Origin of the sequence: Piscinibacter sp. (genome assembly GCF_047600445.1) — a bacterium.
Classification (GTDB): Bacteria; Pseudomonadota; Gammaproteobacteria; order Burkholderiales; family Burkholderiaceae_C; genus Piscinibacter.
In genome coordinates, this window is the sequence record NZ_JASGKT010000002.1 from 445,653 (window position 1) to 502,301 (window position 56,649).

At 66.8% G+C, this 56,649-nt stretch carries 50 protein-coding genes, 1 tRNA gene and 1 pseudogene (2 of these 52 running past the window's edge); 23 read left to right on the forward strand and 29 right to left on the reverse strand.

From position 1 onward, the window contains the following. From QM792_RS06095 to gmk, 3 genes are all read right to left on the reverse strand, one after another. Positions 1-1,898, reverse strand: partial view of a RelA/SpoT family protein gene (locus tag QM792_RS06095; protein WP_415148482.1) — the 5' portion only. Its footprint begins 376 nt before the window's first position; 1,898 of the gene's 2,274 nt are visible here — the first part of the coding sequence; its start codon is at positions 1,896-1,898; its stop codon lies off the left edge, out of view. Between the two features lie 62 nt (positions 1,899-1,960). Beyond that, positions 1,961-2,164, reverse strand: coding sequence for a DNA-directed RNA polymerase subunit omega (gene rpoZ, locus QM792_RS06100; protein ID WP_415148484.1), 204 nt, complete (start codon positions 2,162-2,164; stop codon positions 1,961-1,963). A 15-nt stretch (positions 2,165-2,179) separates the two neighbouring features. Continuing rightward, positions 2,180-2,809 (reverse strand): guanylate kinase, encoded by a 630-nt coding sequence (gene gmk / locus QM792_RS06105; RefSeq protein WP_415148485.1) that lies wholly within the window; start codon positions 2,807-2,809, stop codon positions 2,180-2,182. A 118-nt stretch (positions 2,810-2,927) separates the two neighbouring features. On the opposite strand from gmk, the gene QM792_RS06110 reads away from it, so the two are divergent. Further along, positions 2,928-4,136, forward strand: coding sequence for a serine hydrolase domain-containing protein (locus QM792_RS06110; RefSeq protein WP_415148487.1), 1,209 nt, complete (start codon positions 2,928-2,930; stop codon positions 4,134-4,136). Between the two features lie 57 nt (positions 4,137-4,193). Here QM792_RS06110 and QM792_RS06115 read toward each other — a convergent pair whose 3' ends face one another. Continuing rightward, positions 4,194-4,955 carry an IclR family transcriptional regulator C-terminal domain-containing protein gene (locus QM792_RS06115; protein WP_415148488.1) on the reverse strand — a complete coding sequence of 254 codons (762 nt, stop codon included), beginning with the start codon at positions 4,953-4,955 and terminating at the stop codon, positions 4,194-4,196. Positions 4,956-5,134: 179 nt separating this feature from the next. On the opposite strand from QM792_RS06115, the gene QM792_RS06120 reads away from it, so the two are divergent. The 4 genes from QM792_RS06120 to QM792_RS06135 are packed head-to-tail and all read left to right on the forward strand — an operon-like array spanning position 5,135 to position 9,876. Continuing rightward, on the forward strand, positions 5,135-6,751 hold the full coding sequence (locus QM792_RS06120; protein ID WP_415148490.1) for a bifunctional 3-(3-hydroxy-phenyl)propionate/3-hydroxycinnamic acid hydroxylase: 1,617 nt from the start codon (positions 5,135-5,137) through the stop codon (positions 6,749-6,751). A gap of 55 nt (positions 6,752-6,806) precedes the next feature. Then, on the forward strand, positions 6,807-7,778 hold the full coding sequence (locus QM792_RS06125) for a Bug family tripartite tricarboxylate transporter substrate binding protein (RefSeq protein WP_415148492.1): 972 nt from the start codon (positions 6,807-6,809) through the stop codon (positions 7,776-7,778). 33 nt (positions 7,779-7,811) lie between these two features. Beyond that, positions 7,812-8,690 (forward strand): alpha/beta fold hydrolase, encoded by an 879-nt coding sequence (locus QM792_RS06130; RefSeq protein WP_415148494.1) that lies wholly within the window; start codon positions 7,812-7,814, stop codon positions 8,688-8,690. Further along, the gene (locus QM792_RS06135) at positions 8,683-9,876 is read left to right on the forward strand and encodes a VOC family protein (protein ID WP_415148496.1); all 1,194 of its coding nucleotides are present in this window, start codon (positions 8,683-8,685) and stop codon (positions 9,874-9,876) included. The genes QM792_RS06130 and QM792_RS06135 overlap by 8 nt, the downstream gene beginning before the upstream one ends. Positions 9,877-10,143: 267 nt before the next feature. Here QM792_RS06135 and QM792_RS06140 read toward each other — a convergent pair whose 3' ends face one another. The 12 genes from QM792_RS06140 to QM792_RS06195 form a co-directional block, all read right to left on the reverse strand. Further along, a complete protein-coding gene (locus QM792_RS06140) occupies positions 10,144-11,211 on the reverse strand; it encodes a toll/interleukin-1 receptor domain-containing protein (protein WP_415148497.1) in 1,068 nt (355 codons plus the stop codon). After that, entirely contained in the window at positions 11,208-14,069 is a 2,862-nt protein-coding gene (locus QM792_RS06145; protein ID WP_415148499.1) for an ATP-binding protein, read from the reverse strand. The genes QM792_RS06140 and QM792_RS06145 overlap by 4 nt, the downstream gene beginning before the upstream one ends. Before the next feature lie 4 nt (positions 14,070-14,073). Then, entirely contained in the window at positions 14,074-15,750 is a 1,677-nt protein-coding gene (locus QM792_RS06150) for a hypothetical protein (RefSeq protein ID WP_415148501.1), read from the reverse strand. A gap of 13 nt (positions 15,751-15,763) precedes the next feature. Further along, positions 15,764-17,224, reverse strand: a complete 1,461-nt coding sequence (locus tag QM792_RS06155; RefSeq protein ID WP_415148503.1) for a hypothetical protein — start codon at positions 17,222-17,224, stop codon at positions 15,764-15,766. 14 nt (positions 17,225-17,238) lie between these two features. After that, on the reverse strand, positions 17,239-20,127 hold the full coding sequence (locus QM792_RS06160; RefSeq protein ID WP_415151592.1) for a DUF1156 domain-containing protein: 2,889 nt from the start codon (positions 20,125-20,127) through the stop codon (positions 17,239-17,241). Positions 20,128-20,129: 2 nt separating this feature from the next. Continuing rightward, entirely contained in the window at positions 20,130-21,773 is a 1,644-nt protein-coding gene (locus QM792_RS06165; protein ID WP_415148505.1) for an AAA family ATPase, read from the reverse strand. Positions 21,774-21,775: 2 nt separating this feature from the next. Next, a complete protein-coding gene (locus tag QM792_RS06170; RefSeq protein ID WP_415148506.1) occupies positions 21,776-22,393 on the reverse strand; it encodes an NYN domain-containing protein in 618 nt (205 codons plus the stop codon). Between the two features lie 202 nt (positions 22,394-22,595). Next, complete coding sequence (locus QM792_RS06175; protein WP_415148507.1) at positions 22,596-26,150, reverse strand: helicase-related protein; 3,555 nt, start codon at positions 26,148-26,150, stop codon at positions 22,596-22,598. Between the two features lie 33 nt (positions 26,151-26,183). Further along, entirely contained in the window at positions 26,184-26,390 is a 207-nt protein-coding gene (locus QM792_RS06180) for a hypothetical protein (protein WP_415148509.1), read from the reverse strand. A 63-nt stretch (positions 26,391-26,453) separates the two neighbouring features. Beyond that, positions 26,454-27,350 (reverse strand): helix-turn-helix transcriptional regulator, encoded by an 897-nt coding sequence (locus QM792_RS06185; RefSeq protein ID WP_415151593.1) that lies wholly within the window; start codon positions 27,348-27,350, stop codon positions 26,454-26,456. A 120-nt stretch (positions 27,351-27,470) separates the two neighbouring features. Beyond that, a complete protein-coding gene (locus QM792_RS06190; RefSeq protein ID WP_415148510.1) occupies positions 27,471-28,586 on the reverse strand; it encodes a Fic family protein in 1,116 nt (371 codons plus the stop codon). 107 nt (positions 28,587-28,693) lie between these two features. Next, positions 28,694-29,221, reverse strand: a complete 528-nt coding sequence (locus QM792_RS06195; protein ID WP_415148512.1) for a hypothetical protein — start codon at positions 29,219-29,221, stop codon at positions 28,694-28,696. Positions 29,222-30,288: 1,067 nt separating this feature from the next. Here QM792_RS06195 and QM792_RS06200 point away from each other — a divergent pair. Next, the gene (locus tag QM792_RS06200; protein ID WP_415148513.1) at positions 30,289-31,548 is read left to right on the forward strand and encodes an integrase domain-containing protein; all 1,260 of its coding nucleotides are present in this window, start codon (positions 30,289-30,291) and stop codon (positions 31,546-31,548) included. Between the two features lie 33 nt (positions 31,549-31,581). Here the strand turns inward: QM792_RS06200 and QM792_RS06205 are convergent, their stop codons facing one another. From QM792_RS06205 to QM792_RS06220, 4 genes are all read right to left on the reverse strand, one after another. Then, positions 31,582-32,808 (reverse strand): type II toxin-antitoxin system HipA family toxin, encoded by a 1,227-nt coding sequence (locus QM792_RS06205; RefSeq protein ID WP_415148514.1) that lies wholly within the window; start codon positions 32,806-32,808, stop codon positions 31,582-31,584. Continuing rightward, the gene (locus tag QM792_RS06210; RefSeq protein ID WP_094434908.1) at positions 32,805-33,116 is read right to left on the reverse strand and encodes a helix-turn-helix domain-containing protein; all 312 of its coding nucleotides are present in this window, start codon (positions 33,114-33,116) and stop codon (positions 32,805-32,807) included. The genes QM792_RS06205 and QM792_RS06210 overlap by 4 nt, the downstream gene beginning before the upstream one ends. Before the next feature lie 126 nt (positions 33,117-33,242). Then, complete coding sequence (locus QM792_RS06215; protein ID WP_415148516.1) at positions 33,243-34,607, reverse strand: tyrosine-type recombinase/integrase; 1,365 nt, start codon at positions 34,605-34,607, stop codon at positions 33,243-33,245. A 210-nt stretch (positions 34,608-34,817) separates the two neighbouring features. Continuing rightward, on the reverse strand, positions 34,818-35,759 hold the full coding sequence (locus QM792_RS06220) for a YicC/YloC family endoribonuclease (RefSeq protein WP_415148518.1): 942 nt from the start codon (positions 35,757-35,759) through the stop codon (positions 34,818-34,820). Positions 35,760-35,787: 28 nt separating this feature from the next. Between QM792_RS06220 and QM792_RS06225 the strand changes: the two genes are divergently transcribed. The 5 genes from QM792_RS06225 to hemW all read left to right on the forward strand — a co-directional run bounded on the left by QM792_RS06225 (position 35,788) and on the right by hemW (position 40,372). After that, a complete protein-coding gene (locus QM792_RS06225) occupies positions 35,788-36,756 on the forward strand; it encodes a serine/threonine protein kinase (protein WP_374677506.1) in 969 nt (322 codons plus the stop codon). Positions 36,757-36,769: 13 nt separating this feature from the next. After that, complete coding sequence (locus QM792_RS06230; RefSeq protein ID WP_415148519.1) at positions 36,770-37,687, forward strand: PP2C family protein-serine/threonine phosphatase; 918 nt, start codon at positions 36,770-36,772, stop codon at positions 37,685-37,687. A 115-nt stretch (positions 37,688-37,802) separates the two neighbouring features. Then, entirely contained in the window at positions 37,803-38,531 is a 729-nt protein-coding gene (gene rph / locus QM792_RS06235) for a ribonuclease PH (protein WP_415148521.1), read from the forward strand. Positions 38,532-38,541: 10 nt separating this feature from the next. Next, positions 38,542-39,171, forward strand: coding sequence for an RdgB/HAM1 family non-canonical purine NTP pyrophosphatase (gene rdgB / locus QM792_RS06240; RefSeq protein ID WP_415151594.1), 630 nt, complete (start codon positions 38,542-38,544; stop codon positions 39,169-39,171). After that, entirely contained in the window at positions 39,164-40,372 is a 1,209-nt protein-coding gene (hemW, locus tag QM792_RS06245) for a radical SAM family heme chaperone HemW (protein WP_415148522.1), read from the forward strand. The genes rdgB and hemW overlap by 8 nt, the downstream gene beginning before the upstream one ends. A gap of 117 nt (positions 40,373-40,489) precedes the next feature. Here the strand turns inward: hemW and QM792_RS06250 are convergent, their stop codons facing one another. Genes QM792_RS06250 through QM792_RS06260 form a run of 3 tightly spaced genes read right to left on the reverse strand, consistent with a single transcriptional unit; the run spans position 40,490 to position 43,102 of the window. Further along, on the reverse strand, positions 40,490-41,581 hold the full coding sequence (locus QM792_RS06250; protein ID WP_415148524.1) for a protein-glutamate methylesterase/protein-glutamine glutaminase: 1,092 nt from the start codon (positions 41,579-41,581) through the stop codon (positions 40,490-40,492). A gap of 13 nt (positions 41,582-41,594) precedes the next feature. Continuing rightward, positions 41,595-42,248 (reverse strand): chemoreceptor glutamine deamidase CheD, encoded by a 654-nt coding sequence (cheD, locus tag QM792_RS06255; RefSeq protein ID WP_415148525.1) that lies wholly within the window; start codon positions 42,246-42,248, stop codon positions 41,595-41,597. Positions 42,249-42,250: 2 nt separating this feature from the next. Beyond that, the gene (locus QM792_RS06260; protein WP_415148527.1) at positions 42,251-43,102 is read right to left on the reverse strand and encodes a CheR family methyltransferase; all 852 of its coding nucleotides are present in this window, start codon (positions 43,100-43,102) and stop codon (positions 42,251-42,253) included. Between the two features lie 192 nt (positions 43,103-43,294). On the opposite strand from QM792_RS06260, the gene QM792_RS06265 reads away from it, so the two are divergent. The 3 genes from QM792_RS06265 to QM792_RS06275 are packed head-to-tail and all read left to right on the forward strand — an operon-like array spanning position 43,295 to position 45,197. Further along, complete coding sequence (locus tag QM792_RS06265) at positions 43,295-44,026, forward strand: GGDEF domain-containing protein (protein ID WP_415148529.1); 732 nt, start codon at positions 43,295-43,297, stop codon at positions 44,024-44,026. Further along, complete coding sequence (locus QM792_RS06270; RefSeq protein ID WP_415148531.1) at positions 44,023-44,814, forward strand: MinD/ParA family protein; 792 nt, start codon at positions 44,023-44,025, stop codon at positions 44,812-44,814. Before QM792_RS06265 ends, QM792_RS06270 begins: the two co-directional genes overlap by 4 nt. Beyond that, a complete protein-coding gene (locus QM792_RS06275; RefSeq protein WP_415148532.1) occupies positions 44,811-45,197 on the forward strand; it encodes a group II truncated hemoglobin in 387 nt (128 codons plus the stop codon). The genes QM792_RS06270 and QM792_RS06275 overlap by 4 nt, the downstream gene beginning before the upstream one ends. 1 nt (position 45,198) lies before the next feature. Here QM792_RS06275 and QM792_RS06280 read toward each other — a convergent pair whose 3' ends face one another. After that, the gene (locus QM792_RS06280; protein WP_415148534.1) at positions 45,199-46,062 is read right to left on the reverse strand and encodes a DMT family transporter; all 864 of its coding nucleotides are present in this window, start codon (positions 46,060-46,062) and stop codon (positions 45,199-45,201) included. Positions 46,063-46,156: 94 nt separating this feature from the next. On the opposite strand from QM792_RS06280, the gene QM792_RS06285 reads away from it, so the two are divergent. Then, the gene (locus QM792_RS06285; protein WP_415148535.1) at positions 46,157-47,539 is read left to right on the forward strand and encodes a PLP-dependent aminotransferase family protein; all 1,383 of its coding nucleotides are present in this window, start codon (positions 46,157-46,159) and stop codon (positions 47,537-47,539) included. On the opposite strand, the gene QM792_RS06290 is transcribed toward QM792_RS06285, so the two are convergent. Both QM792_RS06290 and radC read right to left on the reverse strand, forming a co-directional pair. After that, positions 47,536-48,189, reverse strand: a complete 654-nt coding sequence (locus QM792_RS06290) for a Smr/MutS family protein (protein WP_415148537.1) — start codon at positions 48,187-48,189, stop codon at positions 47,536-47,538. The genes QM792_RS06285 and QM792_RS06290 overlap by 4 nt on opposite strands. Then, the gene (gene radC, locus QM792_RS06295) at positions 48,186-48,854 is read right to left on the reverse strand and encodes a RadC family protein (RefSeq protein WP_415148539.1); all 669 of its coding nucleotides are present in this window, start codon (positions 48,852-48,854) and stop codon (positions 48,186-48,188) included. Before radC ends, QM792_RS06290 begins: the two co-directional genes overlap by 4 nt. A gap of 44 nt (positions 48,855-48,898) precedes the next feature. Here radC and QM792_RS06300 point away from each other — a divergent pair, with 44 nt between their 5' ends. Next, a complete protein-coding gene (locus tag QM792_RS06300) occupies positions 48,899-49,342 on the forward strand; it encodes an FKBP-type peptidyl-prolyl cis-trans isomerase (RefSeq protein WP_415148540.1) in 444 nt (147 codons plus the stop codon). Further along, the gene (gene ispH / locus QM792_RS06305; protein ID WP_415148541.1) at positions 49,342-50,322 is read left to right on the forward strand and encodes a 4-hydroxy-3-methylbut-2-enyl diphosphate reductase; all 981 of its coding nucleotides are present in this window, start codon (positions 49,342-49,344) and stop codon (positions 50,320-50,322) included. The genes QM792_RS06300 and ispH overlap by 1 nt, the downstream gene beginning before the upstream one ends. 106 nt (positions 50,323-50,428) lie before the next feature. On the opposite strand, the pseudogene QM792_RS06310 reads toward ispH, so the two are convergent. The 3 genes and pseudogenes from QM792_RS06310 to QM792_RS06320 form a co-directional block, all read right to left on the reverse strand. Beyond that, positions 50,429-50,554, reverse strand: a pseudogene (locus tag QM792_RS06310) (hypothetical protein); the annotation flags it as partial. Position 50,555: 1 nt separating this feature from the next. Then, positions 50,556-52,418: a ferrous iron transporter B gene (feoB, locus tag QM792_RS06315; protein ID WP_415148543.1), complete on the reverse strand. Its 1,863-nt coding sequence runs from the start codon at positions 52,416-52,418 to the stop codon at positions 50,556-50,558. Beyond that, positions 52,415-52,663: a FeoA family protein gene (locus tag QM792_RS06320; protein WP_415148544.1), complete on the reverse strand. Its 249-nt coding sequence runs from the start codon at positions 52,661-52,663 to the stop codon at positions 52,415-52,417. The genes feoB and QM792_RS06320 overlap by 4 nt, the downstream gene beginning before the upstream one ends. A 134-nt stretch (positions 52,664-52,797) precedes the next feature. Here QM792_RS06320 and bfr point away from each other — a divergent pair, with 134 nt between their 5' ends. The 6 genes from bfr to QM792_RS06350 form a co-directional block, all read left to right on the forward strand. Beyond that, positions 52,798-53,274, forward strand: coding sequence for a bacterioferritin (gene bfr, locus QM792_RS06325; RefSeq protein ID WP_415148545.1), 477 nt, complete (start codon positions 52,798-52,800; stop codon positions 53,272-53,274). Positions 53,275-53,281: 7 nt separating this feature from the next. Beyond that, positions 53,282-53,500 (forward strand): (2Fe-2S)-binding protein, encoded by a 219-nt coding sequence (locus tag QM792_RS06330; protein ID WP_415148546.1) that lies wholly within the window; start codon positions 53,282-53,284, stop codon positions 53,498-53,500. Positions 53,501-53,544: 44 nt separating this feature from the next. Beyond that, positions 53,545-54,840: a serine--tRNA ligase gene (gene serS, locus QM792_RS06335; RefSeq protein ID WP_415148548.1), complete on the forward strand. Its 1,296-nt coding sequence runs from the start codon at positions 53,545-53,547 to the stop codon at positions 54,838-54,840. A gap of 4 nt (positions 54,841-54,844) precedes the next feature. Then, a complete protein-coding gene (locus QM792_RS06340) occupies positions 54,845-55,651 on the forward strand; it encodes a 2-keto-4-pentenoate hydratase (RefSeq protein WP_415148549.1) in 807 nt (268 codons plus the stop codon). A 62-nt stretch (positions 55,652-55,713) separates the two neighbouring features. Then, a tRNA-Ser gene (locus QM792_RS06345) sits at positions 55,714-55,804 on the forward strand. A 177-nt stretch (positions 55,805-55,981) separates the two neighbouring features. Continuing rightward, positions 55,982-56,649, forward strand: the 5' portion of a protein-coding gene (locus tag QM792_RS06350; protein ID WP_415148550.1) for a tyrosine-type recombinase/integrase. 550 nt of this gene lie beyond the right edge of the window; only the first 668 of its 1,218 coding nucleotides appear in the window; its start codon is at positions 55,982-55,984; its stop codon lies beyond the right edge, outside the window.

Consider the following 56,649-nt stretch of genomic DNA (forward strand, 5'->3'; position numbering starts at 1 on the left):
TCGCCCGGGATCGGGCGGCAGCACGGCGCGAGCTGCACCGAGGCGCCTTCGCCGCCGTCGATCTGCACCATGCCCTGCATCGGCGCGTTCTCGTCGCTGGCGTAGCGGCCGAGCGTCAGCGTCAGCGCGTCGGGCCGCTGGCCGGCCTCGGCCAGCAGCCGCGCGATGCGCTTGGCGACGATGCTGGCGATCTTGCGCCCCAGGCCGATGTCGGTCAGCAGCTCGGCGCGGTTGCGGTTGCCGCTCCAGCGCGTCACCTGCTGCCACAGCGCGGCGGTCTCGTCGCTCTCGCCGGGTAGTTGCAGGCCCTCGGCGCGCAGCGCCTGCGCGAGCATCTTCTCGCCCAGGTCCTGCGACTCCTCCTGCTCCATCGTCTTCAGGTAGTGGCGGATCTTCGAGCGCGCCCGGCCGGTGCGCACGAAGTTCAGCCAGGCCGGGTTCGGCCGCGCGTTGGGCGCGCTGATGATCTCGACCACGTCGCCGCTGCGCAACTCGGTGCGCAGCGCCACCGGCTCGCCGCCGATCTTGGCGGCCACGCAATGGTCGCCGACGTCGGAGTGGATCGCGTAGGCGAAGTCCACCGGCGTCGCGCCGCGCGGCAGCGCGAGGATCTTCGACTTGGGCGTGAAGACGTAGACCGAGTCGGGGAACAGGTCGATCTTGACGTGCTCGAGGAACTCGCTGGCGTCGCGCGTCTCGTCCTGGATGTCGAGCAGGCTTTGCAGCCACATCGCGCCGAGGCGCTGCGCGTCCTGCGCGTTGGCACCGGCGCCCTTGGCCTTGTACATCCAGTGCGCGGCGATGCCCTTCTCGGCCACCGCGTGCATCTGCTCGGTGCGCACCTGGAACTCCACCGCCGTGCCCAGCGGGCTGACCAGCGTGGTGTGCAGCGACTGGTAGCCGTTCGCCTTGGGGATCGCGATGTAGTCCTTGAAGCGCCCCGGCATCGGCTTGAAGAGCTGGTGCAGCACGCCCAGCGCCATGTAGCACTCCATCAGCGTGCCGACGACGATGCGGAAGCCGAAGATGTCGTTCACCTGCGCGAAGCTCAGGTGCTTCTCGCTCATCTTGCGGTAGATCGAGAACAGCGTCTTCTCGCGGCCGTGCACCTGCACCGGCAGCTTGGCCTGCGCGAAGGCGCGCTCGACGTCGCGCTGGATGCGCTCGACCACGTCGCGCCGGTAGCCGCGCGCCTTCTGCACCGCCTTGGACAGCGCCGCGTGGCGCCACGGCCGCAGGTGCTGGAACGACAGCTCCTGCAGCTCGCGGTAGGTCTGGTTCAGGCCCAGGCGGTGCGCGATGGGCGCGTAGATATCCAGCGTCTCGCCGGCGATGCGCACGCGCTTGGCCGGCGTCACCGCCTCCATCGTGCGCATGTTGTGCAGCCGGTCGGCCAGCTTGATCAGGATGACGCGCACGTCGCGCGCCATCGCCAGCAGCATCTTGCGGAAGGACTCGGCCTGCGACTCCTCGCGTGTCGAGAAGCGCAGCTTGTCGAGCTTGGTCAGGCCGTCCACCAGGTCGGCCGTGGGCGCGCCGAAGCGTTCGATCAGCTCGCTCTTGGCGATGCCGCAGTCTTCCATCGCGTCGTGCATCAGCGCGGCCATGATGGCCTGCACGTCGAGCTTCCACTCGGCGCACAGCCCGGCCACCGCGATCGGGTGCGTGATGTAGGGCTCGCCGCTGGCGCGGAACTGGCCCAGGTGCGCCTCGTCGGCGAAGCGGTAGGCCTCGCGCACGCGCTTGATGTCGGCGGCGTCGAGGTAGTCGAGCTTGGACGTCAGCGCCGCGAACGAGGCCGCGGCGGCGTCGGCGGTGATCGGCTTGGGCGAGGCGCTGCCGCGACGGGCCGGCGCGGCCGTCGAATCACGCAGTGCATCGGGGGAACGCTCGCCCATTCCCGGAATTTAGCAGGCCGAGGCGCGGCCTGCCGGGCGAGGGGCGAGCGAGGGAGTCGAGCCTAGACGGGGACCTTGCGCAGCATCTCGACGCCGACCTCGCCGGCGGCGATCTCGCGCAGCGCGGTCACGCCGGGCTTGTTCTTGGTGTCGATCTTCGGCGCGTGGCCCTGGCTCAGCATGCGCGCGCGGTAGGTGGCGGCCAGCACGAGCTGGAAGCGGTTCGGCACCTTCTGCAGGCAGTCTTCGACGGTGATGCGGGCCATGGGCACTCCGGGAGATCAGATCAGGTTCAGCGCGGCGAACACCTGGGACTTGTTGCGGCGCTGGGCGGCGTATTTCAGCCGCTGCGAGTGAACGACGGTCTTCAGGTCGAAAAGCGCCGTCTCGAACAGGGCGTTGATTATAACGAAGTCGAAGTGGCGCGCCTGGGCCACCTCGATGCGCGCGTTGGCCATGCGCGTCTCGATCACCGAGTCGCCGTCCTCGCCGCGGCGCAGCAGGCGCTGGCGCAGCTCGTCCCAGCTCGGCGGCAGGATGAAGATCAGCACCGCGTGCGCGAAGATCTTCTTGATCTGCAGCGCGCCCTGCCAGTCGATCTCGAGCACCACGTCCTGCCCGCCGGCGACGCGCGACTCGATCGCCTCGCGCGAGGTGCCGTACAGGTGGCCGTGCACCTCGGCCCACTCGAAGAAGTCGCCGGCGTCGATCTTGGCGCGGAAGGCCGGCGCGTCGATGAAGTGGTACTCGCGGCCGTGCTGCTCCTGCCCGCGCGGCGCGCGCGTGGTGTGCGAGACCGACACCGCCAGGTGCGAATCGAGCTCGAGCAGCGCCTTGACCAGGCTGGACTTGCCGGCGCCGCTGGGCGCGGCGACGACGAACAGGTTGCCGGGGTAGTCGACGGGGTCCATGGCGATGGCGGGCTTGATTGCGGCGAGCGATGCACTGTGCCACGAATCGGCTCGGTGAACCGCCTGGCCGGCCCTGGCCGAGAATGCGCCCTGCCTTCGTTCCCCCAACCCCCCTCCGATGAAGACCCTGAAGAAGATCGTTCTCGGCATCCTGCTGATCCTCGTCGTGGCCAGCGCGGCCGGCTGGTTCAGCCTGGACAAAGAGGCGCGCGGCCTGCTGAAGACCGTGCCGACCAACCGCGACATCCTGTTCTGGAACGAGGCGCAGCGCGACGCCGCCTTCCGCGCCATGGACCGCATCGCGCTGCTGGCCAAGTGGCGCACTGCCGCGCCCGGCCCCACCGCGCGGCCGTTGCCCCCCGGCCCGGCGCTGAGGCTGCCGCTGGACATGGACGCCTACATGGCCGGGCAGCACGCCGCCGCCGTGCTGGTGCTGCACAAGGGCCGGCTGCGGCTGGAGCGCTACGGCCTGGGCTTCGACGGCAGCGGACGCTGGACCAGCTTCTCGGTCGCCAAGTCCTTCACCTCCACGCTGGTGGGCGCGGCGCTGAAGGACGGCCTCATCCGCAGCATGGACGACAAGGTCAGCGACTACATCCCCGACATGAAAGGTTCGGCCTACGACGACGTGAGCGTGCGCCAGTTGCTGACCATGACCTCGGGCGTGCAGTGGAACGAGGACTACGCCGACCCCGGCTCCGACGTGGCGCGCTTCAACAACCACCAGCCCGAGCCTGGCGTCGAGGCCGTGGTGAGCTACCTGCGCCGCCTGCCGCGCGCCGCGCCGGCCGGCACGCGCTGGCACTACAGCACCGGCGAGACCAACCTGGTCGGCGTGCTGATCAGCCAGGCCGCGAAGAAGCCGCTGACCGCGTACATGCAGGAGAAAATCTGGTCGCGCATCGGCACCGAGCAGCAGGCCACCTGGCTGCTGAGCAAGACGGGGCACGAGATCAGCGGCTGCTGCATCCAGGCCTCGCCGCGAGACTACGCGCGCTTCGGCCAGTTCATCCTGGAGGGCGCCAAGGTGGACGGCCAGCCTATCGTGCCCGAGGGCTGGCTGCAAGAAGCCACCCGCAAGCAGGCCGACATCGGCCTGCCCGGGCGCGGCTACGGCTACCAGTGGTGGACTTACGACGACGGCAGCTTCACCGCCCGCGGCATCTTCGGCCAGGGCATCTTCATCGACCCGAAGCGCGAGCTGGTGATCGTCACCAATTCCGACTGGGCCAAGGCCAGCGCCGTGGACAACCCGCAGTCCGCGGCGCGCGAGGCGTTTTATCAGGCGGTGCAGAAGGCGGTGGATGAGGAGGGTGGGGGGCAATGACACGGCAGCCCGTGGGGCCATGAGTGCTTGCCGGTGGCGTGTTGCCACCGGCCCGCTCTAGCGGATGCGCCGCGCGCGCCGCCGATAGGCGGCGTACTGGGACTCGAAGCGCTTGGCCGCTTCCTGCAAGGGGCGCAGGTAGCGAGACACCGCCTCCCCTGTGCTCATCGCGCGGCTGATCCAGTGGATGTTCAGGCACGCCACGACCCACTCGCCGTTCATCACAGGCACGGCGATGCTGGATGTCTTCGGCTGGCTGCCGCGCTCGCGCAGGCCGTACCCGCGCGCTCGCGTTGCATCCAGTTCGCGATGCAGCAGTTCCAGGTTGGAGAGCACCTCCCGCTCGAGTGCGTTGGCGGGCTTGAGGCTGCGCAGCAATCCCTCGCGCTCGGCCGGCGGGCAATAGGCCAGGTACGCGCGGCCCAGCGCCGACGTCAGCATCGACACGCGGCGACCTCGCACGACCCTGTCGAGCGAAAGCGGATTCTGGTCGTGCGTGCTGGCCCAGATCACCATCGAGCCGCCATTGCAGATCGCGACGTCCGTCGGCCAGGCGACTTGGTGCCTGAGGTCATCGAGGACGGGGCCTGCCGCGCCGAGCAGCCAGTCGTCGTCCTTGAACGCATCCGCCAGCCCGGCCACCAGCCCCGTCAGCCGGTAGCCGCCACCACGCCGCTCTTGATTCACGTAGCCGGCGTCCACCAGGGTCCGCAGCAGCCTGTGCACGGTAGGCCGCGGAATGCCCGTCGACGCAGACAGCGCCAGGGCGCTGGACTCGCCCATCCGCGCCAGCGTTTGAAGCACCAGCAGCCCCTTCACGAGACCCGCGACCGACGGTGCGCCAACACTCATCGCATCACCGCAAGGCCGCGTCGAGGCCCAGCCCTCGCAACGCCGGGAATGTTCACATGCTGGACATCGCTCACGTCGCGATTGTCCTTGATCAAGCCGGTTCATAGACTCGTCCGACTGCATTTCCTCCTCTTTCGGACCTCCGAATGGCCGTTCCCGATCCCGCTTCCAGCACGACGCCCGAGTTCGACGTGGTCATCGCCGGCTATGGCCCGACCGGCGCGACGCTGGCCAAGCTCCTGGCGCGCGATGGCGTGTCCACGCTCGTCGTGGACAGGGAAGCGGACATCTTCGACAAGCCGCGCGCGATCGGGATGGACCACGAGGCGCTGCGCACCCTCCAGTTCTGCGAGATCGCACACGAGCTGTCGCCGTACCTGCGCGCCTACCAGGGTTCCGAATGGCACGGAGTGAACGGCCAGTTGATCCGTCGATTCGCTCCTGCCGCCCCGCCGTATCCGCTCGTGTGGCCGCCCAACGTGTCCTTCCTGCAGCCGAAGTTCGAACGCATGCTGCGCCACAGCGTGGAGCGCGAGGCACATGCCCGCACGCTGCTGGAGAGCGAGGTTCTCGGCTTCGAGGACCTCGCCGACGCTGTCGCCGTGACCCTCCGCGGTCGCCGCGACGACCGGCGGCGCACCGTCAGAGCCAAGTACCTGATCGGCTGCGACGGCGCCAATAGCGTGGTTCGTTCGCAGCTCGGCGTCACGATGGAGGATCTCGAGTGCGACGAGTGGTGGGTCGTCATCGACGCACTGCGCAACGGGGAGGCCGACTTCGGCGATTGCAATGTTCAGTACTGTCGCCCGGATCGCCCTGGCACCTACGTCGTCGGGCCCGGCATGCTCCGCCGGTGGGAATTCCGGATCCTGCCTCACGAATCGCCGGATGAGTTCCGTCAGCCGGAGCGTGTGCAGGCGCTGCTCGGCGAGAAGGTGGACACGCGGCAACTGACGATCTGGCGAAGCGCGGTCTACCGATTCCAGGCGCGCGTGGCGAACGACTGGGGCCGTGGGCGCGTGTTCCTCGCCGGGGATGCCGCGCACCAGACCCCGCCCCATCTCGGGCAAGGTCTCGTCTCCGGCCTGCGCGACGCGGCCAATCTCGCCTGGAAGCTCAGGTTCGTGTTGGCGGGGGGCTCCGCATGGTTGCTCGATACCTATCGCCAGGAACGGCGCCCGCATTTCCGCGCCTTGGCGAAGACGGCCCGTGACTTCGGGGAGATCATCGGCGTGCTCGATCCCCGGGAGGCGGAGCGGCGCGACGAGAGGCTCGAGCGTGCGCTGGCGTCGCGCACCGCGCCGGAAACCCGGCAGGACCTCATCCCGCCGCTGAGCGATGGATTGTTGGACCGCGACGAAGCCGGGCGCCCCACACCGTCGGCGGGGGAACTGTTCATGCAGATCCAAGTCCGGCCCCGGGACGGCTCGCCCCCTCGCCTGTTCGACGACGGCGCGCTGCCGCGCTTCCAACTGCTCACGCTGGGCAGCGAACCGATGCGTTGGCTCGATGCCGAACATGCACGGTGCTGGGCTGCGGTCGGCGGCGAGCGTTGGGCGATCGAATCCCCGGGGCGCGAGCACCTGCCCGGAAACGAGCAGGTGCTCGTCGAGCACGACGGCCGCTTCCGCGAGTGGATGCAGGCACGACGCGCCTCGGCGGTGCTGGTCAGGCCCGACCGCTACGTCTACGGCATCGCCGCCGCGGCAGGCGCCCTCGAACGAATGGTCGTGAACGTCGTGCGCGACGTGCTCGGCGGATGACGCTGCCGCGCTTGCCTAGTGAACAGCCCGAATACAACCACGGAGACAAGAGAAGATGACATTTGTTCGCAGTATCGTGACGGGCGTGCTTCTGTCGCTGTGCAGTGCCTTGGCCTGCGCGCAGAAGTTCCCCGCGGGGCCGGTGACGATCGTGGTGCCGTTCCCCGCGGGCGGCGGCGTGGACAACCTGGCACGGCAACTGGCCAAGAAGCTGGCTGAACGCTGGGGACAGCAGGTTCTCATCGACAACAAGGCCGGCGCCTCGGGCTTCATCGCCGCCCAGCACGTCGCCAGGGCGGCCCCCGACGGTCAGACGCTGCTGTTCACGGCGGAGCCCATCGTGTCCATCAATCCGCTGGTGTTCAAGAAGCTTCCCTATTCGGTCGACGATTTCGCGCCCATCTCGGCCCTGGTCTCGCTGCCCCAGGCGCTGTTCGTGTCGTCGAGCAACGCCAACATCCAGACGGTTCCCGACCTCCTGGCCTACGCGCGGAAGAATCCAGGCCGGCTCAACTATGGGTCGTTCGGTCCGGCAAGTTCGCCTCAGTTGGCGATGGAGCTGTTCAAGAGCCTCGCCAAGGTCGACATCCAGCACGTGCCCTACAAGGGCGGCTCTCCCGCGATGGTCGATCTGGGGGCCGGGACGATCGACATGGTCATCACCGGTGCCGCAACCGCGAAACCCATGCTCGATGCGGGCAAGGTGCGCATGATCGCCATTTCAGGCAAGAGCCGCTCCCCGAACCATCCGAACGTTCCCACGTTCGCGGAGGTGGGGTTGCCGGACATGGAGGCCACGGCCTACCTGGGCATCCTCGCGCCGGTCAAGACACCGCAGCCCGTGATGCAGGAACTGACCCAGTCGGTCCGCGCCGTCATGGCCGATCGCTCCTTCGTCGAGACCCACGTGATTCCTCAGAACCAGGTACCGCTGAACAGCACGGGCGAGGAGTACGCCCGCTTGATCAAGAGCGTTTCCGATCTCTGGGCGCCCGTGGTCAAGCAGGCGGGCATCACCGCCGACTGACATCGGCATGCCGTCCGATCGAAGCGAGCCGACATGGACAAGAGCCTGAGTTATCGCAGCGTATGGTCCCACCTCATGACGGTGCCGTTCAAGCAGGCATACGTCAGCGCCGGAGGTTTGCGCACGCGCTACGTCGAAGCGGGTGATCCCGGCTCGCCGGCACTCGTGCTGTTGCATGGCACCGGCGGTCATTGGGAAGCGTTCTGCGCCAACATCGAGGCGCTGTCGCAGCACTTCCGCGTGATCGCCCTCGACATGATGGGTTGCGGCTTCACCGACAAGCCCGACAAGCCCTATGAAATCCAGGACTATGTCGAGCACGTCGCGGCAGTACTGGACGAACTGGGCGTGCGCGTGTCGCACTTCATCGGCGTGTCCCTCGGTGCCTGGGTCTGCGCGCGGTTCGCGCTCGTGCATCCGCGACGCACCGGGAAGCTCGTGCTGGTCGCCCCGACCGGGTACTTCCCGCTCAGTCCGGGCGTGAAAGAGTCGGTCGAGGCGCGCCGAACGTCCGCGGAAAGCCCGACCTGGGACAACACGGCCGCCGTCCTGCGCAGGCTCTACCACGACCCCGCCAGCGTGATCGACGACATCGTCGCCGTTCGCCAGCGCATCTACAGCCTGCCGGGCATGACCGCCATCATGCCCCGCATGCTCACGCTGTTCGACGCGGACGCCCGTGCCCGCAACAACCTGAGCGACAGCGAATGGCGCAGCATCGGATCGCCCGTCCTGTTGATAGAGCACGTCGACACCGACGACGTCTATCTGCGTACGGCCCGCAAAGTCGTCGGCCTCCTTCCGGATGCACGGCTCTGCCCGATCCGCAAGACGTCCCACTGGTCCCAGTTCGAGGCGCCGGCCGAGTTCAACGCGGCGGCCCTCGAGTTTCTGCTCGAACGCGATGACTGACCATCGAAGCGAATACGACGTCGGCGGCGTGCTGCTCGAACGCCCCTTCAAGATCGACCGCCTGGGTCACCTGGGGCTGTACCTGGAGGACCTGCCCGGGGCACAGACGTTCTTCGGCGACGTGCTTGGGTTTCGCTGCACCGACGTGCTGGGGCCCGCACCGGGATTCCCGGCCAATCGCGGCTACTTCTATACCCATTGCACGGATCACCACAGCCTGGCACTCATCGGCGCCGATGTGGCCCGCTCGCGCGACGATCGCTACGCGCGAGGGATCACCGTCAACCAGCTCAGCTTCCAGGTCGGCACGCTGGACGAGATGGTCCATGCCTATCGGCTCCTCAAGGACCGGGGCAGAAGCATCTGGCGGGTCGGCCGCGATCGCCCCGGCAGCAACTACGCGGTCTACTTCCAGGACCCGGACGGACACACGGTGGAACTGTTCTACGGCATGGAGCAGATCGGGTGGGACGGACGGAGCAAACCGATGGATGTCTTCGCCCACCTGGGCCGCACGACTGAGCCGGAGCTTCCTCAGGCCGCCGAACTCGACGAAGTGCTGGCGGCGCAGGCCAAGGGCGCGGACCTCGGCAGTGGACATCGCGCCAAGGATATGCCGGACGGGACGTACGTGGTGGGCGGGATCAAGCTGCCCCGACCGTTCCGTATCGTGCGCACCGGGCCGATCGACCTGTTCGTCGAGGACATGGACGCTGCGGTCCGCTTCTACGCCGAGACGCTCGGCTTGCGCGTTTCGGAGACGACGCAATGTGACGGCGAACGTTGCGTGTTCCTGCGCGCCGGAGGTGAGCACCACACGATCGGGCTCATTCCGCTCTCGTTGCGCACCGGTCTCTCGCTATCGACGCACACGACCGTCGCCAGCATCGGCATCCAGGTCGGCAGCTATCGACAATTGCTCGATGCCGTGTCTTTCCTGCACGCGAGGGGATGCAGCGAGGTCGATCTGCCTGCGTCATTGCATCCGGGGATCGACTATGCCGCGCACTTCGTCGGGCCGGAGGGACACCTCGTTCGCCTCTACTACGACATGGAGCGGATCGGATGGGATGGGAAGCCGCGTCCCGCGGAGCTTCGCCCCTCCGTCCGGCGTCCGTGGCCCGATGTGCTGAGCGGCGTGTCCGATCCCTACGCCCAGCGTTGTTTCATGGGTCCCCTGGGTTGACCGGATTCCTGGATTCACCATGAATTCTCCCCAGTTCATCATCGAACTGACGCACGAGCTTCGCGCAACCTGAGCCGGGCCCACGCAGGCTACTCCAGGTTCTGCACCTGAAGCGTGAGATGCGCTCCAAGTTGTTGATTTTCATGGCCTATTGGGGTGGTCGGCCTGCATTTCCCCCACGATTTACCCCACAAGATGCCTGGGCTGCGGTGAGACGATGTGCCACTGGAACAAGCGTGCGACGTGCGCATGATCAAAGAAAGTCTATCAGCCGAGGCCACCAGCGGAACTGTGCAAACTGGGGCAGCCACACCAGATGTCCTCATGGTCGATGGCTCCGCAAGCCCGAACTTGAGCACGTTGCGCATCTCCAGCATTGGTCTGTTGCCCCTGCTGGATCGCCCGACGCAGCGATGCAGAGACCTCCCATACATGGGACTGGCCGCCCATGTACTTGGACACCTTGATGTGATTGTTGCTTTCCAGCAGGTTCAGCACGAAATCGACGAAAGCACGAGGCTTGCCGACGCGCGTTGCTAATTCCTCATTCTGGCGGACGTTCTCGTTGACCAGCAGCGCGGCGATGCGCGCAACCACGTCCTGATAGTCATCGACATATGCCTGCGCGAACTGCTGAAAGCCGTAGTCCGTCAGCACGGCATGCGACAGCGGTGCGCCGAGAACCCGCCCGATCTTGATGTAGTAGTGCTGTTCGAGGATGTCCAGCGAATCGAGAAGCTCCTGCTCTGGCACGTCTTGGAGGGTCGGTTCTGCGCGCAGCCGCTCCCAGTCCACCAGACCTGCATCCTCGTCAATCTGGATTCGAGCAATGACGCGCAAGGCCAAGTCATCGACCCGCGTCAAACCAGAAATCAAGGGCGCTGGCCCGGAGAACCGGGCGGGCGGCTGGCCGATGGTTGGCTTGTCGTCCACGTCGAAGATCGCCGACAGGATGCGTTGCAAGCTCTGGTCGTAGTCGGCAAGGTCATCGACCTTTTGCCATAGGGTGGATCGCAGGCTTTCAGGCACCTCGCAATCGTCGATGACCACCGGGATCAAGCGGGTTCCGCGACTGATGCGGTTGACCACCGACGTGTTCAATTCTTCCCGCACCCAAGGCTTCTGAACGCTGACCGTGGACAAGACGACGATGACGGCCCGCGCTTCCTTCAGCCCTTCCTCGAAGATCTTGTCCACCAGACTGTCGCCCGGCTTCATCTCCCACTGGTCGAGCCATGCATCGACGCCGTTCTCCCGCAAGCGTCGGGCGAATTCGACGACGAAACGATCCTTGTCCTCGCTGGCGTGGCTGACGAAAACCTTGGGCGCGCTCATTCGCCCGCCTCGAATTCCGCGCTCTTGAACTTCAGCACGTTGCAGTTCTCCTTCACGGCGCGCTGAAGGCCGTCATCGAAGCCAGTCGGGGATTCGGCCTGAATCTCGATGGCGATCCGCACCTTCACGCCGGGGCGCAGGGTGAACTGCTGCACCACTTCGTCCACCACGTCGGCGAACTGCCGCTTGGCCTGAATCGGGTCGAGGTCGATGCTGGCGTAGAACTGCTTCTTGGCGCTCGCCGCACCCCCAGCCGGGAACCCGCCCGCGCCGGAGTTCTCGACGCGCGGCGGCGCTTTGCCGTCGCCCGTCACCAAGACCGTCGTTTCACCACTTGCCGCGCCGCTCGCATTGGCGGCACCGGCGCGCGATGCCTCCTCGGCCGCGCGCAGGGCTTCCATGTATGCGGCTGCGGTGTTCGGTTCGATCAGCAGCAGCGACGAATCCATGATGAGCGAGGTGCGCTTGCCGTAGCTGAACCCCACGTAGCGCAGCTTGCCGCCGTCCGTTTCCTTGCCTTGTGCGAAGCCGAAGAACTCGCGGCTTTCCGCGCCCGCGCCCATCGTGGTCTGAAACACCGTGTCGTCCTTCAGGCGCGGCAGGTAGAGCTGCTGGCAACTCTGCTGCCACACGTTGAGGGCGCTGGTGTCCTTCGCGTCGTCCTTCCAGAACCAGTCCTTCAGCACCTTGGCCAGATGGATGGGTGCCCACTCGCTAATGAGCAGTTCGTTTTCCTTGAGCACCCGCTCGATTTCCTGCGACCAGTTGGCAGCGCCGGGGTTGAGCGGGAAATGCTCCCACTTCACGTCGGACAGCCCCTTGCCGGGGCGTGCCTCCTGCACCGGCGCGACCAGCCACTTGTAGGTTTCGCGGATCATGCGCCGCACCGTTTCCTCGGCTTGATCCAGACTGGCCTGCGCCTGCTTGGCCATCAGGTTGTCGAGGACGATGCGGTTGTCCTTGTAGTCGCTGACGATGCTGCGCCACGCGAGGTGCGAGCGAACGTGATCCTTCAGTCGGCTCACGCTGTCGTAGTCCGCCGCAACGAAGATCAGGCGGTTCTGCTTGAAGCGGGGTTGGTCGCCGCGCTTCTTCAGAATCTCGGTCGTGCGTTCGATGGCGAGGCTCTGGCCGCTCTTGCTGAAGGCCGCATCCGGCGGCAGCACTACCAGCCGCAGCACCCAGTCGTCCGGCACGTCGCCGCTGCCGGTGAAGATGTGGATGCCGCCGAACACGCCGCTGGCAAAGCTGCGCTGCACGCGCTCGCGGATCGAAGGGAACACGTCCTCCCTGTCCTGAAAGCGGCGCTTGCGTTCTTCCATCTCGCGCCGCAGGTTCGGGCGCGTGTCCAGCCAGAAGCGGTTGTTGGCGGCGTTCAGGTAGTGCAGCCGGTCGCCCAAGCGCCGCAGCGCGTCCTTGAACAGGTTGGGCTGCTGGCCCGGCTGAGCCACGCCCAGGATCACGCGCTCCAGTTCCAAGCCGCGCACGCCTTGGTTGGACGTGCTGGGCGCGCTGCCGAGGAAGATGGCGCGCGCCGCGCGGCGGCAGGCTTGCACGCTGCCGAAGCGCGTGTCCTTGTTCTCGATCTCCCACGTCTCCGACCGCTCGCCGTCCACGTCGCGCTCGATCACCGGCGTCCAGCCCTGCGGCAGGTAATACAGCGCCTCGTTCAGCGTGTCCGCGTCCATCAGCGGAAAGCTGCCGGGCATGATCAGCGGGTCGTTGTTGCCGTCCTTCCACAGCCGGTGGATCACCTTCGCCATCAACTTCAGCACGCCGCGCGTGCGCTGGAAGTTGTCCAGCGTTGACCAGTCCTCGTACAGACGGTCGAACACCTCGGGGTGGATCGGGTAGGCGTGGGTCAGCCGCTCCAGATACTTGCTGTCCTGTGTTTCCTGCGGGAAGTCGTCGCGGTTCTCGATGTAGTAGTCCGCAAACGCGCGGCAGACCGATTCCATTGCCAGCTTGTCGTTGATGTTGCTGAAGAGGCGGCGGCGCACGATCTCGAATGCCTCCTCGGTGGCGACCGGCTTCCACAGCGCCTGAATGCGCCCGAAGTAGTGCGCCAGCGCCGCCAACGCCTTCTCGCCGCGCTGGCTGCCCGCCTCCTTCGCGGATTCCGGCAGCGAGGCCAGCAGCACGGCGGTCGGCACGGCCTTCAGGGCTTCGGTCAGCGCCTGCAGGAAGCTCAGGTTGGAATCGAAGGTGCCGCCCGACAGCGCCTTGCCTTCCTCGAACTGGCGCACATAGGCCACCAGCTCGTCGATCAGGATGACGCAAGGTGCGTAGCGGCCCAGCAGGTCAGCCAACACCTCCTTGCCCGGCGACGTGCCCGAGGCGTCGGCATCCGCCACGAGCTTGAAGCCCTCGGCCCCGCCCAACTGCCATGCCAAGTCGCCCCACAGGGTTCGGATGCTCTGCCCATCCTTGACGACCGGCTGGTTGGGTGAGGACTTGATGCCGTCGAGCACGGCGATGCGCGCCTTGGGCAGTTCGGTCACGCCCGCCGCGTCGAGGATGGCGGGCACGCCCTGCAAGTCGCTGGCCGGTGCCTCGCCTTTGGCGAGGTGATAGACCGCCAGCATGGTGTGCGTCTTGCCGCCGCCGAACGCGGTTTGAAGCTGGATGACCGGGTCGCCGCCTTGGCCCGCAAGGCGCTTGACGACCGAATCCAGCAACAGCCGCATACCTTCGGTGATGAAGGTGCGCTGGAAGAACAGCGCCGGGTTCTGGTATTCGGCGTTGGCCGTGCCTGCATGTACGCGCGACAGGTCGGCGGCGAATTCGGCCTGCTGGAACTTGCCCTCGCGAACATCGGAGTGCGGCTCTGCAATTTCTCGCCAGGGTTTGATTGTCATGATGTTATTTCCCTCCGACATGAATATTGCCGGCAACATAGCTGGGTGCCCGCACGCCACCACCAAATACAAGTGGCGCGTCATTTGTCTCGGGCATGGTTTCGGCCGCACCTCCGATGGCCACTGCCAGTTGGGGGTACACAGTTAACAATTCATCGGGCATGTCATCCATCCAGCTAGGACTGGGGTCAACGGACTGCCGCATGATTCGATGCCCATTGACCTCGATGAGGCCATTGCCCAAGGCTTGCATCATTGGCAACGGAGAGCTGCCACCCGTTAGCACCACATGCAGACGCACTCCATCCATCGCCAGCCAACGCAGCCATGACTGATCAACCGCGCCGAGTGCTTTCTTGAAACCATCTTCTACTGCTTGACCAAACCGGATGACCTTGGGGTCGGCGAGAAAATCTTCGAGCATGATTTTTCCGACGGTGTCATCTGACAGCGTGTATTCCAAAGTTCCGGTTTTGAACAATACTTCTTTAAGGCTCCGAATTCTTCTCGACAAGTCGGCAAGGATGAGCTTTCCTGAGTTATCACTCGGATCGATGGATTCTTTGTGTGCAATGAATCCACGAAGCAGCCCATCAACCTTGTCACCGGCCTGCATCAGGCCTTGAATGGAATTCGAGTTCTGGAATACGCGAGGCTCATCCTCTTCTGATTTTCGAGTTGAGACAAAAAGACCAAAGTCTGTCGTGCCAGCACCTACGTCCACAACCATGAACGCATCACGCATGTTTTCGCTATCGGCAATTGCGCCTGCGGCAACAGCCACAGGTTCTGGCACGCCTTCATCGATCAGGTAATCCGGGCGTTTTTCGAGCTTCTTGACTTGTTCAACGGCTGCTTTGAGTTCTGCAATATTGATCCCACCTGCCCAGCGACCACTGAATGTGTCAGCAAGCACCTGTGCCTCAGCCAACATCCGGCGCATCAAACTGTTGCCCCACTGGGCCTTGCTGTCTGGCCAACATGGACGGGCGTAGCGGCGCTTCACATACCTTGGTTCGGCAACGTGCTCTTTTAACGCGTGTTCTGCAACGTCAGTGAAGTAAGCCAAGTAGATGCGCAGCAAATCTCCCTGGGTCAACTTGACACCCGAAGGATTCATTGCTTTCGATAAGACGTTTGCGTCCCCGTCGAGAGAGCCTTCTTGCTGAAGACTGATCCACCCTTTGATGGAATCCAGCCGCTCCCTGCCAGAGTTCTCCAGACCTTGGCTCATTTCAATGGCTTCAAAGCCGAAATAGGCTTTGTAGTCGTCAGCAATGAATACCGAAGACGGTAGAGCGTAACCCTCCTTGCCTGCTGCAAGGCCTAACGCCAGGTCCAAATGCTGGTCAGGGAAGATCGACGCAAAGGCTTTGGACATGGCGGTCCCGAAGTCCAAGCACATCAGTACATCTGGTGCGGTTCTTTCTTCCTGCTGGATGGACGAAAGCACAAGGGCAATGCGAGGCGACTCTGCGGAGGCGTCGGCAACGATGGGCGCCGGGGCGGGGGGTAAATGCACCGGCGGTGTGGGTGATACGGGCGCGTCTTCTCCACCAAGCGCCTGTACGGCGAGGCGTAGCGCCTGCCGCTCGTGTGACGAGGCTGCACCAATGGCTTGATCGCGCTCGATGCGCTCTAGCAAGCTCGCCATCAAAATGGCTGCGGTTTTCTTATCCATTGTGTCCTCTCAGTTACTCGACGATTCCCTTTGCCACCACATCACCAACACCGCCATCAGATCGCTTGCGAACGATGGCGGGCTGCTTGACCAGCATGCGCTGTCTCGGCGCACCGCCCAAGACCGTGAAGAACTTGGGCGACATTTCGATTTCTTCACCCGGAACTCCGTACAAATCCAGTGCTCGCAGGCTTGCCGTCTGTTCGACCTGTACGGCCAAGGTCTGTATGCGATCCAGCAGATCTCGTGCGGCGGGAGCCATAGCAGGTTCGTAGATTTCCAGGTTGGCCAGCAATGGTTCATGCAAGTTGTCTCGCATGGCTCTGGCTCGCCGGGCCGCTTGCAAGGCCAGACCGATACTTTCATCGGCATTGCTGGCTGCTGCTTCAATAGCAGACTCACTGGCTGGACGAACGGCGCGTATGCGCCCTCGCTCCAACCAGTCCCGCACGTCTTCGGGCAATTCAGGATGCTTCTTGGCAAGATCACGTGCCAAGGCACGGGCGCGTTCTGGGTGACTGCACAGAACATCCAACTGGCCGAGCAATGTCTGGTCGCATTGACCTTGGCGGCCCAACAAAATCAGTGCCTCCGAGACATCCGTAATCAACCGCTCGAGCGGGCTGGTCAAGTCTTTGGGCCAGGACGTACTGCCAAGCAATCTGCGGCAGTAGGCAACCACGCTGTACATCTGAGGGTCGGCAACCACTGAGATGCGTGTGCGAACGATGTCATGCACCGTCAGCAAAGCCTCGCGCACCAAATCGAGCTGCACCTTTTCGGTCTGCGGCTTGCCTAGAGCAGACAAAGGCAAAGCCAGCATCTCGTACAAAGCCTTTCCCGGCTCGTCGCCAGCTTCCAGTTCTACTTCCAGAAGGGCACTGCGCAGAGCGACCAAGGTGCGAGCCAGCCGCCTCGCTACTGTTTCGCCCGGCTCTTCGGTATTAGGCCGTAAGGCCTGGAATGCGCTTGCTAGCTGCCGCAACGCTGTTGCGAGATCAGGTGAGCGCGCCAGTAGAGCGGCCATCACCTCCCCGCGTGCCTTCTCGCCCGTCTCCTCCTCTGCAATCGCTCTTGCCAGATAGGCGGGCAACCAGGAAGCAGACATCAGCGCGCAGGCTCTGGCCAGATTCAGACGGTCATCGGCTTCATTTAGCAGTTGCATCGAAGGCAGCTCATTCGCAAACGCGGGGCGCAACTGTTCGGCAATCTCTGGAGCCCATCGTTTGACCACTTGCCCAAGGCGTATGCACTCCGCGATGGACAGCAGTCGATGCTCTGGCGCAGCGTTCAATGCAAAAACCTGCGCCAGTAAGCGCGAGCGGCCATCTGCAACGGCGGGGTCGTCAGCTTGCTTGGGCAACACCTTGGCTGTGATCAATGCGGTCAATGCGACCCGGCGCTCTGCCGGAGGCGTGGCCGCATTGGCAAAAGCTGATAGAGATTCGGCAGTGCTGGGTGCATCAGCGGTCATGACAACACCTCCATTCAAAGGTCAAAACTGCCCTGAGCGCCCACCACACCTGCGCTAGCAGCTTCTGATTCGATAGCTACCCAGGCCGTCACCAGCTCGTTGTAAGCGCGCGCTTCTTCCGCCCAGCCCTTGCGTTCGCACAAGGTGTAGAGGCGGTAGGCCAGCGCGCGGATGGGTTCGGCGCGGGCGGGCATACGGGCCAGCAGGCTACCTGCACCGGATTCGCCGTCTTGGTTCAAGGCGCGGATCAGTTGGTGCAGCGCCTCCCACACCGGCAGCCGCGCGTCGTGCTCCGGCTGCCAGTCGCGTGGCAGCTCGGCCCACTTGAGCAGGCGCAGATCGCCCTTGCTGGACGCCACCACGCCACTGGCTTGCAGGCCGCCGACGCTGGTGCCCTTGGCGCGGGCCAGTACATCGGCGTCACCATATTTGCCAGTGGCCCAGCCTTGCTGCTCGAACCAGTGCAGGCAGAACTGCGTGTCGTGGTCGAAGTCGTCTTCGGCGAGGAAGCGGTTGATTAGTTGCAGCGCGGTGCGCACGCTCATCGGCGTGCCGTCGGCTTCCAACACGGCGGCGTATTGGCTGAAGATGGCCATGCCGGGGCCGATGATGGCTTGCGACAAGTCCACCGGCGCGACCGGCGAATTGACGCCGCCGCGCGTCATCTCGTCCAGCGCCTCGGGCAGCACGGCATTGAGTTCGCGGATGAATTCGCGGCGGCTGACCGTGAGTGCGTCGGCAGGGCGTTGGCGGCAGACGAGGACGATGCTGGAGGCCAAGGAGTTCTGATTTCCCTTGATTCCAGTTGTGCGCTCAGTCCGCATTGGCCAAGTGCCGTGAATGCTGAAACCGGCACGAAGTACCGCTTCAAGAAAGGTGTCCCATCCCGTGTTCGATGTACCCGCAGTTTCAGTGGTCTCGCTCTGCTTGAAAGCGTAGTAGATGGTGACCGGGAAAGCCGGATTCACCTGCTTCGCCAGATTGCGCAGCGCCTCGGTCATGCCGTCGAGGAAAAATAGCTCGGCCTTTTCCTTGCTGCCGTGACGATAGGGAGTAGCGACAAGTTCTTCGGCCTTGGGTACAGCGACAGTAGCGAATAGATCGGGATAGATCTGCCTCAACGAACGACGATGCCAGATATAAAAGTAGTCCGACAAATCCGCGTAGCCGATGTTGTCGTAGTACGGGGGGTCGGTTGAAAGAACCTTGTTCAAGCTGACTGACTGCGTTTGTGCATCAGCTTGAACGGCGTAGCTACGAGTAGTACCGGGCAACTTGTCAATGCCCTTTGCGACATAGGTTAAGTTCCCTTCAAAGTTGCCGCCAGACTCGCTGAATGGATTGGCTTCCGCAAAGTCCCACGCCATTGGGATGGCCTGCCGCCCGAACAGGTGCGCAACCAATTCGTTCTTAGGTTGATTGGCCCACACGCAGAGGTTCGACCAAAAGTCGGAGCTGCGCACTACGCCAAACGCCAAATACACCCCCACCGCCTCGGCATACGCCGTCGCGCCCGCGCCGGTTTGGGAGAGAGGTTCGTCGTCGTCGCGCAGTCCGGCGGCAATGGCGTCGGCCTTGACCTTGGCGATGGCCTCGCCCACCAAGTCCGAGAACGTGGTCAGCGCCACCAGTTGGCGCGGGGTGAAGAGGTCGCCGTACTTCGTCAGACCGTAACTGATCGTCCAGAAATTGCGCGGGTCGTCGGGCAGTGCCGTCTCCGGCTTCCACTCGGGCTGCGCTTGCCGCGCAATGGCTTCATGCGCATCGGTCGGCGCGAGATAGACGCGGCCCTGCTTGCCTTCGGCGACGATGGCCATGAGCTTCGCGCCCATGCGCCCGGCAACGCCCTCGGACTTGATGTAATTCGGCTCGATGGGCGAATCAGACAGCAGGCATCGAAAGTTCGCGCCGCGCGCCAGTTTGGTTCCGTTCTTCGCTGCTTCCGGTGGCGCACCGATCTTCACCGTGAAGCGATAGCTGTCACCGTCCACCACAGGCTGCACCCAGCTTTCCTTGCCTTCCTTGCTGCTGAGGATGAAGGTGGAGGCCAGTGGCACATCCACATGGCTGAACGCCGGGTTCGGGCTTTTCACCGTGCGCGCCCACAGCCATGCGATGACGGTGAGCTTCTGGCCGAGCAGCGGCTTGAGATCAGGACGCTCCTTCAGGATCTCGGCGGTGATCTCGATCTGTGGATACAGATGACCGATGCGCTTTTTAGCCTCCGCGCGCATCCACGCGCCGTAGCGGCGTACGTCCTCGGCCAGCCCCTTCGCGCCCGACCAGTCTTCGCTCAACTTGCCCTGCTTGTCGCCCGGCACGCGCGGCCCGACCGGTGCGCGGCCGGCGAAGCGCGGCGGGATTTCGATCATGGCCTTGTTGATGGTGACGGCCACGGGGTTGAGGTCGGAGGCATAGCTCTCCAGCCCAAGGCGCTGCGCTTCCAGAGGCAACGCGCCGCCACCTGCGAAGGGGTCGTGGAAGGCGGGCAGCTTGTCGGGGTTGAACAGTTCGGCGGCCTGCGGATGCGCCCTGTTCAGTTCGCAGACCTCGCGCCACGAGCGTCGGATTTCGGCGCGAGCACGTTCCAGTACTTCCTGGTTGTTGGTGTTCTCCCACTGCACCAAGTCTTCGATGATCTTGAACAGGCGCTCACGCTCCGCCTGCGCTTTTTCCTTGTTGACGCCGTATCGGAAGCCACCACCCTGCTGGTAGCCGGGGTCGTTGACCATCTGCGCGAAGATGACCGCCCGCGCCGCCGCCAGCGGACGCCGCGCCCACCACAGGTGCAGCGTACTGGGGTGGCCGTGGCGGATGGATTTCTCGCGTGCGGCAGCGGCGTTGATGGCATCGAGCGGCAGGGCGACTTCGATGAGTTTTTTTGGGGTTTTTATCTGAGCCATCATTAATTCTGCTTTCTCAAGGGGGCCAACACGGCTGCAGCCAGTTCTTCATAGACAGCCATTCCAGGCTGAATCAATGGAGCAAGATGCTCGATCGAAAAGGCTTCCGCTGAATTGCCATATCCATTCAATCCAAGCAGTTGCTTGATCTCGGTATATAGGCTATCCGTGATTGCCTTTACATCATCGCTCGGCTTGCCACGTCCCGGCAGCGTTTGCAACTGTTGTTGCTTTTTCTGTTTGATTTCTTCAATGGCATCAGGTTTACCGTGGAGCCCACAAAGCCTTTCCAGCACCTCGTCATCCCAAAGAAAACTCTCTATATCACGCCGAGAAAGAACATGAATGTCTTCTTGTCGCAGTTCTTCTATTTCGATTCCATTGCGGTCATCCTTGTCGAAGACTTTCCAGGTCTTCATTCCTGGCGCCAGCTTGGTCAGCAGGTAGGAAAATGCCTTCCCATCGATTTTTACCTCATTGCCGCCGCCCAAAGGCAAAAACTCAACTTCCGGATGCCACGGACTAAAGATTTTCTGATACACGGCAACATCAAAACTTGGCTTCTTCCCTGGCTGGCCAATTTTTCTGCCTTCACAAAAAACGACATATTCGGGAACGACCAACTTGGCTAGGTCATCCAGCGCAGTATGAAACATCTGCTGCCAAAACCGGCGGTTCGGCTGAATCGGCTGTAGCTTTACTGGCAGATCGAAGTTCTGATCGTGAAAATCGATGAAGGCGACCTGCCCCGGATTAGCGGTATTGAGTTCCGCCGCTTTACGCGCCATGCCAATGGAATGGGTGGAGAGCCAAAGCTGGCAGTTATCAGGAATTAGGTCGAACATGACTTCGAGCAGCCTGGCCTGCAGGCGCGTGTGCATATGAAGTTCGGGTTCGTCGATGCAATACACCGTGTCGTTGAACGCTTTGCGCTTGACGATGAAATCCAGCAGAAGATCGAATGCCGCCTTTTCTCCACCGGACAGGTTTTTGTAGTGAAAACCGGAAACGGTCCCCTTCTTAAATTTGAATGTGCCGTTGGTGAGAGGATTGCCGGGGCCTTCCAGAACCAAGTCACCAAAAACCTTGGTCATAGCAACGCGCACTTCACCAATCAATTCATTGGCGAGTTCAGCGACCTTTTTCTGTTGCGTCGCGACATCGTCGGAGTAGAGTGCCCTGACTGCTTCCGCAACCATGCGTTGATAGTTTTCGGATACTCGCTGCTCCTGCTGAATCAGCCGTTGTGGGCGGCGGGAGTCGTTCAAGATGTCATCTGCGTTTCCAAGTCCATTGGTCGTGAAATCGGCTTCGTGGCGATATGCCGATCGGATGTAGAAGTCTTTTCTGTTTTGCGCTTGTGGGAGCTGAACGGAGTCGCCGTGAAACTTGAGCTGAATACGTTGCAACACCGCACTCCAGTCGTGATTTCCGTGAGTGGGTAGACCGCGCTCATAGTATTCCGGCTCGTAATTTATGGCTTGCTTCGCATGGTTTATCCAAAAATTGAATGCTTCAAACAACGATGTCTTGCCACTCCCATTCGGGCCAGTCAGCAAAACCAGCTTGGTAGTGGCAAGCAGGCCGGTGATCGAAAGATCGGCAAACCGTTTGAAGTCCCGGATGTGGATGTTTTCGAGTTTCATGGCTATTTCCAGTGGGCCGGTCGATGCAGCACGAAGCCATCGGGCTTGACGACCTGATCGGGTAACTGGCTGGCGCGCAGCTTGTTTTCGCTGATGGCAAGGTGGCCGTTGGCGTGTTGCTTGAGCGACTTGGAGTGGCGGTGCGGCGGGAATGCGACGATGACGCGCTTGGCGGGGAAGCGTTCGCGCACGCGGCGGATGGGTGTGGTGAGGTCGCTGTCGCCCGAGATGACCAGGGCCACATCGAAAGCATCGTCGAAGGCGTCCGTCATCAACTGGATGGCGATGTTGACGTCGGTCATCTTTTCTTCGTAGTCCGGCCAGGTGGCGTGGCACGCACGGCATTCGCGGAGCTTTTCAAGGTAATGGCCGAACTGGCACTGCACGCCTTGCAGCGCCAGTGCTTCCAGGTAGTCGTTCTGCCGCTTCTGGTCAGCCGCGTTGCGGCCGTTGTCGCGGATGCGGGCAGAGAAGTAGTGCGTTCCCGCCAGTTCCTGGCCTGGCCTGAGCAGCGTGCGCGACAGCGCAGCCACGTCCAGCCAGTAATAGCGTTTGAAGCGAGCCTGCTTCAACCCGAAGTAGAGGTTGAAGCCGTCGATGTAGGCAATGACGCGGGTCACGGGCGAACCTCCAGCCGCTTGCCATGTGGCGCAAAGGTGATAGAATGCACTCCACTAACCCCCCCGGAGATAGCATCTCCGGCCCGACGCCCCGCAAGGGGCGTTTCTCTTTGTGGGGTTGGTTCCAGCCCCACCGCAGATCGCATCTGTGGCCCAACGCTTCCCATGTAGAGGCGTTTCTCTTGGCGGGTCTGGACGGTCATCACAGCAAAGCCCCCGGCGCGACGGCCTTGGCCAGCAACTGGCCCAGATCGAGGTTCTTGCTGGTTTCCGCCCAGTCCGGCTCCTGCGTGAAGGGCTGGCGCACGTAGAACGGGCCTTCGTGGTTGTTGCCGTCCACCAGCACGACGGCAAGGATGAACTTGTCCGCTTGGTTCAGGCCGTAGAGGATTTCGTTGCGGGTGACCGTGATGGTGGACTGGCCCTTGGCGCGGCCCTTCACCTCGATGTGGCGCGTGGTCGTCAGGCGGCCATCCACGGGCTTGGGCTGGCTGGTCACGTCCCAGCCGCACTTCTGCGCCGAGACGTCGATCACGTCATGGCCCAGCGCGCGCTCGGCCTCCATGACTGCGCGCATGGCCATCTGCTCGACACGGGCGCGGGCGGCGGCGTCCGCCGACCAGCCGCCCTGTTCGGCGGGGATGCCCTTGCGCTGCATCAGCAGGCCCGCCGGGATGACGAGCGCGCCGCCCAGCACGACCGGCGTGGCCGAGACCACATGGCGCATGGCCAGCAGTTCCTTCTCGCGCGACTGGCGGCGTGCCGTCAGGTCGTCGATGGTGCGGCGGACATTCTCCAGCGTCAGGCGCACGTCCTTGCCTGCTGCCATGTCGTCTTGCAGCTTGATGTAGCGGTCTGACCAGAAGTTGATCTCCTTGACCAGCCGCTCATGGACGGCGGCCAGGGTCTTGTCCACGGACTTCTCGCGCCGCGAGCGCACTTCGTCGAAGTGTTCGGGCACGAGGTGGCTGCCCGCGTGGGCGAGCGCCGCGTGCTCCAGATCTTTGGCGATCCACGGCGAGGCCAGCACGTCTTGGATCAGCGCCATGTCGGAAGCGTCGAGCGGCTCCAAGTCCAGATGCGGTGCCCAGCCCGCGTTGACGGTGTTGCCTGCGGCGTCGATCTCGACGAACTGCATGCGGCGGGAGGCGACGCGGTTGGGGTCTTGGCCTTCCAAAACCCGGTGATCGATGATGAACATGACCTTGGGCGTAACACCCAAATCGCTCGGATCGACCAGCACCGCGCCTTGCTTCAACTTGTTGCGGTGCTGCTCCAGCACGATGTCGGTGACCGACTGCATCAGGGGGTGGCCCGGATGCAGCAGGCTGGCCATCGGCGCGCCCACACGGTCGGTCAAGCGCACGTACTGCTTCTCGAAGCAGACGCGCTCGTAGCGGCGCAGCACGGGGTCGGCGTTGCGGCGATCCCCGCCCGTGATTTGGCGGTCGCGCTCGCGGATGATGGCGGGGACGTTGGTGATCTCGTAGCGGCCCGGCTCGCGTGACCGCAACTCGCCGCCCAAGGACGCGAAGGCTTGATTGAAGAAGGCGCGGATGAAGAAGGGCTGGAGCTTGCGGGCCTCGGCCTTCTCCATTTCCTCCTTGACGGCGAACAGGCGCTTCTCGTCCATCACCTCTTCGCACAGGGCGTTGCGCTTGATGATGTTTTCGAGGTGATCGGTGTCGAGCGCGCCTTCGATCTTCCTGAGCAGGCGAGCGCGCACCTCCGGGTCGGCCCCGTAGCGGATGGCCTCGATCAGCAAGTCCTTGAGGCTTTTCTCCTCGAACATCTCGCCGAGGATGTCGAACACGCGCCCGCCCAGCGCCGCGCGCTCGACTTCGAGCTTCTCGAACAGGCGCTGGAAGACGTCGCCCTCGCGGGTTTCGGAGGCGACCATGTTCCAGAGGTGGCAGACCTCGGTCTGGCCGATGCGGTGGATGCGGCCGAAGCGTTGCTCCAGCCGGTTGGGGTTCCACGGCAGGTCGTAGTTGACCATCAGGTTGGCGTTTTGCAGGTTCACGCCTTCGCCCGCCGCGTCGGTGGCGAGGAGCACGCGCGCGGTCGGGTCGTTGCGGAACAGTTCCTGCACCTTGCGCCGTTCCTCGCGCTTGACACCGCCGTGGATCATCACCACGGCTTCCTCGCTGCCGATGAGGCCGCGAATCTTGACCGCGAGGTAGTTCAGCGTGTCACGGTGCTCGGTGAAGATGATGAGCTTGCGCTGCCGCCCGCCACCATTGTGATGAGGGTCGTGCATCTCCGGCGTGTCTTGCAGCAGGCGGGAGAGTTCGTCCCACTTGCGGTCTTGGCCGGAATGCACGACCTGCCGGGCCTGTTCTTCCAGCCCTTCGAGGATGATGATTTCGGCTTCGAGTTCTGGGATGGTCTGGGAGGCAGTGGCCTGATCGACCAACCGTTCCTCCAGCGCTTCATAGTCCTCGGAGGGAAGGTCATCGGCAGAGTCCCAGATGTCCTCGGGCAGGCCGTTGCTGCCATTCAATGTCTCTGCCAGTGCCTGACCACGCTGGCGCAGTTTTTCGTCCTCGACACGGCGCTTGAGCTTGTTGCGGCGGCGCTTGAGCGACTGGTAGATGGCCTCGGGGCTGGAGGCAAGCCGCCGTTGCAGCGCGGTCAAGGCAAAACCGACTGTGCCTTTGCGGCCACCATCAGCCAGTTGGTCAGCACGGGCGAACTCGGTCTTCACGTAGTCCGTGACTGCTGCGTACAAGGCGGCTTCCGGATCGGAGAGCTTGTAGTTGACGGTGTACGCGCGCCGTTCGGGAAACAGGCGCGTGCCGTCGAAGCGCAGCATGTCTTCCTTGACCATGCGGCGCATCAGGTCTGCCACGTCGACCTTGTGTGCGCCATCGCGGAACTTGCCGTAGAAGCGGTCTGCATCCAGCAGCGACATGAAGAGCTGGAAGTCCTCCTCCTTGCCGTTGTGGGGCGTGGCCGTCATCAGCAGAAAGTGGCGGGTGATGGCTCCCAGCGTTTCGCCAAGCAGGAAGCGCTTGGTCTTGTTGACCTTGTTGCCGAAGTAGCTGGCCGAGAGCTTGTGGGCTTCATCGACGACGACCAGATCCCACTGCGTGAGCCTGAGCTTTTCTTGCAGGTCTTCGGAGCGCGCCAGTTGATCGACACGGGCGACCAGCAGGTCGAAGTCGTCGAAGGGATTGCCGCTGCGGGACTGCTCGACCTGCTCGCGCGAGAACAGCGTGAACGACAGGCCGAACTTCTCGAACATTTCGTCCTGCCATTGCTCGACCAGCGAGCCAGGCGCGACGATAAGCACGCGCTTGGCGTCGGCGCGCATCAGCAGTTCGCGGATGAACAGGCCCGCCATGATGGTCTTGCCCGCGCCGGGGTCGTCGGCCAGCACGTAGCGCAGCGGCTGGCGCGGCAGCATGGATTCATAGACCGCCGTGATCTGGTGCGGCAGCGGTTCCACGTTCGAGGTGTGGACGGCCATCATCGGATCGAACAGGTGGGCCAGATTGATCCGGTAGGCCTCGGCGGCGAGCTTGAAGGCGTCGCCTGGCGCATCGAAGGCCCACGGGCGGCCCGACTCGGCCAGCGACAGGTTGGCTTCGTCCGTGCGGAACAGCATCCGCTCGCGCAGCGTGCCGTCGGCGGTCTTGTAGTAAACGGTGAGGGCGTTGTCGCCGACAGGCTCGGTCGTGACGATGCGCACCACCTGCCCGGGCTCCAAGCCCGAGATGGCTGCGTTCTTCTGGATCTGTTCGAGCTTCAGCACGGCGCGCCCCTTCGTCTTCGTTCCGGGTGCCGCTCAGGGCTTGCGCCGGTTGTAGGGCGACTGGTTAGTTGGCTTGAGCGAGACATCGTTTTCGCTCGCCTTGGCGCGCACCGCGTCTTCCGTGCGGCCCATCTTCAGGCCGATGACGCGCGTGGGCGTGTTCTGCTTGGCGAGCTGCTTGAGCTGCGAAACGTCGGCAGGCGACCATTGCTTGCCGTGGTTGGAGGGCGACTTAGCCATGATGGAACTCCTTTCGGTCGTGAAAGTGCTTGGGGACGGACGTGAAGCAGAGGGCCATGTTCGTCACCATTCCTTGCTGCCTTCGCCGTAGCCCGGCGCGAGGACGAGGTTGGTGACGCCGTAGAGCGCCTGCCGGTTGCGCAGCCACAGGTGGTATTCGCCGCCCTTGAGGCTATGGTCGTCGGTGCAGTCCACGTTCCAGCGGCGCAGCAGGTAGCCCGCCATCGCCGCGCGCGTGCGCATCTTCAGCACGCCGCCTTCCATGCCGTACTCGGCTTCGATGGTGTCGGGGTGCTGCACGTTGGCCGGATGCGGGACGAGTTCCAGCTCGGTGATGCGGTTCCACTGGATGTCCTGAGCGGGCGTTTCGTGGTCGGCGACTTCGCCCGGCAGAATGCTGGCGTCGTCGAAGCGGCCCAGCACGAAGTCGCGGAACTCACCGCTGCGCCGGTCGAAGGCCCGCAGGTGCCAGCGCAGGCCGCTGTCTGCCAGCGCGAAGGGCACGATCTCGCGCGTGGTGAGACCACTGGACAGGGCACGGTAGGAAATCTTGACGGCTGCGCCACGGTGGATGGCGCGCGTCAGCGTCGAGAGCAGTTCTAGATCGACCCTGCCCGGCAGGCCGGTGCCCTCGGTGGCGACGATGCCCCGAAAGCGGGCAGGCTCGGCGTCGCCGTAGGCTTGGGACAGCCATGTGAGGACGCGCTCGACCGGGAATTCGAACAGGGGCCGGAACCACGCGGCGCGCACGTAGACCTTGCCCTTGGTGTCGTACTCCATGTTGCCCGGGGCCAGATCCTTGTACTGGGCAATGTCCCGCGTGGCCGCCGCCGTTTGGATGTCGAAGCGGGAAACCAGGTCCTGACGCCGGATCTCACCCATGAAGCGCAGGCGCAGTTCGACGAATGCAAGGCGGTCGCGCTGCGTCTGAGTGAGATCGGTAAGTTGGTTGCTGGCCATCGATTTTTCCTGGTAGTTCACGGCTACCGATGTCAGCATCTTAATACAACGAATATTGATTTGATCAATATTCAACATCATCATCAAAATGATGATGATGATGTTGAATATTGGGGCTAGCTAAGTTGCTAGCTCGTAGCTGGTACTACGTCCACCGCCAGGTGCTCTGCGCAGCACTCCCAGAATGAGCAACTGGTTGATATCGCGCAGCGCCGTATCCGGCGAGCACTTGCCGATGGCGGCCCACTTGCTGCTGGTGAGCTTGCCGTCGAAGCCGTCGAGCAGGCGATTGAGGAGCTTGATCTGGCGCTCGTTCATCGGCGTGCCGGCCCAGCGCTGCCAGAACCGAGCCTTGGCCAGCACGCCGTCGAGCGTGGTCTGGGCGCTGGCGACGGCTCGGCCCAGCGTGCCGAGGAGCCAGGCCAGCCACTCGGTGACGTCCAGCGAGCCCTTCTGGGTGCGTTCGAGGATGTCGTAGTAGGCCTTGCGCTCGCGCTGGATCTGCGCCGACAGGCTGTAGAAGCGCTGCTCGGCGCCATCGGTACGCGCCAGGAACAGATCGCCCACGGCGCGCGCGATGCGGCCATTGCCGTCGTCGAAGGGGTGCAGGGTGACAAACCAGAGGTGGGCCAGCCCGGCCTTGATGAGGGCGGGGTCGCCAGTTTCATCGTTGGCCCATGTCAGGAAACGTGCCATCTCAGCCGGCAGCACGTCTGCGGGGGGCGCCTGAAAGTGAACCTTGCGACGGTTCATCGGGTCGGACACGACCTGCATCGGGCCGGCCGCGTCATCGCGCCATTGGCCCACGGTGATCTTGGCGAGGCCAGAGTAGCCCGTCGGGAACAGGGCGGCATGCCAGCCGAACAGGCGCTCGGCCGTCAAAGGCTTGGTGCTGCGCGAGGTGGCGTCGAGCACCATCTCAACCACGCCCTCGACATGTCGATCAACTGGCGCCAGGGCGCCGATGTCCATGCCCAGGCGGCGGGCGATGGACGAGCGGACGGAGGCGACGTCCAGCAGCTCGCCTTCGATCTCGCTGGTCTTGACCACATCGTCCGTCAGCGCCGCCAGGCTGGCCTGGTCGCGCAGCGTCAGCCCGACGTCGGCCAGACGACCCAGCAGCATGCCCTGGGCGCGGCTGACCTCGGCCAGCGCTTGGGCCAATGCAGGCAGGTCGTAGCGCCACTGGGGCCAGTCGCCGGACTGCCAGATGTAGGTATTTTCTCCGCTATGCATGCGGAGATTAGATGCCCAATTCACCGCATGGGCAAGTGAATGCCGCAATTCATGCGGTGAAAGAGGTCTGCAATCACCGCACGGGGCGGCGATTCCGCTGCGCTTCGCTACTTGATTCGTCGCAGCCGCGGTGGCTCGGCGGATACCGCTGTCAACGCCTTCTCCAGGCCACGATCCACTTGTCCGCGCAGCCAGGTTCGCCCGAGCAGCCGTCGGATCACCTGTACGGGCAAGTACAGCACCCCGAGGGGCACGGCCACCACCAGGGCCAGCACATCCCAGCCGAGGGCCAGGGCGGCGCCCGAGGCGATGATGCCAACCGACACGAGCCCGTCGCAGCGGCGCAGCAGCAGCGGCGGATCGGCGCGGATGAAGTTGACCTGCCGGCCTGTGTTCAGGTTCACCAGGCCCACAACCAGTCCCCTGAACAGCAGCACACAGACCTCGTGCCCGCGCCGTGCCGGCATCGAGCGGCTGTGGACCACGAGCTTCACGTCCTGGTCGACGCCATCGGTCCGGGCCAGCCAGAACTCCCGCCGTTCGCGCGCGGGATACTGCTCGCACCAGCGCATGGGGACATTGATGTAGCGCTGCACTTCGGTCAATTGGCCGGTGATATACCAGAACTGGCTCATTTCGGGCTCCGCTTGCTGAAATGAGCACAAGCTCTCATGGCCGTGTGATTCGTCAACTACCGCGACGAGCCGTGTGAGCTTCCTGCTGGTGACTCCCCAGTGCCACTGCGTCCTGACGACCGTGACATTGCAGTGAGAATTTCGGATCCGACAGCATGCATGGTTTCCGAAAAAGTGGCATTCGAGTTGCCCTTCAGATGCTCTCCAGGTGGGGAAGTCGATCTGGGCCCAAGCGTTCCCGAGTGGGCTCGAAACCAGAGGCCACAACAATGGGAGTCAAGCCCTGTTGCTGACTCGGCGGCGCACGCTTTCGGAAGATATTTGTCCCCGTCGTTTCAGTTGCGAGCGCCACCCGAAACGGCCGCCATTTCGGGGCATTGCAGGGGCGTGCGTCGATGAGTTGTTGACGTTCGTCTGCCGCCGATGTCAACTGCAGTCTCCCGAGGCCTCCTGGCCTGCTCCATCGCGGAGCGAAAGGCGTTGCGGTCGTTACCCGCCTTCCCATTGCCTGGCCTCTGAGTCTGGTGCGGCATGATCCTCCGAGACCATGCCCGGCGTTGTTTTCAACGTAGAGCGGCACATGTCCTGCCGGCGCTTTGTTGCCGGTCGTTCCCCGAGAACGTGTCATGTGCCTGACTGTTCGCTGACCGGCACCCGATGCCGAGCCACCGAGTCCGTCATCCTTTCGAGCACGCGCATTCGCGCAGCACACGGCTGTGCTTGCCCTCATGGGCTCCCCGTGTGCGCCCGCTCGTGAACCTGGCACTGCCCTGGACTTTCGGTCGAGGGGCGGATCCCTGCAGGTGGATGACGCTGCGTTTCGAGAACCGATCCATTCCATCGCGTTGAAGGCCAGACCTTCGCGCCGATGTCGTCCGTGCCCTGCGAGGCAGGACGGCATCACAACGCCCGGCAGACGCAGAAATGCGCCACCGGGTTGGATCACTCTGTTTCATTTTTAAGACCGACCGAGCCGGCCGTCGCGCAAGTGGCGTGATGTCGGCGAACACCTGGGTAGGCAAGGCACCGCCGTGGTCGGGTGCCTCGCCGAAATGACCCGACCACGCATGGACATCGCGACGGAATCCGCGCTGCCCATGGATTCGATCGATTCCACCTCTTTCAACCGCTGCGCGCCGCCGGGACGGCGCGCGGCTTCTTCACAGGAGATGGCCATGGCCACCTTTTCCGCTTCGAACTCCAATCGCCGCCGCCAGGGCGGCATCGATACAGCGCGCCACACCCGATATGAGCCACCCCAGCAGGTGCTCGATCGCTACCGCCCCGGCAAAGCCGACCCGATGCGTGTGCTCGAAGTGTTGATCGAGCTGTTTAACGCCCAGCACACCGCACTGAAAAAGACCGTCTCGCACAAGACGCGCCAGGAGCGTGCCGACTTCCTGCGGCGCTTCTTTCGCGACTTGCGCCTCAAGGCCGGGTTCAAGACGCTGCCAGATCCGCGCAACCTGGGGCAGAAGCACATCCATGCCATGGTGACTGTCTGGCAGCGTGAACGACTCGCACCCGCCACCATCCAGACCTACCTGAGCTTCCTGCGCGGACTGGCGCTATGGCTGGGCAAGCCTGGGTTCATCCTAAAGCCGGATCGCTATGGCCTGACGCTCGCAGAGTACCAACGCCATGAGTGCGCCCAGCACGACAAGAGTTGGAGTGCCGCGGGTGTCGACATCGATGCGGTGATAGGGCGCGTGTGTGCCTATGACCCCTATGTCGGCGCATCGCTGCGGCTCATTCGAACGATGGGTTTGCGGCGCAAGGAAGCGGTGATGCTGAGGCCCCACGGCTGCGTCGTGGCGTTCGCGGCGACAGGACTGCCCGTCGAGCAGCGGCAGGCCGACGAATACGTTTGGATCCAGCAGGGTGCCAAGGGCGGCCGGCCGCGCTTCGTGCCGCTGGATTCGCTGCAGCGCATCGAAGCGTTGCAGTTTGCGCAAAGCGTCGCACAGGGGCCGAACGCTCACATGGGTAACCCAGACCGTGGTCTCGTGGAAAACCTGCGGCGCTTCGACTACGTGATGGCGCGCTTCGGCATTACGAGCAAAAAACTGGGAGTGACGGCACATGGCCTACGCCACCAGGCTTTGATCGAGCACTACATCGAACAGACCGGCGGGGTGGCGCCACCCGTGCGCGGTGGTGAAGCAGGGGTGGAACTGGACGCCGTGGCGAGGCAGTCGACAGCGCACCTGGCAGGGCACCATCGCACTCGCGCCTCCGGGGCGTACCTTGGGGCCGTCCTGCATCGTCGCCAGCATGACGAGCAAGCAGAGCTACCGGACGAAGATGCTTCACCTGTAGGCGCCTGACTACTCTGTGTCCGGAGCTGCCGTCGACATTCATCAACCTCGCATGAGTTTCTCTTGGCAGTTGTGGATCGATGCTTTCATCCGCTGCACCGTCGTTCGGCGGATCGGATATGACGCCGCACGTTGAGAGAAGGTCGCCGCCTGCGTCGCCATCCGATCGATGGCGGCCTCGGCCGCCTTCGTCGCCACACCCCCCTCCGAGGCCAGGCGCAGCAGATGGCTGCGTTTCACTGCATTGCCTTCGCCGCAGACGTCCATGTGGTGATGGCCCATGGGGCCTTCGCTGAAGGTCAAGTCGAAGGCTTGGGCCAGCCGCCAGCGCCGGTCCTGTCCGAGGCGCCAGGCGAAGTTCTTCGGATGGTCGTCGCGGTTGTGGAACAGCACGTTGAAGACGGCCCGGGCGTAGGCCTTCTCCACCTCGCGCTCGTCGCGGGTCAGCAGGCGTGTGGCCCGCAGGAGGGCGGTGTAGCCCGCGCTGCCGGGCAGGCGGAAGTCCACCTGCAGCAGGCCCGCCAGGCTGTGGATCGGAACGCGCAAGCCCTGTTCGCGATCGAAACGCGCCACGCCGAAGGCGGCCAGCTTGGACGACAGATCGAACCATGCGCTGGCTGGCACCTCCAGTCCGCAATCGCGGGCCAGTTCGGCATACATCTGCTCGATGGCGCAGACCTCCTTGTGCTCGCCCTGGGCGGGGAACTTCACCAGCCACGGGGAGCCTGGTGCGTCGCCGCGCGTGCTGACGTGGCCCGACCTTGTGTCGTACTGCACCAGCGCCTTGGGCCGTGCGCCTTGCGGGGAGCCTCCCGTCAGCGCCAGTTCGCGCAAGGCGGCTCCTGCCTCACCGGCCAGGGCGCGCTCGCTTTCTTTGGCCAAGGCCAACAGGTTCCAGTCTGGCTCCTCGGCATCAGGCTCTGCAGCCGGCACGAAGCGCAGGGCGCCCATGGCGCGATCCCCAATGAAGGCCAGGCGATCCAGTGGCCCGGGATGGCGCAAACCCTGCTGACGGAACAACCGGTCCATCAGCAGCAGGCCCCAGCCATCGGGCAGGCTGTCGGCGATCAGGCCTGGCAGGCGGAGCAGGTGCGGTGGAAAGCCGCCATAGGCGGTGGCACGCAGCTTGAGGTGCAGCGGCGACAGTTCCAGCCCTTGCGCCAGCGCCTCGGGCGCATATTCGAACAGCAGCGTGGTGCCATCGTCGGCGAGCAAGCCCAGTGGCCAGTCCTCGCCCCAGCCGCAGTAGTGGACGGCCAGGCGCTTCATGTGCTGCTCCGGCGGCGGGCTCGCTGCCGTTGGGTAGCCGCTTCGGCTTTTTCCATCTGAGCGATGGACTGGCGCTTGAGCACGAACAGATCCTCCAGCTCATTGACCAGCCCGAGCGCCTGCACCGCGCGAACCAGGGTTTCCAGCGAAGACTGGCCGCTGCTTTCCAGCTTGCGCAGTGCGCCCAACGAGAGGCCAGCCATCTGCGCCAGCTCGCGCTGGGGCAATCCCTGAGCCAACCGTTGCGCACGCACACGTTGGCCCAGTACCTGGAGGATTTCGCTAGACGGTGCTAGATTTAATGACATTATTCTGTCTTTTATTTCAACAAATCCTTAGTAAGAGTCATTCTAGTGGTCTTTATATGGTTCTGCCGCCAAGCGGCATGTTGCACAGTGATTGCCCGCAGGGCAGCGGGCTGAAGCAGCCGCACCTCATGGGGAGTGCGTGTCATCTGCGCTCGAGCGGCGACCGCTTCGCTCGTAGCCCATGCCCAGTTCCTGGGCCTGCTTCGCCAGTGCCGCCATGGCGTCTTCGCTGGCTTGCGTGCTCGCCGCACCGCCGTTGCGCGCTTCTTCTATCGCAGCCAGCCACTTCGCCCATCTTTCCAACGCCACCTTGCGCTCCTCGAAGTAGTCGTACTGGTTGTAGACGCCCTCGACATCGCGCACCTTGTGGTTCAGCGCCCGCTCGGCGACGAAGCGGTTCACGCCCAGCGCGGCCATGTGGGTGCGGGCCGTGCGGCGCATGTCATGCACGGTGAAGTGCTCGATGTCGTCCAGCGGCAGCCGGCGCAGCGCGACGTTCAGCGTGTCCGGGCTGATGTGGCCGAAGCGGTTCCGCCTCGGCACGCCGCCTTTCATGTGGATCAGCCGGCGCGCCGGGAACAGGTATTCGCTGTTGCAGGAGAACACCTGGACCTCCTCCAGCCACCGCAGGACCGGCGCCGCGAGCGGGATGTCGATGGACTGGTTCATCTTCGTGCGCGATGGATGCAGCGACCAGACGCCGCGCTTCAGGTCGAACTCGCTCCACCGGGCCGACAGCAGCTCCATCTTGCGCACGCACAGCGCGAGCAGAAGCCACACGGCCAGTTCATTCTGGCGGCCGAAGTTGGGCGTGTCCTGCATGGTCTTGGCGAGTGCTGTGAGTTCGTCGCAGTTCAGCCAGCGCTGCCGCGACGCCTCGGTGCCACCTGCGTCGGAAATCTCGAAGCCGGAGACTGGGTTGGCATCGATCCAGCGGCGCTTCACGGCGAAGTGAAACATGCGGAAGAGGTAGCGCAGCGCATCGTTGGCGACGGTCGGCGCGCCTGCATCGAGGATGCGGGTGAGCACTTTGTCGATGTGCAGCGGCCGCACCTCCGCCACGCCCAGCTTGCCGACCACGGGCTCGATATGGCGACGGACGACGCGCAGAACGACCTCGGGGTGCTTGTAGGCCTTGGCGATGTGGCGGTCGTACCATGCCTGGGCGAGGGCGGCCACAGTGGTCTGCTCCTGGGCCTTGAGCCGTTCGGCGCGCTTCTCGGCGGCCACGTCCACGCCCTGCTGGATGCGTGCCCGGTTCAGTCGAGCCGCTTCGCGGGCGTCCTTGAGCGACAGGTCGGGGTAGCGGCCGAGCACTTTCTCTCGGGCAACGCCGCCGAAGCGGTAGCGAAGAACCCATGAGGCCCGACCCCTCAGTGCACTGGCGGTGGTGGCCACGAAGGTCAGGCCGTTGCCAATGCCCCGGTCAACGGGGCCGGTGTTGAGCCAGGCTCGCAGCGTCTTGTCGGTGACGCGTTCAGTCTCAGTCATAGCGCGATCTCCACAGCGATTCACGAGGAATCTGTGGGGGAAAAGTTCGGGCGCTGCCCCCGAAACCATGGGGAAGCAAATTTCCCCCACGATTTCCCCCACAGAAATCGTGCGCTACGCTGAAATCGTCTGCTACCTCATGACACCCATTGCCACGCTAACCAACTGATTTTCAAGGGGTTTTCGGGTGGCATGTGCCGTCCTGAAACCTCACTCGATGTTCTGCACCTGCTCCCTCAACTGCTCTATCGCCACCTTCATCTCCACCGAGATGTTCGTGAGTTCGAGCGAGGCGGCCTTGGAGGCCAGCGTGTTGGCCTCGCGCAGCAGTTCCTGGATCAGGAAGTCGAGCCGCTTGCCGGCCTCGCCGCCGGCCTTCAGCAGCCGTTCGATCTCGTCGAGGTGGGCGCGCAGGCGCGCCAGCTCCTCGGCGACGTCGATGCGGATCGCGAAGGCCGCGGCTTCGTTGATCGCGCGCTCCTGCAAGGCTTCGCGCGGCACGCTGGCGGCGGCGTCGACCACGGCCAGCGCCTCCTGCCAGCGCTCGACGAAGCGCTGCTGCTGGCGCTGCACCACCGCCGGCACCAGCGGCTCGGCCTGCGCGGCCAGTTCGCGCAGGCGCTGCACGCGCTCCATCAGGATGGCCGCCAGCCGCGCGCCCTCGCGCGCGCGCGCCTCGCGCAGCCCGGCGATGCAGCGCCGGGCCGCGTCGAGCGCGGCCTCGTCGAGCTTGGGCGCGGCGCTGCCGCTGCGGCACCATTGCAGGATCTCGTCGACCGACAGCGGCGCAGCCTTCGGCATCCAGCCCTGCACGGTGCTTTCCAGGCGCGCCAGGCGGTTCAACTGCTCGGGCTGGGGCTGCGGCCAGGCGCTGCCGGCGTCGATCTGTGCATTCAGTCGCAGTTCGATCTTGCCGCGCCGGAACGCGCCGCCAACCAGGTCACGCAAGGCCGGCTCGAGGGCGCGGAATTCGTCGGGCAGGCGCAGCACGAGGTCGAGGAAGCGGCTGTTCACGCTGCGCAACTCCACGCTCACCGATGCGCCCGCCGAAGGCGCGCGCGGCGTGTCGGTTTGCGCACTTCCGGCCGCATCGCCCGGGGCCGCGGGGCTCGCGCTGGCGCTGGCGTAGCCGGTCATGCTGTAGACTGCCATTCGCCTTTTTCCCTCGAAAAATTCGATTATGTCAAAGCCCAAACCAGCACCTTTGCCTTCCGGCACGGTGGTGGGCGGCTATCAGGTCATCAAGAAGCTGGCGGCCGGCGGGTTCGGCGTCGTCTACCTGGCCGAAGACAGTGATCGACACCTGGTGGCGCTCAAGGAGTACCTGCCGTCCTCGCTGGCGGAGCGTTCGCCGGGCGAGCTGACGCCCAAGGTCAAGCCCGAGAAGCAGCCGCTGTACCGCCTCGGCCTGAAGAGCTTCTTCGAGGAAGGGCGCTCGCTCGCGCAGATCAGCCACCCGAGCGTGGTCTCGGTGCTGAACTTCTTCCGCGAGAACGAGACCGTCTACATGGTGATGAACTACCTGCAGGGCGACACGCTGCAGGACTTCATCGTCACCGCGCGCGACCTGAAGCGCGACAAGGTGTTCCGCGAGAGCACGATCCGCTCGCTGTTCGACGAGATCCTGCGCGGCCTGCGCATCGTGCACCAGCACAAGATGCTGCACCTGGACATCAAGCCGGCCAACATCTTCATTACCAACGACAACAAGGCGGTGCTGCTCGACTTCGGCGCGGCGCGCGAGGTGCTGAGCAAGGAAGGCAACTTCATCCGCCCGATGTACACGCCGGGCTTCGCGGCGCCCGAGATGTACCGGCGCGACGGCACGCTCGGCCCCTGGACCGACATCTACGCCATCGGCGCGTGCATCTACGCCTGCATGCAGGGCTACCCGCCCAACGACGCGCCGCAGCGCATCGAGAAGGACCGCCTCGCGCTGAGCCTCTCGCGCCTGCGCAACATCTACTCCGACAACCTGATCGAGGTGACGGAGTGGTGCATGTCGCTCGACCCGCTGAGCCGCCCGCAGAGCGTCTTCGCGCTGCAGAAGGAACTGGCGCGCGAGACCGAGCGCCGCTACACCAAGCTCAGCTTCAGCGAACGGCTCAAGCTGCAGATCGAAAACCTGACGACGGGCGCCAAGGCCTGAGCCCGGGGCACGGATGCGTTTCTCGGTGTACCAGGTGAGCCGCAAGGGCGGCCGCGAGAAGAACGAAGACCGCATGGGCTATTGCTACACGCGGGATTCCGGCCTGTTCGCGCTGGCCGACGGCATGGGCGGGCACCCCGAGGGCGAGGTCGCCTCGCAGCTCGCCTTGCAGACGCTGGCGGCGATGTTCCAGCGCGACTCCAAGCCGACGCTGCCCGACCCGATGCGCTTCCTCAACGAGGCCATCATCGCCGGGCACCACCAGTTGCTGCGCTACGCCACGCAGAAGGCGCTGATCGACACGCCGCGCACCACGGTGGTCGCCTGCCTGCTGCAGGGCAACTCGGCCTACTGGGCGCATTGCGGCGATTCGCGGCTGTACATGGTGCGCGGCGACAAGCTGATCGCCCGCACGCGCGACCACTCGTACTCCGAGCTGCAGGAGACCATGAGCCAGGTCGTGCCGATGGGCGAGCGCTTCAACCGCAACGTGCTGTTCACCTGCCTGGGCAGCCCGGGCAAGCCGGTGGTCGACACCGTCGGCCCGCTGATGCTGCAGCCGGGCGACCGCCTGCTGCTGTGCAGCGACGGCCTGTGGGGCACGGTGACCGACGCCGAGATCGTCGACCAGCTCTCGCGCAACGCGATCTCCGACGCGGTGCCCGAGCTGGTCGAGCAGGCGCTGCGCAATGGCGGGGCGAAGTGCGACAACGTCTCGGTGCTGGCCGTCGAATGGGAGGCCGCCGAGGACAGCGACAGCGGCCTGGGCATCTCGACGCAGACGCTCGGCGAGGAGGTGTTCGCCTCCACCATCCAGGCCAGCGTGCTGGGCACCGACTCGCCCGACGAACTGGACGACGCCGAGATCGAACGCTCGATCCGCGAGATCAACGAGGCGATCCGCCGTTCGTCGCAGCAGAAGAAAAGCTGATTGACGACCCCCGCTCGCCGGGTACGGCGAACCGCCCCCCGTGGGGGCGCGGGCTCGGCCTGGGGCGGCCCGGCGCTCGAGCCCGCTCTCCGCGGAGCACTGCGACAATCGCGGCATGACTGCCTTCCAACGAACCCACGGCCGCGCCGCCGACGCGCTGCGCCCCGTCTCCCTCACGCGCCGCTTCACCCGCCACGCCGAAGGCTCGGTGCTGGTCACCTTCGGCGACACCCGCGTGCTGTGCACCGCCTCGGTCGAGGAGAAGGTGCCGCCGCACAAGCGCGGCTCCGGCGAGGGCTGGGTGACGGCCGAATACGGCATGCTGCCGCGCGCCACGCACACGCGCTCCGACCGCGAGGCGGCCAAGGGCAAGCAGAGCGGCCGCACGCAGGAGATCCAGCGCCTGATCGGCCGCTCGATGCGCAGCGTGTTCGACCTGAAGGCGCTGGGCGAACGCACGATCTCGCTCGACTGCGACGTGCTGCAGGCCGACGGCGGCACGCGCACGGCGGCGATCACCGGCGCCTTCGTCGCCGCGCACGACGCGGTGAGCTGGCTGCTGGCGCAAAAGAAGATCGCCGCCAGCCCGATCCGCTGCTTCGTCGCCGCGGTATCGGTGGGCATCGTCGAGGGTACGCCGCTGCTCGACCTGGAATACGTCGAAGACTCGGCCTGCGACACCGACATGAACGTGGTGATGACCTCCGAGGGCGGCTACGTCGAGGTGCAGGGCACGGCCGAGGGCGCGCCCTTCACGCACGCCGAGATGGCGCAACTGCTCGCGCTGGCCGACAAGGGCATCCGCGAGCTGGTGGCGGCGCAGAAGGCGGCGCTGGCCGCTTGATTCGATGGCCATGCGGCTGGTGCTCGCCTCCAACAACGCGAAGAAGCTCGCCGAGCTGAAGGCGCTGTTCGCCGCGCTGCCGCTGGAGATCGTCGCGCAGGGCGCGCTCGGCATCGCCGAGGCCGAGGAGCCGCACCACACCTTCATCGAGAACGCGCTGGCCAAGGCGCGCCATGCGGCGCGGGCCTGCGGCGGCGCGGCGATCGCCGACGACTCCGGGCTGTGCGTCGATGCGCTCGGCGGCGCGCCGGGCGTCGCGTCGGCGCATTTCGCCAGCGTGGCGCTGCCCGAGGGCGAACGCGAAGCGCGGCGCGGCGTGCAGGACGCGGCCAACAACGCGCTGCTGCTGCAACGCCTGCACGGCGTGGCCGACCGGCGCGCGAAGTTCGTCTCGACGCTGGTGGCCCTCCGCTCGGCCGACGACCCCGAGCCGCTGGTGGCGGTGGGCCGCTGGCGCGGCGAGATCCTCGCCGCGCCGCGCGGCCAGGGCGGTTTCGGCTACGACCCGCTGATGTTCATCCCGGCGCTGGGCACGAGCGTGGCCGAACTGGACGCGGCGACCAAGAACGCGCGGAGCCACCGCGCGCTGGCCGCCGCGCAGATGCTCGCGCTGATGCGCGAGAGCTGGCATCTTGGCTGAATCTCAGGGCGAACGCCTGGCGCGCTACACGCGGCTGGGCACCCTGGCGCTGCCCTCGCTGCCGCCGCTGGCGCTGTACGTGCACCTGCCGTGGTGCCTGAAGAAGTGCCCCTACTGCGACTTCAACAGCCACGAGTGGCGCGACGGCGGCGCGCCGCCCGAGGCGCGCTACCTCGACGCGCTGCGCGCCGACCTGGAAGCGGCGCTGCCCTTCGTCTGGGGCCGGCGCGTCGTCAGCGTGTTCATCGGCGGCGGCACGCCCAGCCTGTTCTCGCCCGATGCGGTGGCCACGCTGATCGCCGACATCCGCGCACGGCTGCCGCTCGAGCCGATGGCCGAGATCACGCTGGAGGCCAACCCCGGCACCTTCGAGCGCGACCGCTTCCGCGCCTTCCGCGAAGCCGGCGTCACGCGGCTGTCGATCGGCGTGCAGAGCTTCGACGACGCGCGGCTGCGCGCGCTCGGGCGCGTGCACGACGCCGCGCAGGCAAGGGCGGCGGTGGACGAGGCCGCGCGCCACTTCGAGACCTTCAACCTCGACCTGATGTACGCGCTGCCCGGCCAGACCGCGGCCGATCTGGCGCGCGAGCTGGACACGGCGCTGGCCTTCGAGCCGCCGCACCTGTCGATCTACCACCTGACGATCGAGCCGAACACGCGCTTCGCCAGCGCGCCGCCGCCCGGCCTGCCCGACGACGACCTCGCCGCCGGGATGCTCGACCTCATCGTCGAGCGCACCGCGCAGGCCGGCCTGCAGCGCTACGAGGTCTCGGCCTTCGCGAGGCCGGGGCACCGCTGCGTGCACAACCTCAACTACTGGCAGTTCGGCGACTACCTCGGCATCGGCGCGGGCGCGCACGGCAAGCTGAGCTTTCCGCACCGCGTCGTGCGCCAGGTGCGCTGGCGCGAGCCGGTGACCTACATGAACCAGGCGCTGGTCGGCGCGGCGATCTCCAACGACGAGGAGGTCGCGCGCCGCGCGCTGCCCTTCGAGTTCATGCTCAACGCGCTGCGGCTGCGCGAGGGCTTCGAGCTGTCGCGCTTCGTCGAGCGCACCGGGCTGCCGCTGTCGGCCATCGCGCCGGCGCTGGACGAGGCGCAGCGCCGCGGCCTGCTCGAGCGCGACGCCGGCCGGCTGCGCCCGACGCCGCGCGGCTTCGATTTCCTGTCGGACGTGCAGGCGCTGTTCCTGGCCGACTGACTCGAAGCCATTCTCGTTCGAACGTGTCGGTCGTGCCCCGTTCGGGCTGAGCCTGTCGAAGCCCCAACGAGTCGCTCGCCTGCCCTTCGACAGGCTCAGGGCGAACGGAGGTCGGCGTCAGACGCGATTCGTCGTCGCGCCCATGCCGCGCAGCCGCTCGATCAGCCGCGGCGCGATCTGCGCCAGCGGCAGCACCTCGTGCGCCGCGCCGTGCGCGATCGCCTCGCGCGGCATGCCGAAGACCACGCAGCTCGCCTCGTCCTGCGCGATGTTCCAGGCGCCGGCCTCGCGCATCTCGCGCATCGCCCTGGCGCCGTCGGCGCCCATGCCGGTGAGCATGATGCCCAGCGCGTTCGGCCCGGCCACGCGCGCGGCCGACTTGAACAGCACCTCCACCGAGGGCATGTGGCGGTTCACCGGCTCGCCGGCCTGCACGCGCGCGACGTAGTTGGCGCCGCTGCGCTCCACGCTCAGGTGCTGGCCGCCGGGCGCGATGTAGGCGTGGCCGGGCAGCACGCGCTCGCCGTCGCAGGCCTCGGCGACGCGGATGCGGCACAGCCCGTCGAGCCGCGCCGCGTAGCTGCGCGTGAAGCCGGCCGGCATGTGCTGCGTGATCATCACCGCCGGGCTGTCGGGCGGCAGGTGGACCAGCACCTCCTTGGTCGCCTCGGTGCCGCCGGTGGAGGCGCCGATGAAGACGATCTTCTCGGTCGACAGCCGGCCGATCGAGGCCGGCGCCGCCACGCGCGGCGGCGCGTCGGCGGAGGGCGCCGCCGGAGCGGCCACCGGCAGCGCCAGGCGCTTGAGCTGCGCCTTCGAGGCGATGCGGATCTTGTCGGTGATCTGCTCGGCGAGCTGCTTCAGCCCGTCGGCCACGCCGATCTTCGGCTTGGCGACGAAGTCGACCGCGCCCAGCTCCAGCGCGCGCAGCGTCACGTCGGCGCCGCGCTCGGTCAGCGTCGAGACCATCACCACCGGCGTCGGGCGCAGCCGCATCAGCTTGCCGAGGAAGTCGATGCCGTCCATGCGCGGCATCTCGACGTCCAGCGTGATCACGTCGGGGTCGGTGTCGCGGATCAGCTCGCGGGCGATGTAGGGGTCGGCCGCCGCGCCGACGCACTGCATGTCGTCCTGCCGGTTGATGATCTCCGACAGCAGGCTGCGCACCAGCGCCGAGTCGTCCACCACCACCACGCGCGTCTTGGCCATGTTCCGCGCTCCTTCAGAACAGGTCCACCGAGCCGGCCCCGCCGGCCGGCCGCAGCATCGTCCGCGCGGCGGCGCGCTCCTGCGCCAGCAGCGCCTCGGGGTTGGCCGGCGAGAGCCGCTTGACCATCGCCTTGCCGCAGCGCGGCAAGAAGCACACCTTGCGCGGATGGACGTCCAGCACGTCCTTGGAGACCACCGGGATGCGCTCGGTCTTCAGGTAGTCGAGCACGAACTCGGTGTTGCGCTGGCCGACGTTCATCGTGTTCATGCCGCTGATCACCTGCCCGCCGCCGAACACCTTGGCCTCCAGCGTGGCGCGCGTGGCGCCGCGCTTGAGCATCTCGTTGATCAGCAGCTCCATCGCGTAGGAGCCGTAGCGGCCGCTGTCCAGCCCGCCGGCCGCGCCTTCGGGCAGCATGAAATGGTTCATGCCGCCGAGCTGCGCGTTGCGGTCCCACAGGCAGGCGGCGATGCACGAGCCGAGCGTGGTCGTGATGAGGATGTCCTCCGCGTCGACGAAGTACTCGCCCGGCAGGACTTTCACCGCGTCGTTCCCGAAGCGCGCGTCGTAGAAGAAGAACGAGGCCTCGCCGGGCTGGCGCGGCGCGGCCTTCAGCCGCGCGAGCCGCGCGCCGGCCGTGGCCGCAGGGGGGGAGGCGAGGGCCATGCTCAGACGCGCTCGTAGATGGTCTTGCCGCGCAGGCGGAACAGCTCGCGCGAATCGGAGAAGTTCTCGGAGTGGCCGACGTAGAGCAGCCCGCCCGGCTTCATCGCCGCGTGGATGCGTTCGAGCACGCGGCGCTGCGTGGCGGCGTCGAAGTAGATCATCACGTTGCGGCAGAACACGAAGTCGAACGGCTCGCCGAGCGCCCAGTGCGCCGCCATCAGGTTGTGGGCGCGGAACTCCACCAGCGTCTGCACCTCGGCCCGGATGCGCATGAAGCCGGCGTTGGCGCCGGTGCCGCGCAGGCAGTGGCGGCGCAGCCGCTCGGGCGAGAGGCCGCGCGAATCGACCGGGTACACGCCGCGCGCCGCGGTGGCCAGCACCCGGGTGTCGATGTCGCTGGCGAGGATGCGCGCGCCGCTGTCGGCGCCCAGCGCCTCGACCACCGTCATCGCGATCGAGTACGGCTCCTCGCCGCTGGAGGCGGCGTTGCACCAGATGCGCGGGCCGGGCGCGCCGCGCGCCTTCAGGTCGGCGCCGAAGGCGTGGAAGTGGTGCTCCTCGCGGAAGAAGGCGGTCAGGTTGGTGGTCAGGCAGTTGACGAACTCTTGCCACTCCGAGTCGCCGCCCGCGCCGGCGTGGGTCTCCAGCCATTGCAGGTAGCTGCCGAAGCTGCGGTGGCCGGTTTCGCGCAGGCGGCGCGACAGGCGGCTGTACACCATCGCCTGCTTGCCGGCGTGCAGGCTGATGCCGGCGCGCTGGTGGATCAGCGCGCGCACGCGCTCGAAATCGGCCTGGCTGAAGGCGAATTCCTGCTCCGGCGCGGCGGCAAGGGCAAGGGCGGCGATGGCGCTCATCCTCTCTGGCGGGTTCTGGGGGGTGTCCGGCCCTGTTATCGACGCCGCGCGGCGCGCCTTGAGCGGCGTGCAGCGGCGCGCGCCGCGCGGGCGAAGAAGCCGGCCAAGGCCCGTCATTTCGCGGCACGGCGGCGCGGGGGCCGCTGCTAGACTGACACGCAAGCCGGCACCGAACTCAACCGACCTCCACGCTTGAACGCGCCCTCCCAGCCCTCGCAGCCCCTCCAGGCCGGCTCGCTGCGCCTGGAGACGGCGCTGCGGCTGCTGCAATGCTCGGGCATCGAGCTGCCCGACACGCGCCACAGCGATCCGGCCGGCTGGCTGCAGGCGGTGCTCGACGGGCTGTGCGAGCTGTCCAGCCGCGACGCGCTGACCGGGCTGGCGAACCGGCGCCAGTTCGAGATGGCGATGGCGCGCGAGATCGACCGCGTGGCGCGCGCCGGCGAGCCGGCGCTGGTGCTGATGATCGACATCGACCACTTCAAGCGCGTCAACGACACGCACGGCCACGCCGCCGGCGACCAGGTGCTGCGCGCCGTCGCGCGCACGCTGCACGAGTGCATACGGCCCATGGACACGGTGGCGCGCATGGGCGGCGAGGAGTTCGCGATGATCCTGCCCAACTGCCCGCCGGCTTTCGGCCAGGCGGTGGCCGAGCGCGTGCGCGGCAAGGTGCAGGCGCGCCCGGCCAGCGTGGCGCCGGGCGTGGACGTCCAGGTCACCGTGAGCATCGGCGGCGCCTTCGCGCCGCAGTGGGTGCGTTCGTCGGCGGCGCTGTGGGTGGAGCGCGCCGACCAGCAGCTCTACCGCGCCAAGCAGGCCGGGCGCAACCGCGCCTGCCTGGAAATGCCGCCGGTCTCGCACGTCAGCGCCGAGGAGAAGGGTCTGCTCTTCGGCCACTCCCAGTTCCAGGATCCCGAATGAGCAGCGACCGCGAATCGACTCCCGCGCAAGCCCGTGTGCTGGCCGTCACCAGCGGCAAGGGCGGCGTCGGCAAGACCTTCGTCTCGGCCAACCTCGCGGCGGCGCTGGCGCAGCGCGGCGAGCGCGTGCTGGTGCTCGACGCCGACCTGGGACTGGCCAACCTCGACGTGGTGCTCAGCCTGACGCCCAAGCTCACGCTGCACGACGTGCTCACCGGCAAGGCGCCGCTCGAGCAGGCCGTGCTGCCGGCGCCGGGCGGCTTCTCGGTGCTGCTGGCCGGCTCGGGGCTGGTGGAGTATTCGCGCCTGACGCCCGAGGTGAGCGAGAAGCTGCAAGAGGTGATCCGGCAGCTCGCGCCGCGCTTCGACCGCATCCTGCTCGACACCGGCGCCGGCATCTCCGACGTGGTGCTCTACACCATCTCGCTGGCCGACGAGGTGCTGGTGGTGGCCACGCCCGAGCCCACCTCGCTGACCGACGCCTACGCCACGATCAAGGTGCTGGCGACGCAGCAGCGCCGCCGCGGCGTCCGGCTGCTGGTCAACCAGACCACGCGCCAGGGCGAGGGGCGCGCGATCCGCGGCCAGCTCCAGCAGGTGGTCGACCGCTACGTGACGCCGCACCTGGAAGATGCGGCCCGGCCCTTCCGGCTCGAGCTGATCGGCGAGATCCCGAACGACCCGGCGGTGCGCGAGGCGGTGCAGAAGCGCCGCCTGCTGCTCGAACTGCTGCCCGGCTGCCCGGCTGCGCAGGGCGTCGCGGCGGCGGCCGAGAAGCTTCAGGCGTGAGCGAGGCCAGCGCGTTCGAACTGATCGGCGGCGAGGGCGCGGTGCGCGCGCTGGTCGACCGCTTCTACGACCTGATGGACCTGGAGCCCGGCTACGCCGCGCTGCGCGCGACGCACGGCGCCTCGCTGGACAACGCGCGCGACAAGCTGTTCTGGTTCCTGTGCGGCTGGCTGGGCGGGCCGCAGCACTACGTGGAGCGCTTCGGCCACCCGATGCTGCGCGCGCGCCACCTGCCGTTTGCCATCGGCATCCGCGAGCGCGACCAGTGGCTGGCCTGCATGGCGCAGGCGATGCGCGAGTGCGAGGTCGACGCGGCGCTGGCCGAGCGCTTGGCGAAAGCCTTCTTCGGCACGGCCGACTGGATGAGGAACAAGGGCGGCTGAATCAGGCCGCGAAGCGCTTCGCGCCGGCCACGCAGGCCACCGCGCCCAGCGTCGCGGCCAGCATGCCGAGGCTCACCGCTTCGTGCAGCAGCGAGGCCGCCAGTGCGAGGCCGAGAAAGGGTTGCAGCAACTGCAACTGCCCGACCGCCGCGATGCCGCCTTGCGCCAGCCCGCGATACCAGAACACGAAGCCGATCAGCATGCTGAACAGCGACACGTAGGCCAGGCCCAGCCATGCCGGGGCGCTCACCGGCGCGAACGACGCGGGCTGCGTCGACAGCGCCAGCGGCAGCATCACCGGCAGCGCCAGCAGCAGCGCCCAACTGATCACCTGCCAGCCGCCCAGGTGGCGCGCCAGGCGCGCGCCTTCGGCGTAGCCCAGGCCGCAGACGACGATGGCGGCGAGCATGGCCAGATCGCCGACCCACGAGGCCTCGATGCCGCCGCGCGCGGCATAGCCCGCGACGCAGGCGCTGCCCAGCAGCGAGAACAGCCAGAACGCCGGCCGCGGGCGCTCGCCGCCGCGCAGCACGCCGAAGATCGCCGTGCACAGCGGCAGCAGCCCGATGAAGACGAGCGAGTGCGCGGCCGACACGTGCTGCAGCGCCAGCGCGGTCAGCAGCGGAAAGCCGATCACCACGCCCAGCACCACCACGGCCAGCGAGGGCAGCTCGGCGCGCGTCGGGCGGCGCTGGCCGGGCGCCAGCAGCATCGGCGCGGCCAGCAGCGCGGCGATGCTGGCGCGTGCGGCGGTGAGGAACACCGGGTCGAAGTCCATCACCGCGGCGCGCGTCGCGGGCAGCGAGCCCGCGAAGATCAGCACGCCGATCGCGCCGTTGATCCAGCCCTGAGTCGTCTTGTCCATCGTTTGCAGTGGACCGCAAGAACGCCGCCAAGGCCATGCACGGTCCAATACAATTTCAACGAACTGTTATGGTATTTTGATCAGTACGGTTGCGATGGAAAAACGCGAAACCCGCATCGACGCGGTGATGGCCGCGATCCGCTCGCGCATCGCCTCGCGCGCGCTGGCGCCCGGCGCGCGGCTGCCCTCGGTGCGCGCGCAGGCGCAGGCGATGGGCGTGTCGGTCTCCACCGTGGTGCAGGCGTATGAACGGCTGGCCGCCGAGCAGGTGATCCGCGCTCGGCCGGGCTCGGGCTTCTACGTCTGCGGGCCGGTGGCGCCGCTGGCGCTGTCGCAAATCGGCGCGCGTGCCGAGCGCGAGGTCGATCCGCTGTGGATCTCGCGCGAGTCGCTGGAGGCCGGCACGGCGCTGCTCAAGCCCGGCTGCGGCTGGCTGCCGGCCGACTGGATGCACGAGCAGGGCATGCGCCGTGCGCTGCGCGCCGCGGCGCGTGCCGACAGCGCGGTGCTGGCCGACTACGCCACGCCGCTGGGCCTGCCGGCCTTGCGCGAGGTACTGGCGCGGCGCCTGCACGGCATGGACATCGAGGCGCCGCCCGAACGCATCATGCTGACCGAATCGGGCACGCAGGCCATCGACCTCGTCTGCCGCTTCCTGCTCGAACCGGGCGACACCGTGCTGGTGGACGACCCGTGCTACTTCAACTTCCACGCACTGCTGCGCGCGCACCGCGTGAAAGCGGTGGGCGTGCCCTTCACGCCGAACGGCCCCGACACCGGGGCTTTCGAAGCCGCGCTGCGCGAGCACGCGCCGCGCCTGTACATCACCAACTCGGGCATCCACAACCCGACCGGCGCGACGCTGTCCCCGGTCACCGCGCACCGGCTCTTGAAGCTGGCCGAGGACGCCAATCTCGTGATCGTCGAAGACGACATCTTCGCGGACTTCGAGAGCACGCCGGCGCCGCGCCTGGCGGCCTTCGACGGGCTGGCGCGCGTGATCCACATCGGCAGCTTCTCGAAGACGCTGTCGGCCTCGCTGCGCTGCGGCTACATCGCCGCGCGCGCCGACTGGATCGACAGCCTGGTCGACCTGAAGATCGCCACCAGCTTCGGCGGCGGCCGGCTCGCGGCCACCGTCGCGCTGGCCGCGCTGACCGACGGCGGCTACCGCAAGCACCTGGAAGGCGTGCGGGCGCGCCTGGCCGAAGCGCGCGGCAAGGTGGTCGCGCGCCTCGACGCGCTGGGCATCGTGCCATGGCTGGTGCCGCGCGCCGGCATGTTCCTGTGGTGCCGCCTGCCCGACGGGGTGGACGCCGCGCGGGTGGCGCGCGAGTGCCTGAAACACGGCATGGTGCTGGCGCCCGGCAACGCCTTCAGCCCCTCGGCGAGCGCCAGCGGTTTCCTGCGCTTCAACGTCGCGCAGTGCGGCGAGCGGCGCGTGTTCGAGATCCTGGCGCGGGCGCTGGACGCTTAAGCCGCCGTCGACGGCCGCAGCAGCACGATCAGCGCGCCGTGCCCGCCGTCCTGCGCGCGCGCCTGGGTGAAGGCGATCACCTCGTCCTTCTGCACCAGCCAGGCGCGCACCTTGCCCTTGAGCACCGGCTCGCGCCCCGGCGAGCCGTTGCCCTTGCCGTGGATCACGCGCACGCAGCGCAGCCCGGCGCGCACGGCTTCGCGCAGGAAGGCGGCGAGGCGCTCGCGCGCCTCGTCGCGGCGCAGGCCGTGCAGGTCGAGTTGGGCCTGGATCGCCCACACGCCGCGGCGCAGCTTGCGCACCACCTCGGGCCCGACGCCGCGGCGGCGGAACGACAGCGCGGCGTCGGTGTCGAGCAGCGATTCGACGTCGAACTCGTCGGAGATCGACTCGGCCAGCACCGCCGCCTCGTCGCGCTGGCGCTGGCGCGGCTCGGGCGGCGGCAGCGGCCCGCGCCGCGCCGCGCGCGCCGGCGGGCGCAGCGGCACCACCGGGCCGACGCTGCGCGCGAACAGGTGGCGCTCGCGGTCGATCCGGGCCGCCTCGGCCTGGGCGCGCGCCGCCGCGGCGGCGGCTTCGCGCTCGGCCTCGCGCAGCGCGCGGCACAGCTCTTTCAGGTCGGCCAGCGCCGTCGCCTTGGGCGCGCTCACAGCAGGCCCCGCTCGGCGAACGACACCACCTGGCCGCGCCCGATCACGAAGTGGTCGAGCACGCGCACGTCCACCAGCGCCAGCGCGCTCTTGAGCGACTGGGTCAGGAACTCGTCGGCGCGCGAGGGCTCGGCCACGCCGCTGGGGTGGTTGTGCGCGAGGATCACCGCGGCGGCGTTCAGCGCCAGCGCGCGCCGCACCACCTCGCGCGGGTAGACGCTGGCCTGCGCCAGCGTGCCGCGGAACATCTCGTCGAACTGCAGCAGCCGGTGCTGCGCGTCGAGGAACAGCACCGCGAACACCTCGCGCTCCTGCGCGGCGAGCTGCAGTTGCAGGTAGTCGCGCACCGCGCCGGGCGAGTCGAGCGCGGGCCGCTCGGCCAGGCGCTGGTGCAGCGCGCGCCGCGCCAGCTCGATCACCGCCGCCAGCTCGGCGCGCTTGGCCGGACCCAGGCCCTTGATGCGTTTCAGCGCCGCCGCGTCGGCGTGCAGCAGCCCGGCGACGCCGCCGAAGCTGTCGAGCACCTGCTGCGCGAGCGTGAGCACCGGCGTGCCTTTCAGCCCGGTGCGCAGCAGCAGCGCCACCAGCTCGGCGTCGGCCAGCGCGGCCGGGCCCAGCGCGAGCAGCTTCTCGCGCGGGCGGGCATCGGGGGGCAGGTTCTTCATCACGCTCGTAAAATCGCGAGCCAGTCTACTCAAAGGCCCACGCCGTGAACCTCGTGCAGCCGGGGTCCTTCCTGACCCTGCACTACCGCCTCGCCGGGCCCGACGGCGCCGACATCGTCAACACCTTCGCCGACAAGCCCGCCACGCTGTCGCTGGGCACCGGCGAGCTGGCCGGCGCGCTGGAGCAGCGCCTGCTCGGCCTGGCCGAAGGCACGCGCACGGTGTTCGAGGTGCCCGCCGGCGTGGCCTTCGGCGAGCGCAACCCCGAGCTGCTGCAGCGCGTGAAGCGTTCGCTGCTGGCCGAGCTGGGCGACCCCGACGCGAGCTACCAAGTCGGCGACGTGGTGCAGTTCCCCACGCCCGACGGCCAGGCGAGCTACGCCGGCGTGGTGCGCGAGCTGGGCGGGGACTGGCTGCTGTTCGACTTCAACCACCCGCTGGCCGGCCGGCCGGTGACCTTCGAAGTGCAACTGATCGGGGTGCTGTGATGGGCGAGTCGACGGGTGCCGCCGGCATCGAGGTGCACGAGGTGCTGCTGGCCGAGCCGCGCGGCTTCTGCGCCGGCGTCGACCGCGCGATCGAGATCGTCGAGCGCGCGCTGAGGAAGTTCGGCGCGCCGATCTACGTGCGCCACGAGATCGTGCACAACACCTACGTCGTCAACGACCTGAAGGCCAAGGGCGCGATCTTCATCGAGGACCTGGCCGAGGTGCCGCCCGGCGCCACGCTGGTGTTCAGCGCGCACGGCGTGTCGCAGGCGGTGCGCCACGAGGCGGCGCGGCGCGGCTTCGCGGTGTTCGACGCCACCTGCCCGCTGGTGACCAAGGTGCACGTCGAGGTCGCCAAGCTGCACAAGGAGGGCTACGACTTCATCATGATCGGCCACAAGGGCCATCCGGAGGTCGAGGGCACGATGGGCCAGCTCGACGGCGGCATCTACCTCGTCGACGACGTGGCCGACGTCGAGGCGCTGGTGCTGCCGCAGAGCGAGCGCCTCGCGGTGGTGACGCAGACCACGCTGTCGGTGGACGACGCGGCCGAGATCCTCGCCGCGGTGAAGCGGCGCTTCCCGAAGGTGCGCGAGCCGAAGAAGCAGGACATCTGCTACGCCACGCAGAACCGCCAGGACGCCGTCAAGGTGCTGGCGCCGGCGGTGGACGTGGTGATCGTGGTCGGCAGCCCGACCAGCTCGAACAGCAACCGCCTGCAGGAGCTGGCGCAGCGCCTGGGCACGCCGGCCTACATGGTCGACCAGCCGGAAGACCTGAAGGCCGAGTGGCTGGAGGGCAAGCGCCGCGTCGGCCTGACCGCCGGCGCCTCGGCGCCCGACATCCTCGTCAGGCAGGTCATCGAGCGGCTTCGTGCGCTCGGGGCGGTGTCGGTGCGTTCGCTGCCGGGGGTGGAGGAGTCGGTGCACTTCCCGCTGCCGATGGGGCTGGGCGACAAGTCGATGGCGAAACTCGGCTGAGCTCGGGCCCCCCAGTCGCTTCGCTCCTGCCCCCAGGGGGCGCCGTCCGGCTTGGGGCGGCCCGGCGCCGGACAGCCTGCAGGCTGCCGGTGCCGCCGCCGCAACTGCCGCACGAGTCGCAGGCGCCGGCGCCGCGGCGCGTGCGCAGGAAGGGGCGCAGCACCAGCGTCCACAGCGCGTAGGCCGCGCAGGCGGCGACGATCAGCGCGACGATCCAGGTCTGGGCATCCATTTCATCCTCCGAGCCAGAGCGTGACGCGGTAGGTCACGAAGGCCGCCGCGTAGGCGAGCGCGAACAGGTAGACCAGCATCAGCAGAGGGTAGCGCCACGAGTTGGTCTCGCGCTTGACCACCGCCAACGTCGACAGGCATTGCGGCGCGAACACGTACCAGGCGAGCAGCGAATAGGCGGTGGCCAGCGACCAGGTCTGCGCGATCACCGGCAGCAGCGACTCGGCCACCGCGTCGTCGCCGCCCGACAGCGCGTACACCGTGCCGAGCGCGCCCACGGCCACCTCGCGCGCCGCCAGGCCGGGCACCAGCGCCACCGAGATCTGCCAGTTGAAGCCGATCGGCGCGAACACGTGCTGCAGCGCCTGCCCCAGCATGCCGGCGAAGCTGTACTGGATCGCCGGGCCGGTGGCGCCGTCCGGCGGCGCGGGCCAGGTGGAGAGGAACCACAGCACCACCGTCAGCGCGAAGATGATGGTGCCGACGCGGCGGATGAAGATCGCCGCGCGCTCCCACAGCCCGACCGCCAGGCTGCGTAGGCTGGGGCGGCGGTAGGGCGGCAGCTCGAGCATCAGCGGCTGGTAGTTGCGCCGCGTCCAGAAGCGCTTGATGAACCACGCGACGATGCAGGCCGAGACGACGCCGGCCACGTACAGGCCGAACAGCGTCAGCCCGCGCAGGTCGAAGGGGCCGACGTTGCGGTCGGGCACGAAGGCGCCGATCAGCAGCGCGTAGACCGGCAGCCGCGCCGAGCAGGTCATCAGCGGCGCGATCATGATCGTCGCCAGCCGGTCGCGCGGGCTGGCGATGGTGCGCGTGGCCATGATGCCCGGTATCGCGCAGGCGAAGCTCGACAGCAGCGGGATGAAGGCGCGGCCCGACAGGCCGATCTTGCCCATCAGGTTGTCGAGCAGGAAGGCGGCGCGTGGCAGGTAGCCCGAGTCCTCCAGCAGCAGGATGAAGAAGAACAGGATCAGGATCTGCGGCAGGAACACCAGCACGCCGCCGGCGCCGGCGATCACGCCGTCGACCAGCAGGCTGCGCAGCGGGCCGTCGTCCATCGTGCCGGTGATCACCTCGCCGAGCCAGGCCATGCCGCTCTCGATCAGCTCCATCGGCAGCTCGGCCCAGGCGAACACCGCCTGGAACATCAGGAACATCAGCGTGGCCAGCAGCACGAGGCCTGCCACCGGGTGCAGCACCACCGCGTCGACGGCGAGCTGGAAGCGCTCGACGCGCGGCGACGCCGGCGCCGCCAGCGCCAGGATGCGGCGCACCTCTTTCTGCAACTCCGCCGGGCTGTGCCGCGTGGTCGCGGCGCTGGTGGCGCTCGTGGCGGCACTCGCCGCCGGCGCCGCGTCGAGTGTCGCCAGCGCCTTCAGCAGCGCCTCGTGGCCGTTGCGCTGCACGCCCACCGTCTCGACCACCGGACAGCCCAGCTCGCGCGCGAGCACGCCGGTGTCGATCGCCAGGCCCTGGGCGCGCGCCGCGTCGCTCATGTTCAGCGCCACCACCATCGGGCGGCCGAGCGAGCGCAGTTCGAGCACCAGGCGCAGGTTCATGCGCAGGTTGGTGGCGTCGACCACCGCGACGATCGCGTCGGGCGCGTCTTCGCCGGCGCGCTGGCCCTGCACGACCTCGAGCGTCACCTGCTCGTCCGGCGTGGTCGCCTTCAGGCCGTAGGTGCCGGGCAGGTCGACCACCGCCACGCGCCGTCCGCCGGGCAGCGTGGCCGTGCCGACCTTGCGCTCGACGGTGACGCCGGCGTAGTTGGCGACCTTCTGGCGCGCGCCGGTCAGCAGGTTGAACAGCGCCGTCTTGCCGCAGTTCGGGTTGCCCACCAGGGCGATGCAGTTCACGCTCATGGCCGGCTCGCCTCCACCTCGATGCAGCGCGCCTCGGCCCAGCGCAGCGCGACCAGCGTGTCGCCGATGCGCACCGCCAGCGGCTCGCGTCCGCCCGGCCCGCGGCGCAGCAGGTACAGCGGCTCGCCGGCGATGAAACCCAGCTCGGCCAGGCGGCGCAGGTCGGCTTCGCCCAGGTCGGGCGAGCTCGGCGTGACGCCCGTCACGACGGAATGGCTGTCATCGGGCATCTCGGTCAGAAGCATGGCGGGAAGGGGATTGTTAATACAAACCATTATCAAGTAAGATCCACACAGCCCTGCGCGGCGCCCCGATTCTCCCTGGTGGAGGCTTGAGGAAGATCAGAATCGATCCGTCCCCAACCTCCCCCGGAGAAACCATGAAGAGCGACCCGCAGGTGATTGCCCACCTGAACGCCCAACTGAAGAACGAACTGACGGCCACCAACCAGTACTTCCTGCACTACCGCATGCTCAAGCACTGGGGCTTGGACAAGCTGGCGAAGAAGGAATACGAAGAGTCGATCGGCGAAATGAAGCACGCGGACAAACTGATGGAGCGCATCTTCATGCTCGACGGCCTGCCCAACCTGCAGGACCTCGGCAAGCTGCTGATCGGCGAGAGCGTGCCGGAGCTCCTGGCGTGCGACCTGCAGCTCGAGCAGGGCGCTCAGGGCACCATCAAGGACGGCATCGCCTACTGCGAATCGGTGCGCGACTACGTCTCGCGCGACCTGCTGCAAGCCATCCTCGACGACACCGAGGAGCACATCGACTTCCTCGAGACCCAGGTCGAACTGGTCGGCAAGGTGGGCCTGCCCAACTACCTGCAATCCATGATGGGCGATCCATCCTGAGGGCCGAATGATCGTCTGCGTCTGCCGCCGCATCTCGGATCACCAGATCCGCCAGGCCGCCTGCGAAGGTGCGCAGACGCTCGAATGCCTGCAGTTCGAACTCGGCGTGGCCACGCAGTGCGGCCGCTGCGCCGAATGCGCCTGCGCCGTGCTGCACGAGGCCAAGGGCGGCATGAAGGGCGAGATGGCCGCCGAGTCGCAGGCGTTCGCCTGCCTACAATCCTGAGGTTTCCCACCTCCGGCGGGCGCTGACGCGGCGCCCGGCTTTCCATGCTCGACATCAACCTGCTGCGCAAGGATCTGGCGCACGTGGTTGCGCGCCTCGAGGCGCGCAAGACGCCGCAACCCTTTCTCGACGTGGCGCGCTTCCAGTCGCTCGAAGGCGAGCGCAAGGCGATCCAGGTGCGCACCGAGGAGCTGCAGGCGCAGCGCAACAGCCTGTCCAAGCAGATCGGCCAGCTCAAGGCCAAGGGGCAGGACAGCGGCGAGGCGATGGCGCAGGTGGCCGGCATCGCCGACGCGCTGAAGACCTCGGCCGAGCGGCTCGACGTGATCCAGGCCGACCTCGCCGAGATGCTGATGGCCGTGCCCAACCTGCCGCACGAGAGCGTGCCCCCGGGCGCCGACGAAGCCGGCAACGTCGAGCTGCGCCGCTGGGGCACGCCGCGCGCCTTCGACTTCGCGCCCAAGGACCACGCCGACCTCGGCGGCCCGCTCGGCCTGGACTTCGACACCGGCGCGAAGCTCAGCGGCTCGCGCTTCACCTTCCTGCGCGGCCCGGCGGCGCGGCTGCACCGCGCGCTCGCGCAGTTCATGCTCGACGTGCAGACGCTCGAACACGGCTACACCGAGTGCTACACGCCCTACATCGTCAACCGCGAGATCCTCGAAGGCACCGGGCAGTTGCCGAAGTTCAAGGACGACATGTTCTGGGTCAGCCGGGGTGGCGACGAGAGCCACCGCGAGCAGTACCTGATCTCCACCAGCGAGATCCCGCTGACCAACAGCGTGCGCGAGCAGGTGCTGGCCGAGAGCGCGCTGCCGATCAGGCTGACCGCGCACAGCCCCTGCTTCCGCTCCGAGGCCGGCAGCGCCGGGCGCGACACGCGCGGCATGATCCGCCAGCACCAGTTCGACAAGGTCGAGATGGTGCAGATCACGCACCCGGACAAGAGCTACGAGGCGCTGGAGCAGATGGTCGGCCACGCCGAGGCGATCCTGCAAAGGCTCGAACTGCCGTACCGCGTGGTGACGCTGTGCAGCGGCGACATGGGCTTCGGCTCGACCAAGACCTACGACCTCGAAGTCTGGCTGCCGGCGCAGGCCACCTACCGCGAGATCAGCTCCTGCTCGAACTGCGAGGCCTTCCAGGCGCGCCGCATGCAGGCGCGCTTCAAGAACGCGCAGGGCAGGAACGAGCTGGTGCACACGCTCAACGGCTCCGGCCTCGCGGTCGGCCGCGCGCTGGTGGCGGTGCTGGAGAACCACCAGCAGGCCGACGGCTCGATCCGCGTGCCGGCGGCGCTGCGGCCCTACCTCGGTGGGCTCGATGTGATCAAGGCCTGAAGCGGTGGACAGGCAGGCGCTCGCTGCCGAACTGCTCGCCGCCTGGGACGGCGCTGCGCTGATCGGCCTGCCGAGCGCGCGCCCCGGCGGCCTGACCTTGGCGCAGGCCTTCGAGGTGGCCGACCTGATCCGCCGGCAGCGCCTCGCGCGCGGCGACACGCCGCGCGGCTACAAGATCGGCTTCACCAACCGCGGCATCTGGCCGCGCTACGGCGTGTTCGCGCCGATCTGGGCGCCGGTGTGGGCGAGCACGCTGACGCTGCTGGAGGGCAGCGAAGCCGTCGTGTCGCTCGCCGGGCTGGTGCAGCCGCGCCTCGAACCGGAGATCGTGTTCGGATTCGCCGCCGCGCCCAGCGCCGGCATGGACGAGGCCGAGCTGGCCGGCTGCCTGGACTGGGTCGCGCACGGCTTCGAGATCGTCCACACGCACTTCGCCGACTGGCGCTTCGGTGCCGCCGACACCGTGGCCGACTTCGCGCTGCACGGCCGGCTGCTGGTCGGGCCGCGGGTGCCGGCGGCGCGCTTCGCGCGGCTCGGTGAGGAACTGGCCGCGCTGACGCTGGGCCTCTCGCGCGACGGCGCCGACGTCGACAGCGGCCGCGGCGCCAACGTGCTCGACGGCCCCCTGAGCGCGCTGCGGCTGTGGCTGGCCGCGATGGCGCAGTACACGCCGGCGTGGACCGTGCGTGCGGGCGACGTCGTCACCACCGGCACGCTCACCGACGCGTGGCCGATGGCGCCCGGCCAGGTCTGGCGCAGCCGGCTCGACCATGCAGCGCTGCACGCGCTGACGCTGCGCACCACCCCCTGAGCGGCCGCTGGCCTGCGCTACAATGGCGGGCTCGGCAGCGACCCGCCGACGCAGTGAACACCGGAGAGGTGGCAGAGTGGTCGAATGCGCCGGACTCGAAATCCGGTATACGGTTTCACCGTATCGAGGGTTCGAATCCCTCCTTCTCCGCCAGAGATACGTTCGCCAAGGTTCGCTGAGAACCGCAGAAAGCCCCGCAAGGCATTGTCCAGCGGGGCTTTTTTGTTCGTTGGCGTCCGCCGATGCACTTTGACAGCCGGGCCGAGTTGGGGGAACCATTGGGGGAACGGCAGGCGGGATTCCCCCGCGCCACCCCTCCGGTTCCCCCACATGGCCCTGACCGACAAGACCTGCAAGAGCGCCGACTGCCCGGCCGACAAGGCCCGCACGCGCTTCGCCGACAGCGGCGGCCTGTACCTCGAAGCCCGGCCCAGCGGGGTGAAGCTCTGGTACTGGAAGTACCGCTTCGCCGGCAAGGAGAAGCGCATGGCCTTCGGCGCCTATCCCGCCGTGTCGCTGGCCCAGGCCCGGGCGGCGCGCGACGAGGCCCGCCTCGCCCTCAAGGCCGGTGACGACCCGGTGCAGGTGCGCAAGGACGCCAAGCTCGCCAAGCACGTCGCCCTGGGCAAGACCTTCGAGGCCGTCGCCCGCCAGTGGTTCGAGCACTGGAAGGGGCCGAAGTCCGCCCGGCACGCCGACTACGTGCTGCGCCGGCTCGAAGCCGACGTGTTCCCGGCCATCGGGCGCAAGCCCATCGGCGACATCACGGCCCTGCACCTGCTGGCGATGGCCAAGGCGATCGAGAAGCGCGGCGCGCTGGACATCGCCAAGCGTGCGTTGCAGACCTGCGGGCAGGTGTTCCGGTACGCGGTGACGCACGGCGTGATCGAGCGTAACCCGGTGGCCGACATGCGGCCCGGCGAGGCCCTCAAGCCGCGCAAGAAGACCCACTACGCGCGCCTGGAGGCGAAGGAACTGCCCGACCTGCTGCGCCGCAT

Excerpts from the sequence above, each read along its gene's own strand:
- rpoZ (WP_415148484.1), bottom strand. The coding sequence starts at position 2,164 with ATGGCCCGCATCACCGTCGAAGACTGCCTGCAGAAGGTGCCGAACCGC.
- gmk (WP_415148485.1), bottom strand. The coding sequence starts at position 2,809 with ATGGACCCCGTCGACTACCCCGGCAACCTGTTCGTCGTCGCCGCGCCC.
- QM792_RS06110 (WP_415148487.1), top strand. The coding sequence starts at position 2,928 with ATGAAGACCCTGAAGAAGATCGTTCTCGGCATCCTGCTGATCCTCGTC.
- QM792_RS06120 (WP_415148490.1), top strand. The coding sequence starts at position 5,135 with ATGGCCGTTCCCGATCCCGCTTCCAGCACGACGCCCGAGTTCGACGTG.
- QM792_RS06125 (WP_415148492.1), top strand. The coding sequence starts at position 6,807 with ATGACATTTGTTCGCAGTATCGTGACGGGCGTGCTTCTGTCGCTGTGC.
- QM792_RS06130 (WP_415148494.1), top strand. The coding sequence starts at position 7,812 with ATGGACAAGAGCCTGAGTTATCGCAGCGTATGGTCCCACCTCATGACG.
- QM792_RS06135 (WP_415148496.1), top strand. The coding sequence starts at position 8,683 with ATGACTGACCATCGAAGCGAATACGACGTCGGCGGCGTGCTGCTCGAA.
- QM792_RS06140 (WP_415148497.1), bottom strand. The coding sequence starts at position 11,211 with ATGAGCGCGCCCAAGGTTTTCGTCAGCCACGCCAGCGAGGACAAGGAT.
- QM792_RS06145 (WP_415148499.1), bottom strand. The coding sequence starts at position 14,069 with ATGACAATCAAACCCTGGCGAGAAATTGCAGAGCCGCACTCCGATGTT.
- QM792_RS06150 (WP_415148501.1), bottom strand. The coding sequence starts at position 15,750 with ATGGATAAGAAAACCGCAGCCATTTTGATGGCGAGCTTGCTAGAGCGC.
- QM792_RS06155 (WP_415148503.1), bottom strand. The coding sequence starts at position 17,224 with ATGACCGCTGATGCACCCAGCACTGCCGAATCTCTATCAGCTTTTGCC.
- QM792_RS06160 (WP_415151592.1), bottom strand. The coding sequence starts at position 20,127 with ATGGCTCAGATAAAAACCCCAAAAAAACTCATCGAAGTCGCCCTGCCG.
- QM792_RS06165 (WP_415148505.1), bottom strand. The coding sequence starts at position 21,773 with ATGAAACTCGAAAACATCCACATCCGGGACTTCAAACGGTTTGCCGAT.
- QM792_RS06180 (WP_415148509.1), bottom strand. The coding sequence starts at position 26,390 with ATGGCTAAGTCGCCCTCCAACCACGGCAAGCAATGGTCGCCTGCCGAC.
- QM792_RS06185 (WP_415151593.1), bottom strand. The coding sequence starts at position 27,350 with ATGGCCAGCAACCAACTTACCGATCTCACTCAGACGCAGCGCGACCGC.
- QM792_RS06190 (WP_415148510.1), bottom strand. The coding sequence starts at position 28,586 with ATGCATAGCGGAGAAAATACCTACATCTGGCAGTCCGGCGACTGGCCC.
- QM792_RS06195 (WP_415148512.1), bottom strand. The coding sequence starts at position 29,221 with ATGAGCCAGTTCTGGTATATCACCGGCCAATTGACCGAAGTGCAGCGC.
- QM792_RS06200 (WP_415148513.1), top strand. The coding sequence starts at position 30,289 with ATGGACATCGCGACGGAATCCGCGCTGCCCATGGATTCGATCGATTCC.
- QM792_RS06205 (WP_415148514.1), bottom strand. The coding sequence starts at position 32,808 with ATGAAGCGCCTGGCCGTCCACTACTGCGGCTGGGGCGAGGACTGGCCA.
- QM792_RS06210 (WP_094434908.1), bottom strand. The coding sequence starts at position 33,116 with ATGTCATTAAATCTAGCACCGTCTAGCGAAATCCTCCAGGTACTGGGC.
- QM792_RS06215 (WP_415148516.1), bottom strand. The coding sequence starts at position 34,607 with ATGACTGAGACTGAACGCGTCACCGACAAGACGCTGCGAGCCTGGCTC.
- QM792_RS06220 (WP_415148518.1), bottom strand. The coding sequence starts at position 35,759 with ATGGCAGTCTACAGCATGACCGGCTACGCCAGCGCCAGCGCGAGCCCC.
- QM792_RS06225 (WP_374677506.1), top strand. The coding sequence starts at position 35,788 with ATGTCAAAGCCCAAACCAGCACCTTTGCCTTCCGGCACGGTGGTGGGC.
- QM792_RS06230 (WP_415148519.1), top strand. The coding sequence starts at position 36,770 with ATGCGTTTCTCGGTGTACCAGGTGAGCCGCAAGGGCGGCCGCGAGAAG.
- rph (WP_415148521.1), top strand. The coding sequence starts at position 37,803 with ATGACTGCCTTCCAACGAACCCACGGCCGCGCCGCCGACGCGCTGCGC.
- rdgB (WP_415151594.1), top strand. The coding sequence starts at position 38,542 with ATGCGGCTGGTGCTCGCCTCCAACAACGCGAAGAAGCTCGCCGAGCTG.
- QM792_RS06250 (WP_415148524.1), bottom strand. The coding sequence starts at position 41,581 with ATGGCCAAGACGCGCGTGGTGGTGGTGGACGACTCGGCGCTGGTGCGC.
- cheD (WP_415148525.1), bottom strand. The coding sequence starts at position 42,248 with ATGGCCCTCGCCTCCCCCCCTGCGGCCACGGCCGGCGCGCGGCTCGCG.
- QM792_RS06260 (WP_415148527.1), bottom strand. The coding sequence starts at position 43,102 with ATGAGCGCCATCGCCGCCCTTGCCCTTGCCGCCGCGCCGGAGCAGGAA.
- QM792_RS06270 (WP_415148531.1), top strand. The coding sequence starts at position 44,023 with ATGAGCAGCGACCGCGAATCGACTCCCGCGCAAGCCCGTGTGCTGGCC.
- QM792_RS06280 (WP_415148534.1), bottom strand. The coding sequence starts at position 46,062 with ATGGACAAGACGACTCAGGGCTGGATCAACGGCGCGATCGGCGTGCTG.
- QM792_RS06285 (WP_415148535.1), top strand. The coding sequence starts at position 46,157 with ATGGAAAAACGCGAAACCCGCATCGACGCGGTGATGGCCGCGATCCGC.
- radC (WP_415148539.1), bottom strand. The coding sequence starts at position 48,854 with ATGAAGAACCTGCCCCCCGATGCCCGCCCGCGCGAGAAGCTGCTCGCG.
- ispH (WP_415148541.1), top strand. The coding sequence starts at position 49,342 with ATGGGCGAGTCGACGGGTGCCGCCGGCATCGAGGTGCACGAGGTGCTG.
- feoB (WP_415148543.1), bottom strand. The coding sequence starts at position 52,418 with ATGAGCGTGAACTGCATCGCCCTGGTGGGCAACCCGAACTGCGGCAAG.
- QM792_RS06320 (WP_415148544.1), bottom strand. The coding sequence starts at position 52,663 with ATGCTTCTGACCGAGATGCCCGATGACAGCCATTCCGTCGTGACGGGC.
- bfr (WP_415148545.1), top strand. The coding sequence starts at position 52,798 with ATGAAGAGCGACCCGCAGGTGATTGCCCACCTGAACGCCCAACTGAAG.
- QM792_RS06330 (WP_415148546.1), top strand. The coding sequence starts at position 53,282 with ATGATCGTCTGCGTCTGCCGCCGCATCTCGGATCACCAGATCCGCCAG.
- serS (WP_415148548.1), top strand. The coding sequence starts at position 53,545 with ATGCTCGACATCAACCTGCTGCGCAAGGATCTGGCGCACGTGGTTGCG.